The sequence below is a fragment of the Streptomyces puniciscabiei genome (assembly GCF_006715785.1).
Lineage (GTDB): Bacteria > Actinomycetota > Actinomycetes > Streptomycetales > Streptomycetaceae > Streptomyces > Streptomyces puniciscabiei.
The window spans coordinates 2615794-2672156 of the sequence record NZ_VFNX01000001.1; the positions used below are offsets into that span (position 1 = coordinate 2615794).

53 protein-coding genes and 1 pseudogene (1 of these 54 running past the window's edge) are annotated in these 56363 nt (G+C 72.1%); 22 read left to right on the top strand and 32 right to left on the bottom strand.

Going from position 1 to position 56363, the window contains the following annotated elements; genetic code table 11:
* Positions 1-13: 13 nt before the first annotated feature.
* The 9 genes from FB563_RS11905 to FB563_RS11945 form a co-directional block, all read right to left on the bottom strand.
* A complete protein-coding gene (locus FB563_RS11905; RefSeq protein ID WP_055703471.1) occupies positions 14-547 on the bottom strand; it encodes an amino-acid N-acetyltransferase in 534 nt (177 codons plus the stop codon).
* 9 nt (positions 548-556) lie between these two features.
* On the bottom strand, positions 557-1006 hold the full coding sequence (locus FB563_RS11910) for a BlaI/MecI/CopY family transcriptional regulator (RefSeq protein WP_055703470.1): 450 nt from the start codon (positions 1004-1006) through the stop codon (positions 557-559).
* A 156-nt stretch (positions 1007-1162) separates the two neighbouring features.
* A complete protein-coding gene (locus FB563_RS11915; RefSeq protein ID WP_023547678.1) occupies positions 1163-1342 on the bottom strand; it encodes a hypothetical protein in 180 nt (59 codons plus the stop codon).
* Between the two features lie 418 nt (positions 1343-1760).
* Entirely contained in the window at positions 1761-2432 is a 672-nt protein-coding gene (locus FB563_RS11920; RefSeq protein WP_055708031.1) for a hypothetical protein, read from the bottom strand.
* A gap of 231 nt (positions 2433-2663) precedes the next feature.
* Positions 2664-3461 (bottom strand): type III pantothenate kinase, encoded by a 798-nt coding sequence (locus tag FB563_RS11925; RefSeq protein WP_055708030.1) that lies wholly within the window; start codon positions 3459-3461, stop codon positions 2664-2666.
* Between the two features lie 5 nt (positions 3462-3466).
* Positions 3467-4444 carry a carboxylating nicotinate-nucleotide diphosphorylase gene (gene nadC / locus FB563_RS11930; protein ID WP_055708029.1) on the bottom strand — a complete coding sequence of 326 codons (978 nt, stop codon included), beginning with the start codon at positions 4442-4444 and terminating at the stop codon, positions 3467-3469.
* A gap of 29 nt (positions 4445-4473) precedes the next feature.
* Positions 4474-6183, bottom strand: a complete 1710-nt coding sequence (locus FB563_RS11935) for an L-aspartate oxidase (protein ID WP_055708028.1) — start codon at positions 6181-6183, stop codon at positions 4474-4476.
* Entirely contained in the window at positions 6180-7172 is a 993-nt protein-coding gene (panC, locus tag FB563_RS11940) for a pantoate--beta-alanine ligase (protein WP_055708027.1), read from the bottom strand. The genes FB563_RS11935 and panC overlap by 4 nt, the downstream gene beginning before the upstream one ends.
* Entirely contained in the window at positions 7169-8134 is a 966-nt protein-coding gene (locus FB563_RS11945; RefSeq protein ID WP_055708026.1) for a Rossmann-like and DUF2520 domain-containing protein, read from the bottom strand. Before FB563_RS11945 ends, panC begins: the two co-directional genes overlap by 4 nt.
* A 241-nt stretch (positions 8135-8375) precedes the next feature.
* On the opposite strand from FB563_RS11945, the gene FB563_RS11950 reads away from it, so the two are divergent.
* Complete coding sequence (locus FB563_RS11950) at positions 8376-9569, top strand: threonine aldolase family protein (protein WP_055708025.1); 1194 nt, start codon at positions 8376-8378, stop codon at positions 9567-9569.
* Here FB563_RS11950 and FB563_RS11955 read toward each other — a convergent pair whose 3' ends face one another.
* The gene (locus FB563_RS11955; RefSeq protein WP_055708024.1) at positions 9570-9776 is read right to left on the bottom strand and encodes a hypothetical protein; all 207 of its coding nucleotides are present in this window, start codon (positions 9774-9776) and stop codon (positions 9570-9572) included.
* A 174-nt stretch (positions 9777-9950) separates the two neighbouring features.
* Between FB563_RS11955 and FB563_RS11965 the strand changes: the two genes are divergently transcribed.
* Positions 9951-11054, top strand: a complete 1104-nt coding sequence (locus FB563_RS11965; RefSeq protein ID WP_055708023.1) for a DUF5937 family protein — start codon at positions 9951-9953, stop codon at positions 11052-11054.
* A gap of 781 nt (positions 11055-11835) precedes the next feature.
* On the opposite strand, the gene FB563_RS11970 is transcribed toward FB563_RS11965, so the two are convergent.
* Both FB563_RS11970 and FB563_RS11975 read right to left on the bottom strand, forming a co-directional pair.
* On the bottom strand, positions 11836-12507 hold the full coding sequence (locus tag FB563_RS11970; RefSeq protein WP_055708022.1) for a response regulator transcription factor: 672 nt from the start codon (positions 12505-12507) through the stop codon (positions 11836-11838).
* Positions 12508-12574: 67 nt separating this feature from the next.
* A complete protein-coding gene (locus FB563_RS11975; RefSeq protein WP_055708021.1) occupies positions 12575-13783 on the bottom strand; it encodes a sensor histidine kinase in 1209 nt (402 codons plus the stop codon).
* A gap of 118 nt (positions 13784-13901) precedes the next feature.
* Between FB563_RS11975 and FB563_RS11980 the strand changes: the two genes are divergently transcribed.
* Positions 13902-15167, top strand: coding sequence for an SAM-dependent methyltransferase (locus tag FB563_RS11980; protein WP_411573204.1), 1266 nt, complete (start codon positions 13902-13904; stop codon positions 15165-15167).
* A gap of 7 nt (positions 15168-15174) precedes the next feature.
* Here FB563_RS11980 and FB563_RS11985 read toward each other — a convergent pair whose 3' ends face one another.
* On the bottom strand, positions 15175-16326 hold the full coding sequence (locus tag FB563_RS11985) for an NADH-quinone oxidoreductase subunit D (protein WP_055708020.1): 1152 nt from the start codon (positions 16324-16326) through the stop codon (positions 15175-15177).
* Between the two features lie 31 nt (positions 16327-16357).
* Here FB563_RS11985 and FB563_RS11990 point away from each other — a divergent pair, with 31 nt between their 5' ends.
* Both FB563_RS11990 and FB563_RS11995 read left to right on the top strand, forming a co-directional pair.
* Positions 16358-16861, top strand: coding sequence for a PH domain-containing protein (locus FB563_RS11990; RefSeq protein WP_055708019.1), 504 nt, complete (start codon positions 16358-16360; stop codon positions 16859-16861).
* A complete protein-coding gene (locus FB563_RS11995; protein WP_055708018.1) occupies positions 16858-18189 on the top strand; it encodes a PH domain-containing protein in 1332 nt (443 codons plus the stop codon). The genes FB563_RS11990 and FB563_RS11995 overlap by 4 nt, the downstream gene beginning before the upstream one ends.
* A gap of 87 nt (positions 18190-18276) precedes the next feature.
* Here the strand turns inward: FB563_RS11995 and FB563_RS12000 are convergent, their stop codons facing one another.
* Positions 18277-19701: a hypothetical protein gene (locus tag FB563_RS12000; protein WP_199832911.1), complete on the bottom strand. Its 1425-nt coding sequence runs from the start codon at positions 19699-19701 to the stop codon at positions 18277-18279.
* Positions 19702-19797: 96 nt separating this feature from the next.
* Complete coding sequence (locus FB563_RS12005; RefSeq protein ID WP_055708017.1) at positions 19798-20922, bottom strand: alpha/beta hydrolase; 1125 nt, start codon at positions 20920-20922, stop codon at positions 19798-19800.
* Between the two features lie 227 nt (positions 20923-21149).
* Between FB563_RS12005 and FB563_RS12010 the strand changes: the two genes are divergently transcribed.
* The 6 genes and pseudogenes from FB563_RS12010 to FB563_RS12035 all read left to right on the top strand — a co-directional run bounded on the left by FB563_RS12010 (position 21150) and on the right by FB563_RS12035 (position 26487).
* Positions 21150-22964, top strand: coding sequence for a phosphatidylglycerol lysyltransferase domain-containing protein (locus FB563_RS12010; RefSeq protein ID WP_055708016.1), 1815 nt, complete (start codon positions 21150-21152; stop codon positions 22962-22964).
* Between the two features lie 107 nt (positions 22965-23071).
* Positions 23072-23968: pseudogene (gene folP / locus FB563_RS12015) on the top strand (dihydropteroate synthase); the annotation flags it as partial.
* A gap of 194 nt (positions 23969-24162) precedes the next feature.
* Positions 24163-24690: a nuclear transport factor 2 family protein gene (locus FB563_RS12020; protein ID WP_055708015.1), complete on the top strand. Its 528-nt coding sequence runs from the start codon at positions 24163-24165 to the stop codon at positions 24688-24690.
* A 261-nt stretch (positions 24691-24951) separates the two neighbouring features.
* Positions 24952-25311: a dihydroneopterin aldolase gene (gene folB / locus FB563_RS12025; RefSeq protein WP_055708014.1), complete on the top strand. Its 360-nt coding sequence runs from the start codon at positions 24952-24954 to the stop codon at positions 25309-25311.
* Complete coding sequence (gene folK / locus FB563_RS12030; protein ID WP_055708013.1) at positions 25308-25919, top strand: 2-amino-4-hydroxy-6-hydroxymethyldihydropteridine diphosphokinase; 612 nt, start codon at positions 25308-25310, stop codon at positions 25917-25919. The genes folB and folK overlap by 4 nt, the downstream gene beginning before the upstream one ends.
* A gap of 79 nt (positions 25920-25998) precedes the next feature.
* Positions 25999-26487 carry a DUF3180 domain-containing protein gene (locus FB563_RS12035; RefSeq protein ID WP_055708012.1) on the top strand — a complete coding sequence of 163 codons (489 nt, stop codon included), beginning with the start codon at positions 25999-26001 and terminating at the stop codon, positions 26485-26487.
* Between the two features lie 24 nt (positions 26488-26511).
* Here the strand turns inward: FB563_RS12035 and folE are convergent, their stop codons facing one another.
* The 6 genes from folE to dacB all read right to left on the bottom strand — a co-directional run bounded on the left by folE (position 26512) and on the right by dacB (position 34242).
* On the bottom strand, positions 26512-27117 hold the full coding sequence (folE, locus tag FB563_RS12040) for a GTP cyclohydrolase I FolE (protein WP_055708011.1): 606 nt from the start codon (positions 27115-27117) through the stop codon (positions 26512-26514).
* Between the two features lie 132 nt (positions 27118-27249).
* Entirely contained in the window at positions 27250-29289 is a 2040-nt protein-coding gene (gene ftsH / locus FB563_RS12045) for an ATP-dependent zinc metalloprotease FtsH (protein WP_055708010.1), read from the bottom strand.
* A 215-nt stretch (positions 29290-29504) separates the two neighbouring features.
* The gene (gene hpt, locus FB563_RS12050; RefSeq protein WP_031165039.1) at positions 29505-30065 is read right to left on the bottom strand and encodes a hypoxanthine phosphoribosyltransferase; all 561 of its coding nucleotides are present in this window, start codon (positions 30063-30065) and stop codon (positions 29505-29507) included.
* Between the two features lie 48 nt (positions 30066-30113).
* Complete coding sequence (tilS, locus tag FB563_RS12055) at positions 30114-31193, bottom strand: tRNA lysidine(34) synthetase TilS (protein WP_055708009.1); 1080 nt, start codon at positions 31191-31193, stop codon at positions 30114-30116.
* Between the two features lie 191 nt (positions 31194-31384).
* Positions 31385-32518: a zinc-dependent metalloprotease gene (locus FB563_RS12060; RefSeq protein WP_079048935.1), complete on the bottom strand. Its 1134-nt coding sequence runs from the start codon at positions 32516-32518 to the stop codon at positions 31385-31387.
* A gap of 98 nt (positions 32519-32616) precedes the next feature.
* On the bottom strand, positions 32617-34242 hold the full coding sequence (dacB, locus tag FB563_RS12065; protein WP_079048934.1) for a D-alanyl-D-alanine carboxypeptidase/D-alanyl-D-alanine endopeptidase: 1626 nt from the start codon (positions 34240-34242) through the stop codon (positions 32617-32619).
* A gap of 79 nt (positions 34243-34321) precedes the next feature.
* Between dacB and FB563_RS12070 the strand changes: the two genes are divergently transcribed.
* The gene (locus tag FB563_RS12070) at positions 34322-34813 is read left to right on the top strand and encodes an inorganic diphosphatase (protein ID WP_055708033.1); all 492 of its coding nucleotides are present in this window, start codon (positions 34322-34324) and stop codon (positions 34811-34813) included.
* Positions 34814-34932: 119 nt separating this feature from the next.
* On the top strand, positions 34933-36588 hold the full coding sequence (locus FB563_RS12075; protein WP_055708007.1) for a threonine/serine exporter family protein: 1656 nt from the start codon (positions 34933-34935) through the stop codon (positions 36586-36588).
* 15 nt (positions 36589-36603) lie between these two features.
* On the opposite strand, the gene FB563_RS12080 is transcribed toward FB563_RS12075, so the two are convergent.
* Positions 36604-37617, bottom strand: a complete 1014-nt coding sequence (locus FB563_RS12080) for a DedA family protein (RefSeq protein ID WP_055708006.1) — start codon at positions 37615-37617, stop codon at positions 36604-36606.
* A 150-nt stretch (positions 37618-37767) separates the two neighbouring features.
* Between FB563_RS12080 and FB563_RS12085 the strand changes: the two genes are divergently transcribed.
* The gene (locus FB563_RS12085) at positions 37768-38133 is read left to right on the top strand and encodes a YbjQ family protein (RefSeq protein WP_055708005.1); all 366 of its coding nucleotides are present in this window, start codon (positions 37768-37770) and stop codon (positions 38131-38133) included.
* Between the two features lie 28 nt (positions 38134-38161).
* Here FB563_RS12085 and FB563_RS12090 read toward each other — a convergent pair whose 3' ends face one another.
* Complete coding sequence (locus tag FB563_RS12090; RefSeq protein ID WP_199832910.1) at positions 38162-38941, bottom strand: MerR family transcriptional regulator; 780 nt, start codon at positions 38939-38941, stop codon at positions 38162-38164.
* Between the two features lie 122 nt (positions 38942-39063).
* Here FB563_RS12090 and FB563_RS12095 point away from each other — a divergent pair, with 122 nt between their 5' ends.
* Both FB563_RS12095 and gad read left to right on the top strand, forming a co-directional pair.
* A complete protein-coding gene (locus FB563_RS12095) occupies positions 39064-40353 on the top strand; it encodes an ion channel protein (protein WP_142218636.1) in 1290 nt (429 codons plus the stop codon).
* Positions 40354-40385: 32 nt separating this feature from the next.
* Positions 40386-41792 (top strand): glutamate decarboxylase, encoded by a 1407-nt coding sequence (gad, locus tag FB563_RS12100; protein ID WP_142218637.1) that lies wholly within the window; start codon positions 40386-40388, stop codon positions 41790-41792.
* 84 nt (positions 41793-41876) lie between these two features.
* Here the strand turns inward: gad and FB563_RS12105 are convergent, their stop codons facing one another.
* From FB563_RS12105 to FB563_RS12115, 3 genes are all read right to left on the bottom strand, one after another.
* Complete coding sequence (locus tag FB563_RS12105; protein WP_142218638.1) at positions 41877-42425, bottom strand: DinB family protein; 549 nt, start codon at positions 42423-42425, stop codon at positions 41877-41879.
* A gap of 139 nt (positions 42426-42564) precedes the next feature.
* Complete coding sequence (locus FB563_RS12110; protein ID WP_142218639.1) at positions 42565-44025, bottom strand: aldehyde dehydrogenase family protein; 1461 nt, start codon at positions 44023-44025, stop codon at positions 42565-42567.
* Positions 44026-44137: 112 nt separating this feature from the next.
* The gene (locus FB563_RS12115; RefSeq protein WP_142219055.1) at positions 44138-44962 is read right to left on the bottom strand and encodes a helix-turn-helix domain-containing protein; all 825 of its coding nucleotides are present in this window, start codon (positions 44960-44962) and stop codon (positions 44138-44140) included.
* 365 nt (positions 44963-45327) lie between these two features.
* Here FB563_RS12115 and FB563_RS12120 point away from each other — a divergent pair, with 365 nt between their 5' ends.
* On the top strand, positions 45328-45801 hold the full coding sequence (locus FB563_RS12120; RefSeq protein ID WP_142218640.1) for an ATP-binding protein: 474 nt from the start codon (positions 45328-45330) through the stop codon (positions 45799-45801).
* Positions 45802-45891: 90 nt separating this feature from the next.
* On the opposite strand, the gene FB563_RS12125 is transcribed toward FB563_RS12120, so the two are convergent.
* The 4 genes from FB563_RS12125 to FB563_RS12140 form a co-directional block, all read right to left on the bottom strand.
* On the bottom strand, positions 45892-46161 hold the full coding sequence (locus FB563_RS12125; protein WP_199833002.1) for a DUF397 domain-containing protein: 270 nt from the start codon (positions 46159-46161) through the stop codon (positions 45892-45894).
* A gap of 168 nt (positions 46162-46329) precedes the next feature.
* The gene (locus FB563_RS12130; RefSeq protein ID WP_055709750.1) at positions 46330-46794 is read right to left on the bottom strand and encodes an SRPBCC family protein; all 465 of its coding nucleotides are present in this window, start codon (positions 46792-46794) and stop codon (positions 46330-46332) included.
* On the bottom strand, positions 46791-47147 hold the full coding sequence (locus tag FB563_RS12135) for an ArsR/SmtB family transcription factor (RefSeq protein ID WP_142218641.1): 357 nt from the start codon (positions 47145-47147) through the stop codon (positions 46791-46793). The genes FB563_RS12130 and FB563_RS12135 overlap by 4 nt, the downstream gene beginning before the upstream one ends.
* A 7-nt stretch (positions 47148-47154) precedes the next feature.
* The gene (locus FB563_RS12140) at positions 47155-47529 is read right to left on the bottom strand and encodes a VOC family protein (RefSeq protein ID WP_142218642.1); all 375 of its coding nucleotides are present in this window, start codon (positions 47527-47529) and stop codon (positions 47155-47157) included.
* Positions 47530-47839: 310 nt separating this feature from the next.
* Between FB563_RS12140 and FB563_RS12145 the strand changes: the two genes are divergently transcribed.
* Positions 47840-48316 carry a hypothetical protein gene (locus FB563_RS12145; protein WP_208766290.1) on the top strand — a complete coding sequence of 159 codons (477 nt, stop codon included), beginning with the start codon at positions 47840-47842 and terminating at the stop codon, positions 48314-48316.
* Positions 48317-48454: 138 nt separating this feature from the next.
* Positions 48455-48970, top strand: a complete 516-nt coding sequence (locus tag FB563_RS12150) for a DUF4232 domain-containing protein (protein WP_142218643.1) — start codon at positions 48455-48457, stop codon at positions 48968-48970.
* Positions 48971-49619: 649 nt separating this feature from the next.
* Here FB563_RS12150 and FB563_RS12155 read toward each other — a convergent pair.
* Positions 49620-50771, bottom strand: coding sequence for a DUF2786 domain-containing protein (locus FB563_RS12155; RefSeq protein WP_208766291.1), 1152 nt, complete (start codon positions 50769-50771; stop codon positions 49620-49622).
* A 279-nt stretch (positions 50772-51050) separates the two neighbouring features.
* On the opposite strand from FB563_RS12155, the gene FB563_RS12160 reads away from it, so the two are divergent.
* The 3 genes from FB563_RS12160 to FB563_RS12170 all read left to right on the top strand — a co-directional run bounded on the left by FB563_RS12160 (position 51051) and on the right by FB563_RS12170 (position 54255).
* Positions 51051-51674 (top strand): LysE family translocator, encoded by a 624-nt coding sequence (locus FB563_RS12160; RefSeq protein WP_055709139.1) that lies wholly within the window; start codon positions 51051-51053, stop codon positions 51672-51674.
* 70 nt (positions 51675-51744) lie between these two features.
* Positions 51745-52506 carry a Clp protease N-terminal domain-containing protein gene (locus tag FB563_RS12165; protein ID WP_055709138.1) on the top strand — a complete coding sequence of 254 codons (762 nt, stop codon included), beginning with the start codon at positions 51745-51747 and terminating at the stop codon, positions 52504-52506.
* A 48-nt stretch (positions 52507-52554) separates the two neighbouring features.
* The gene (locus tag FB563_RS12170) at positions 52555-54255 is read left to right on the top strand and encodes a bifunctional 3'-5' exonuclease/DNA polymerase (protein WP_055709137.1); all 1701 of its coding nucleotides are present in this window, start codon (positions 52555-52557) and stop codon (positions 54253-54255) included.
* A gap of 82 nt (positions 54256-54337) precedes the next feature.
* Here the strand turns inward: FB563_RS12170 and FB563_RS12175 are convergent, their stop codons facing one another.
* Positions 54338-56363: the 3' portion of an AfsR/SARP family transcriptional regulator gene (locus tag FB563_RS12175; RefSeq protein WP_055709136.1), read on the bottom strand. Its footprint extends 1163 nt past the window's final position; the window shows 2026 of its 3189 coding nt (coding positions 1164-3189); the start codon falls outside the window, past its right edge — the gene reads right to left on this strand; its stop codon occupies positions 54338-54340.

Sequence of the window (56363 nt, forward strand, 5' to 3'; positions counted from 1 at the left end):
CGGGCAATGAGGATCACAGATGCAGAAGCATCCGGCTGTTGCCCAAGGTGTTCGGTTTCACTCGTTCGAGACCGAGGAACTCCGCGACGCCCTCGTCATAGGAACGCAACAGCTCCGCGTACACATCGGTGTCGACCGGCGTCTCCCCGATCTCCACGAAGCCGTGCTTCCCGAAGAAGTCCACTTCGAAGGTCAGGCAGAAAACCCGGCGAACGCCGAGCCAGCGGGCGGTCTGCAGCAACTTCTCCAGCAACTGATGGCCGACGCCGGCGCCCCTCAGGCCGGGCTTCACCGCGAGAGTGCGGACTTCCGCGAGGTCCTCCCACATGACATGCAGCGCGCCGCAGCCGACCACCTCGGCGTTGTCGTCGCGTTCGGCGACCCAGAACTCCTGGATGTCCTCGTAAAGCGTGACCGTGGCTTTGTCGAGCAGGATGCGGTCGCGGGCGTAGGCGTCGAGGAGGCGGCGTACGGCCGGGACGTCGCTGGTCCGGGCGCGGCGGACCGTGATGGCTTTTGCGGAGACTTCGGGGCGCTCTGCTGACATGAGCGGACGCTATCGCCCGTCCGCGTCAGGTGCCGAGCCGGGGTTCTCCTCTTCCCGGGCTTCGGGCGCTTCCTGTTCCGGGGCTCGCTGTTGTCCGGCTTCCCGTTGGCGCGCTTCCGGGGCTTGCGGGGTTTCCGGGCCCTGGACGATGCGTACCGCGTCCCGGAGGGCCTGGCGCTGTTCCTCGCTCATCATCCCGAAGAAGGCGACGAGAGCGGCGGCCGGGTTGTCGCTCTGCGACCAGGCGTCGTTCATGAGGGCGGCGGCGTAGGCGGCTCGCGTCGAGACGGCCTCATATCGATAGGCCCGCCCTTCCGCCTCGCGGCGCACCCAGCCCTTCTGATGGAGATTGTCCAAAACGGTCATCACGGTGGTGTACGCGATGGAGCGTTCCTGCTGGAGGTCTTCCAGGACTTCTCGAACGGTCACCGGGCGGTTCCACTTCCACACCCGCGTCATGACCGCGTCTTCGAGTTCTCCCAATGGGCGAGGCACAACTCAGAACAATAGTGGGAGATCCCGGCAATGGCGTGCCGGACGTGCACTAAGTCCGCGAACGCGAACAAAAGGGACGCAGAGCTCGCAGTTACGGAGAGCGGAGCTCGGCGGACTGTCTCAGGCGTCGCCGCCGGCGGAGGCCTGACGCGCGCTCTCCGCGCGCGCGAGGGCGGCGTCGACGGCCGCGTCCTCCTTGGCCTTGGCGGCCCCGCCCTGGGTCTTCACGATCACCCTGACCACACCGATGAAGAACACGGCCATCACGACCGGGGGCACGAGCGCGGAGACGTAGTCCATGCCCCCCAGAGTAGCCACGGGACCACACCCGAAAGGTGCGGGGGTACGCAAACCCCTCGGCCCCATCACCCCACCTGCGCCTCCGGCAACGCGCGAGCCGCCGACGGCGCGTCCGGCCCACCAGGGCCACCCGACCCGGCGACGGTGGCTGTACACGTGGCGCCGACGGCAGGACGGGGCCGGCCGGAGGGCGGGGGATGGCCGGAGGGCGGGGGATGGCCGCAGGGCACGGACGGCCGCAGGGCACGGACGGCCGGAGAGCACGGACGGCCGCAGGACGCGGACGGCCGCAGCACGGACGGCCGCAGGACGCGGACGGCCGCAGGACGGACGGCCGCAGGACGCGGACGGCCGGAGAGCACGGACGGCCGCAGGGCAGGGGTGGCCGCAGGGCGGGGGTGGCCGCAGGGCGGGGTGGTCAGCCGGCGGCCAGCTGGCGGGTTTCGGCCGGGTTCGACGGAGGCGCCGGCTTGCGGCGCGGGAAGACCTCCCCCGGCGTCGGGATGGGCCGCTTCGGCGCCCCCGGCTCCGTGCCGGGCCGCTCCCCGGGCGTCGGCGCAGGTTTGGGCGCGGGCTTCTGCGCGGGCTTCTGTGCGGGCTTCTGCGGCTCCCCGGCCCGCTCCTCGTCCTGTGCCACCCCGGACGCTCCCCCGCCGCCGGGAAGGGCCAGCAGGCGGGTGCGAGAGGGCGGTACGGCGGGCGCCGGCACCTTGCGCGCGCCCTGTGCGAACCGGGCCCGTACGTCCTGCTCGGCCAGCGCCTGGCAACGGTCCAGCAGAGCAGCCGCCGCCGGGTTCCCGCGCAGCGCCCGCAGCGCGGCGAGATCGTCCGGCGTCGGCCGGTGGCCGGCCCCCAGCGCCTCCTCCAGGAGGGTGAGGTAGCCGGCGGCGGTACCCGGCAGCGCCGCCCGGTACCGGCCGAGGTCGGCCACCAGGAAAGCGCGCAGTCTCGCCCCCTCGCGCATCGCCTCGTCGAGCGACTCGGCGAGCCGGAAGCAGTCCTGGACGTCCTCGGCGGACGCTTGGCCGGGGTGAAGGGCGAGGGCGAGGGCGCGGCGGAGCACACGCAGCTCCTCCACGCCGAACGCCATGCCGCCGCGGGATCCGTATGGCGTGGGCATGCGGCGACGCTACCGCTAATCGGACAAAAGTGACGAACAAGGATGATCTTCTCGTCGCGTGTCGCTCCCGGTTTCCCTCGACCGGGGCTACGGCAGGCACACGGCCGAGCCCGCGGCACGCACGCGTGGTGCGGGAAAACCGGCGCCCCTCCCAGGCGCCGGTCACCACACGGGCGCCGGTCACCTCACGCGCCGGTCACCTCACAGCCGCGACACGTTCCGCTCGTACACCAGCCGCAGCCCGATCAGCGTCAGCCACGGCTGGTGCTCGTCGATCACCGAGGACTCCCCCAGCACCATCGGCGCGAGCCCGCCCGTGGCGATCACCCGCACGTCGTCCGGGTCGTCGGCGAGCTCCCGTGCCATCCGGCTCACGACCCCGTCGACCTGCCCGGCGAAGCCGTACACGATGCCGGACTGCATAGCCTCGACCGTGTTCTTGCCGATCACGCTGCGCGGCCGGGCCACCTCGATCTTCCGCAGCTGCGCGCCCTTGACGCCGAGCGCCTCCACGGAGATCTCGATGCCCGGTGCGATGACACCGCCGACGTACTCCCCGCGCGCCGAGACCGCGTCGAACGTGGTCGCCGTACCGAAGTCGACGACGATCGCCGGGCCGCCGTACAGCTCGACGGCCGCGACCGCGTTGATGATCCGGTCCGCGCCGACCTCCTTGGGGTTGTCGGTGAGGATCGGCACGCCCGTCTTCACGCCCGGCTCGACCAGGACGGCGGGGACGTCGCCGTAGTAGCGCCGGGTGACCTCGCGCAGCTCGTGCAGCACCGACGGGACGGTCGCGCAGATCGCGATGCCGTCGATGCCGTCGCCCAGCTCCTCGCCCAGCAGCGGGTGCATGCCCATCAGGCCCTGGAGCAGCACCGCCAGCTCGTCCGCCGTGCGGCGCGCGTCCGTGGAGATGCGCCAGTGCTCGACGATGTCCTCGCCGTCGAACAGGCCGAGGACGGTGTGCGTGTTGCCGACGTCGATCGTGAGGAGCATCGCGGTTACTCCGCCTCGCGCAGGTCGAGGCCGATGTCCAGGATCGGCGCGGAGTGGGTGAGGGCACCGACGGCCAGGAAGTCCACACCGGTGTCGGCGTACATGCGCGCGGTGTCGAGCGTCAGCCGGCCGGACGCCTCCAGCAGGGCGCGGCCGTGGACGATGCCGACGGCCTCCGCGCACTCGTCGGGCGTGAAGTTGTCCAGCAGGATCAGGTCGGCGCCCGCCTCGACGACCTCGCGCAGCTGGTGCAGGGTGTCGACCTCGACCTCGATCGGCACCTCCGGGAAGGTCTCCCGTACGGCCTTGAAGGCCTGCGCGACGCCACCGGCGGCGACGACGTGGTTGTCCTTCACCAGGGCCGCGTCGGACAGCGACATGCGGTGGTTGACGCCGCCGCCGCAGCGGACGGCGAACTTCTCCAGCGAGCGCAGGCCCGGGGTCGTCTTGCGGGTGTCGCGGACCTTGGTCTTGGTGCCCTCCAGCGCGTCCGCCCACGCGCGCGTGGCGGTCGCGATGCCGGACAGGCGGCACAGGATGTTCAGCGCGCTGCGCTCGGCGGTCAGCAGGTCACGCGTGCGCGTGGTGACCGACAGCAGCTTCTGCCCGGCCTCCACACGGTCGCCGTCCTCGACGTGCCGCTCGACCTCGAACTCGTCCGTGCAGACCACGGAGAGCACGGCCTCCGCGACCCTCAGGCCCGCCACGACGCCCCCCTCGCGCGCGGTGAAGTCGCCGGTGGCGGTGGCGTCCTCGGGGATGGTCGAGACGGTCGTCACGTCCACCCCGCCGTCCAGGTCCTCCTGGATGGCCACGTTGGCGATGTCCTCGACCTCGATCGGATCGAGCCCGGCGGCGGCCAGCAGCTCGGCGAGCGCGGGGTCGAGCCCGCTCTTCAGGTACTCCTCGTCGCCGTCCGCGCCACAGGCACAGCCGTCGCCGCAGCCGCCGGTCGGGGCGAGGGGAAGGTCGTCGGTGCTCACGTCTGTCACTGCTCCTGAGGCGCTGGGTGTTACCGGGTAGGGGGGAAGTCTGCGGTGTTGGTGGTGTGCACGGCCAGCGACCGGTCCGGGTTCAGCCGTACGACGATGTGCCGCCGCCACTGGGTGTCGTCGCGCTCGGGGCTGTCCTCGCGCCAGTGGCAGCCCCGGGTCTCCTCGCGCATCCGCGCGGCGGCGACCAGGACGCGGGCGACACACAGGAGGTTGGTGGCCTCCCAGGTGTCGACGCCGGGCTCGGCGGTCTTGCCGTTCTCGTGGAGGGCGTCACGGGCCTCGCTGTGCAGTTGCTGGAGCTGCTCGGCGGCCTTCGCGAGGGAGTCCTCCGAGCGCAGCACGCCCGCGCCCTCGGTCATGATCCGCTGGATGGCGAACCGGGCCTCGGGGGCGAGCAGCGGGTGCTCCGGCTTCTCGGGGTCCGGGACGGGCTGGGGCACACGCGCGTGGAGGCCGTTCTCCGCCCGCGCGGCGACGATGTCGGCGGCGATCCGCTCGGCGTAGACCAAGCCTTCGAGGAGGGAGTTGGAGGCGAGCCGGTTCGCGCCGTGCACGCCGGTGCACGCGACCTCGCCGCACGCGTACAGGCCGGGCACGGTCGTACGCCCCTGCGCGTCGGTGCGAACGCCTCCGGAGGCGAAGTGGGCAGCCGGGGCGATCGGGATGGGCTCCGTGACCGGGTCGATGCCGTTGACGCGGCAGGCGGCCAGGATGGTCGGGAAGCGGCGTTCCCACATCTCGGCGCCGAAGTGCCGGGCGTCGAGGAACATGTGCTCGGCGTCCTGCTCCAGCATCCGCCGCAGGATGCCCTTGGCGACGATGTCCCGCGGCGCCAGCTCGGCCAGCTCGTGCTGCCCGACCATGAAGCGCACGCCGTCGGCGTCAACCAGGTGGGCGCCCTCGCCGCGCACCGCCTCGGACACCAGCGGCTGCTGGCCCTCGGCGTCCGGGCCGAGGAACAGGACGGTCGGGTGGAACTGGACGAACTCCAGGTCGCTGACCTCGGCGCCCGCGCGCAGCGCCAGCGCGACGCCGTCACCGGTCGACACCGACGGGTTGGTGGTCGCGGTGAACACCTGCCCCATGCCGCCGGTCGCGAGCACCACCGCGGGGGCGTGCACGGCGCCCACGCCGTCGTGCTGGCCCTCGCCCATCACGTGCAGCGTGACACCGGCCGTACGGCCCTCGGCGTCGGTGAGCAGGTCCAGCACGAGCGCGTTCTCGATGGTGCGCAGCCCGCGGGCGCGTACCGCCTCGACGAGCGCCCGGGAGACCTCCGCGCCGGTCGCGTCGCCACCCGCGTGCGCGATCCGGCGCCGGTGGTGGCCGCCCTCGCGGCCGAGGTGGATGTCGCCCTCGTCGTCGGTGTCGAAGTGGGCGCCGGTGGAGATCAGCCGCCGTACCGCGTCGGGGCCCTCGGTGACGAGGATCCGTACGGCCTCCTCGTCGCACAGGCCCGCGCCGGCCACCAGGGTGTCCCCGAGGTGCTGTTCGGGCGTGTCGCCCTCGCCGAGCGCCGCGGCGATACCGCCCTGCGCCCAGCGCGTGGAGCCGTCGTCCAGGCGGGCCTTGGTGACGACGACGGTCGTCAGGCCCGCGGCCTCGCAGCGCAGAGCGGCGGTCAGACCGGCCACTCCGGAGCCGACGACGACCACGTCCGCCGGGATGGACCACCCGGGGGCGGGCGCGTGCAGTCGTATGCCTGTGCTGGTGCCTGTGCTGCTCACGAGGCGGCTCCGAAGGTGAGAGGGAGGTTGTCGATCAGCCGGGTCGTGCCGACCCGGGCGGCGACGGCGAGGACGGCCTCACCGGTGAAGTCGTCGCCGATCTCCGTGAAGTCCGACGGGTCGACGAGCGCCAGGTAGTCCAGTTCGAGCGGCGGGACGAGCCTTGCGGCCTCGTCCAGCACCTGGCGGGCGGCCGCGCGGACGGCCGCCGGGCCGCCCGGGGACGCCGTGGCGACCGCGTGCGCGTCGGCGGCCGCGCGGGACTCCCCGAGGGCGCTCAGCGCCTCGGCACGCGCCTGCGTGGAGGGCACTTCGCGGGCACGCGCGCGCAGCGCCTCCTGCGCGGCGTGCCGGTCACGGCCCGCGAACAGCGCGCGGGACAGCGCGAGCGCGGTGCGGCGCTCGTCCGGGGAGAGGTAGCGGTTACGGCTGGACAGGGCGAGCCCGTCCTCCTCGCGCACGGTCGGTACGGCGACGATCTCGACGCCGAAGTTCAGGTCCCGCACCATGCGCCGGATCAGGGCCAGCTGCTGGGCGTCCTTCTGCCCGTAGAGGGCCACGTCGGGGCGCGTGAGGTGGAGCAGCTTGGCGACGACGGTCAGCATGCCGTCGAAGTGGCCGGGCCGCGAGGCGCCCTCCAGGCGTTCGCCCATGGGGCCGGCGGTGATCCGGACCTGTGGGTCGCCGCCGGGGTAGACCTCGCCCACGGAGGGCGCGAACACCGCGTCCGCACCGGCCCGTTCGGCGATCTTGAGGTCGGCGTCGAGGGTGCGCGGGTATCGGTCCAGGTCCTCGCCCGCGCCGAACTGCAGCGGATTGACGAAGACGGTGACGACGACCTCGCCGTCCGCTCCTGCGATCTCGCGCGCGGTGCGGATCAGGGTGGCGTGGCCGTCGTGCAGGGCGCCCATGGTCATCACGACGGCGCGGCGGCCGCGTCGCACGCGCGCGTGGAGCTCGTCGGCGGTGCTCAGCAGGGCGGTGGTCATCGGTCGTTCCCCTCGGTGCCGTGAGTGCCGTTCGTGCCGCCCGGGCCCTTCGTGCCGCCGGCGCCGTCGGCCAGCACGCCGAGCAGGTCCTCGGCGAGTTCGGGCTTGAGCAGGCCGTGCGCGAGCGCCCGGTCGGCGGTCGAGCGGGCCATGGCGACATAGCCCGCGACGGTCTGCGGGGCGTGTCTGCGCAGCTCCGTGATGTGCGCGGCGACCGTGCCGGCGTCGCCGCGCGCGACGGGCCCGGTGAGCGCCGCGTCGCCGGAGCGCAGCGCGTTGTCCAGGGCGGCGCCGAGCAGCGGGCCGAGCATCCGGTCGGGTGCCTCGACGCCCGCGGTGCGCAGCAGCTCCATGGACTGGGCGACGAGGGTGACCAGGTGGTTGGCGCCGAGCGCGAGGGCCGCGTGGTAGAGCGGGCGGTTCTGCTCGCTGATCCACTCGGGCTCGCCGCCCATCTCGATGACGAGGGCCTGGGCGGCCAGGCGCAGTTCCTCGGGCGCGGTGACGCCGAAGGAGCAGCCGGCAAGCCGCTGGACGTCCACGGGCGTGCCGGTGAAGGTCATCGCCGGATGCAGGGCCATCGGCAGCGCGCCCGCGCGCAGGGCGGGGTCGAGGACCCGTGCGCCGTACCGGCCGGAGGTGTGCACGAGCAGTTGGCCGGGCCGTACCGCACCGGTCTCGGCGAGACCGGAGACCAGGCCCGGCAGGACGTCGTCGGGGACGGTGAGCAGCACCAGGTCGGCGCGCTGCAGGACCTCGGCCGGCGGTACCAGCGGCACATCCGGGAGCATGGTCTCCGCGCGCCGCCGGGAGGCGTCGGAGACGCCGGAGACGGCCACCGGGCGGTGCCCGGCGAGCTGGAGGGACGCGGCGAGCGCCGGGCCCACGCGGCCGGCGCCGACGACGCCGACGGTGAGCCGCGCAGGGCGGTCCTTGAGGTCTTGCTGGTGGACTGTACTCACGCGACGGCGGCCTTCCCGTTCCAGTCCGCTCTGGGTACCGGACGATTTCTCGTCATGTTAACGCTATCTCGGTCCGGCGCCGATCGGTTGTCCACAGGCTGTGGGTTACGCCACGTGTACGGCCCGCAGCCGCATGTCCAACCGGTGCCCTGGCCGCGCCTCGGCCCGCGCGGCGTCGCCACGCGTGCGTGCGCCGAAATCCGGCTGCCCGAACGGGCCCCCCGCGCGGCATGATCCGCACATGACTGACACGGCGGAACCGAGCGACGAACAGCAGACGGCGCAGTCCGGACGGGAACGGATGCGGGAGCGGCGCCGGGCCGCCTTCGCGAAGGCGGAGCGCGTGCTGTCGCGCCCGGGTTTCCAGCGCACGATCCGGGAGCGGCTGGCAGCTCTCCAGGAAGCGGCACCCGAGGTGTACGACCTGGACCGGAATGCGGACATCTACGGCAACGGGATCGTGGCTGACCTGGAGGAACGGGTCGCAGCCCTGCTCGGCACGGAGGCCGCCGCGTTCTTCCCGACCGGCACGATGGCCCAGCAGGTGGCCCTGCGCTGCTGGGCGGGCCGCACCGGCAACCGCGCGGTCGCCCTGCACGCCCTGGCCCACCCGGAGGTGCACGAACGGCAGGCCTTCAGTGAGGTCAGCGGGTTGCGTCCGGTGCGTGTGACCAGTGAGCCCCGGCTGCCCACCGCCGCCGAGATACGCGACTTCGACGAGCCCTTCGGCGCGCTGATGCTGGAACTGCCGCTCCGGGACGCCGGTTTCGTGCTGCCCACCTGGGAGGAGCTGACCGAGGTCGTCGAGGCCGCGCGGGAGCGCGACGCGGTGGTGCACTTCGACGGTGCGCGCCTGTGGGAGTGCACCGTCCACTTCGGCCGGTTTCTGAAGGAGATCGCGGACCTGGCCGACAGCGTCTACGTGTCGTTCTACAAGTCCCTCGACGGCTTCGGCGGCGCCGCGCTGGCCGGCCCGAAGACGCTGGTGGACGAGGCGAAGACGTGGCGGCACCGCTACGGCGGCATGGTCTTCCAGCAGTTCCCCACCGCGCTGTCGGCGCTCGCCGGTCTGGAGCGTGAGCTGCCCCGGCTGCCGGACTACGTGCGGCACGCGCGCGTGGTCGCCGCCGCGTTGCGGGAGGGTTTCGCGGCGGCGGGGGTCCCGTGGGCGCGCGTGCACCCCGGCGAACCGCACACCCACGACTTCCAGGTGTGGCTGCCGTACGACCCGGACGTCCTGGCGGAGGCGGCGGTGCGCCAGGCCGAGGAGACGGGGACGTTCCTCTTCGCCGGTCCCTGGGACCGTGGCGGGCCGGGGGTGTCCTTCATCGAGGTCGCCGTACGCGCGCCGGGCCTGGAGTGGACGGCGGACGACGTACGGGCGGCCGTCGCCGACTTCGTGGAGCGCCTGCCTACGGGTGATCACGCGGGGTGATCACAAGGCGCGCGGGCGCAGCCACCGGCGCAGCGCGCACCGCACGCGCCCTCGCGCCGGACGCCCGGCGATGACCGCCTGGAAGCGCCGGTAGTCGCGCAGTTCGCGGACCAGGTCGGCGTCGTGCCGGCCGGGCACGGGCGGCTCCGGTTCGCCGAGCACGCGGGCACGGTAACTGTCCAGGAGGTACTGCTGGGTGATGCTCATGGCGGATCGCCTTCTCGGGACGTGGACTGATCGGTGACGGACGGGTGTCCGATCGGGCTCCGCGGCTGCCCCGGTGCCTCCAGCCTGCTCCCGGCCGGGGCGGCTGTCCCGTGGATTGACGCCTGCCGTCAATCCACGGCGGCACTGTCAGTGGCCGGGTGCACGATGGAGCACATGAGCGTGACCATCGACATCACCGGACTGCCGCTGGAGCGGGTTGTCGTCATGCCCTCTCCGCTGGCGGAGCTGGGGATGGCCCTGCACGCCCTCAGCGAGCCCGGCCACCACCCCGGCCTGCAGGGCTGGGCGACCGCCGTCTCCTCCGGGCTGGACCCCTGTCTGGCGGACCGGCTGTGCGAGGCCGACTTCCTGTGGCGTACGACGTTCTCCGACGTCTTCGCCCCGTTCGCGGGCATCCCCGGTGGCCGCGCGCTCCCCGGCGCCACCCTCGCCGAGGAACTGGAGCAGCTCGACAAACTGACGGACGACCAGTTCGTCACGTCGGCCCTGGAGTTCACCTGCCAGTTGCGCTACGACGTCCAGGAACCCGGCCCGCTCCAGGACCCGGAGCTGCGCCGCCGCTCCCTGGAACTGGCCGCCGCGCGCGGTGCTGTACAGGAGCGGTTCACGCGGCGGCTGCTGGAAGATCCTCCGGCCGTCCGTGCCTGGTTCCGGGAGCTGATGCTCGACTGCGACGAGGCGTTCTTCGCCGACACCTGGGCCCGTCTCCAGCCGCAGCTCGCTGCCGACGCCCGGCACAAAACCGAGCTGCTGCGCCGCAAGGGCCTCGGGGAGGCGCTCGCGGCCCTGTCCGGAGCCATCTCCCTGGACGAGGAGTCCGCGCTCATCACGGTCGACAAACTCCTGGTGGGTCGCACCGCGACCGGCGACGGCGGGCTGGTCCTCGTCCCGACCAGCCTCGGCTGGCCGCACGTGATGGTCCTGCACCGGTACGGCTGGCAGCCCTCGATCACCTACCCGGCCAGCGGCTCCCGTCCGCAGGCCCCCTCCGTCGAGCAGCTCACCCGCCGCATGGAGGCACTGGCCCACCCGGTGCGGATGCGGCTGTGCCGGCATCTGGCGCGGGCCCCGCACACCACGAGCGAACTGGCCGACGCGCACGGCATGTCGGCGCCCGAGATATCCCGGCACCTGGCGGTGCTGAAGAAGGCGGGCCTGATCACCGACTGCCGCCGGGGCCGGTACGTACAGCACCAGCTGGACCTGGCGGCGGTGGCCCGGCTGGGCAGCGACTTCATCGAGGGCGTCCTGCGCTGAGGCACCTCCCCGAGGCGAACGCCACCCGTGAACGCCGGGGGCCGGCGGCAGTGCCACTCGGCCGTGACCGTGGGCAGGCGGGCGTGCGCGTGCCAGGGTGCCCGAGGGGCCGGCGGGACCGCGCGTGCTCAGGCTGTCCGCAGGCAGGTGTGAGGGCCCCGTGCCCAGGCTGTCCGGGGGCAGGCGCGAGGGCTCATGCCCAAGCTGTCCGCGGGCAGGTGTGAGGGCCCGTCTCCAGGCTGTCCGGGGGCAGCGCGAGGGCCCGTACCCAGACTGTCCGAGGGGCAGGCGCGAGGGCCCGTACCCAGACTGTCCGAGCGGCAGGCGCGACGGCCCTTGTCGGCCCTGTCCGCGGCCGGCAGCCGACAGCGTCGGTCGCAGCCACGTCCGCGGGGCAGCCGACGCAACCGGCCCCGGACCGCCCTGGACGCGCCGACACCCGCCACCGCAGCCGGTCCCAGCCGGGGCGTCAGGGGCAGCCGGCCGAGGCCGGTCCCCGTCATGGCGCGGGACAGCCGACCAAGGCCAGTCCCAGCCAAGGCGCCGCAGGGCAACCAGTCCCGGTCCCAGCCACCGGCAGCATCCGACAAGGCCGATCCGAGCCATGGCCCGCGAGCAGGCAACCAAGGCCAATCCCAGCCACGGCGCCAGCGGGCAGCCGACCAATCCCGGCCCCAGCCATCCCCCCCGGCAGCAACCGACAAGGCCGGTCCGAGTCATGGCAGCAGGCGGCAGAGCCGGCCCCAGGCTTGGCCCCGGGAGGCAAGCGGCAGCGCCTGTCTCAGCCGTGGCCGCCCGCGCGGACCAGTCCCGTCTCGTAGGCGAGCACCACGACCTGCACCCGGTCGCGCAGGGAGAGCTTGGTCAGGATGCGGCCCACATGGGTCTTCACCGTCGCCTCGCTCAGCACCAGGCGGGCCGCGATCTCACCGTTGGACAGGCCCTGCGCGACCAGCACCATCACCTCGCGCTCCCGGTCGGTGAGCCGCTCCAGCTCCTTGTGCTGCGGCTCCTTGCCGGTGGACGGCAGCATCGGCGCGAAGCGGTCCAGCAGGCGCCGGGTGGTGGAGGGCGCCACGACCGCGTCACCGCTGTGCACGGCCCTGATCGCGCCGAGCAGGTCACCGGGCGGTACGTCCTTGAGCATGAAGCCGGAGGCGCCCGCCTTCAGCCCGGAGAAGGCGTACTCGTCCAGGTCGAAGGTGGTCAGGATCAGCACCTTGGGCGGATCGGGCTCGGCGCAGATCCGCCGGGTGGCCTCGACGCCGTCCAGTTTGGGCATGCGGACGTCCATCAGGACGACGTCGACGGGCGTGGACCGCACCACCTGCAGGGCCTCGACGCCGTCACCCGCCTCCGCCACGACCTCCATGTCCGGCTGGGCGGCGAGCACCATCCGGAACCCGGTGCGCAGCAGCACCTGGTCGTCGACGAGCATCACGCGGATCGTCATCGGGCCTCTTTCGGTCGGATTTCGTTGGTACCGGTGTTTCAGGTGTGTCAACCAGACGCGTGCCGCGTCAGTGCGCCGGTTTGAGCGGGAGAAGGGCACTGATGCGGAATCCTCCGCCCGGGCGCGGCCCCGCGTCCAGGGTGCCGCCGACCATGCCGACTCGTTCGCGCATACCGATCAGACCGTGCCCCTGGCCGTCGGCGCCACCCTCCTCGTACAGCTCGTGCGGCGCGCCCTTGCCGTCGTCCTCGACGAGCAGCCCGAGCCCGTCGTCGAAGTAGACCAGCCGGACGCTCGCGCCCGCGTTGGGACCGCCGTGCTTGCGGGTGTTGGTGAGTGCCTCCTGCACGATCCGGTACGCCGTCAGCTCCACGCCGCTCGGGAGCGGGCGCGGGGTGCCCTCGACCTTGAAGTCGACCGGGAGTCCGGAGCTGCGGCACTGCTCGATCAGCTCGTCGATCTGGTCGACGTCGGGCTGCGGGACGTACTCCCCGCTCTCCTGGTGCTCGCCGGTGCGCAGCACGCCCAGCAGGCGGCGCATCTCGGCGAGGGCCTGACGGCCGGTGGAGGAGATCGTCTCCAGGGCCTTCTTGGCCTGGTCGGGGGCGGCGTCGAGGACATAGGCGGCGCCGTCGGCCTGCACCACCATCACCGACACGTTGTGCGCCACCACGTCGTGCAGCTCGCGCGCGATGCGGGCGCGCTCGGCGGCCACCGCGACCTTGGACTGCGCCTCGCGCTCCTTCTCCAGGCGGGCCGCGCGCTCCTCCAGCTGGGCGAAGTAGGCGCGCCGGGTGCGCATGGAGTCACCGAGCACCCAGGCCAGCGCGAAGGGGACCGTCTGGAAGACGACTATGGCGGTCTGCCCGAGGAGGCTGCTGTGCCCGGCGGGCCAGCGGAGCTGCGCGAGGGTCGCCGCGACGAGGCTGGCGGCGAGCGCGAGCCTGGAGGCCCAGCGTGCGCCGATCGCCGCCACCGTGTAGGTGATCACCAGCAGCGCGAAGTCGGCGGCGGTCGTCTCGACGTCCAGCACCAGCTGGGCCAGGCCGGCCGCGAGGGCGACCAGCAGCATCGGCTCCGGGAAGCGGCGGCGCAGCGCGACGACGGCGCACAGGACGGCGGACACGGCCATCCCCGCGGCAAGCGACATGTGGTGCGGGCCGGGCCGCAGGCTCATGCTCACCACGACCGTTCCGGACAGCCCGAACAGGACGACGGCCCAGAAGGCGTCGACCCCGGTCGGGTGGCGGCGGAGGAAGTCGTAGAGGCGCTGCACGTAACCCAGAGTAGGGAAACGGGATGCGTGCAGGGGTCAACCGGAGGGCCGATCCGCGCCCGGGGCACGTACTCCGCAAGGTGGAGGAAGTGATCATCTGTGTGCCTAGTCTGGTCCGGTGACGGATGAGACGGCACGGCAAGCGGGACGCGCCCCCGGCGACGGACACGGCCGGCGCGGCGGGCGCGGCGGGCGCGGCGGGCGCGGCTGGCGTGGCGGGCGTGGCTGGCGTGCGGCGACCGAGGCTGCGCTGTACGGTCCCGGCGGCTTCTACCGCCGCCCGGAGGGCCCGGCCGGGCACTTCCGTACGTCCGTGCACGCCTCCCCGCTGTTCGCGCAGGCCGTGGCCCGGCTGCTGTGCCGGGTCGACGAGGTGCTGGGGCGGCCGCCGGCGCTGGACTTCGTCGACATGGGCGCGGGGCGGGGCGAACTGGTCACCGGGGTGCTGGCCGCCCTGCCGGCCGACGTGGCGGCACGCGCGCGTGGGTACGCCGTGGAGCTCGCCGACCGCCCGGCCGGACTGGACGCACGCATCACCTGGCTGGACACGGCCCCGGCTGCCGTCACGGGGCTGCTGTTCGCCAACGAGTGGCTGGACAACGTGCCCGTGGACGTGGCCGAGGTCGACCCGCAGGGCGTGCCCCGGCTGGTGCTCGTCGCCGACGACGGCACCGAACGGCTCGGGGAACCGGTGACGGGCGCGGAGGCGGACTGGCTGGCTCGGTGGTGGCCGCTGCCGGCCGAGGAAGGGCTGCGTGCGGAGATCGGGCTGCCCCGGGACCTGGCGTGGGCGGGGGCGGTGGAGCGGGTGGTGCGCGGGCTCGCGGTGGCCGTGGACTACGCGCACACCGTGGACACGCGCCCCCCGTTCGGGACGCTCACCGGCTTCCGGGAAGGGCGCGAGACGGCGCCCGTGCCGGACGGGTCGTGCGACATCACGGCGCACGTCGCACTGGACGCGTGCGCGGCGGCCGCCACGGCGCACCCGCCCTCGCCTTCGCCCTGCGACACGGCGCACGCCCCGCACACGCCCCTTGGCACGACACGCGCGCTCGGGGAGGCGTCGGTGCCCTCCGGCACAGCGCATGAGTCCACTCGCCCAGCGCAGGAACTTTCCCGCCCAGCGCGCAGACTGCCCCCCGCGCGCCTCCTCACGCAGCGCGCCGCCCTGCGCGCCCTCGACATCACCGGCGCACGCCCCCCGCTCACCCTTGCCTCCGCGGACCCCGCGGCCTACGTGCGCGCCCTCGCGAGCGCCGGGGAGGCCGCCGAACTCACCGCCCCCGGCGGTCTCGGCGACTTCGGCTGGCTGGTCCAGCCGGTTGGAATTCCGGACCCGCTCGTTGGTTTTCCGGACCCTCGCCTGAGCCGGCCCGGTCCCTGAGGCCGGCCTACTTGTCGATGTCGCCGACCACGAAGAACATCGAGCCCAGAATGGCCACCATGTCCGCCACCAGGGTCCCCGGCAGCAGCTCGGTCAGCGCCTGGATGTTGTTGTACGAGGCAGAGCGCAGCTTCAGCCGGTACGGCGTCTTCTCGCCCTTGCTGACCAGGTAGTAGCCGTTGATCCCGAGGGGGTTCTCGGTCCACGCGTACGTGTGCCCCTCGGGCGCCTTCAGCACCTTCGGCAGCCGCTGGTTGATCGGCCCGGGCGGCAGCTCGGCGAGCCGGTCCAGGCAGGCGTCGGCGAGATCGAGCGCGTTGTGGGTCTGCTCCAGCAGAACCTCGAAGCGGGCGAGGCAGTCGCCCTCGCTCCGGGTGACGACCTTCAGGGTGTCCTGGAGGTCGCCGTACGCCAGGTACGGCTCGTCGCGACGCAGGTCGAAGTCGACGCCCGAGGCGCGCGCGATGGGGCCGCTCACGCCGTAGGCGTGCACGGTCTGCGGTGTCATCGCGCCCACGCCGCGCGTGCGCCCCCGGAAGATCTCGTTGCCGAGCACCAGGTCGTCGAAGACGTCCATGCGCGAGCGCACGTCGGCGACGGCGGCACGCGCGCGTGCGGTCCATCCGGCCGGCAGGTCCTCCTTGAGGCCGCCGACCCGGTTGAACATGTAGTGCATGCGGCCGCCGGAGATCTCCTCCATGACGTTCTGGAGCACCTCGCGCTCCCGGAACGCGTAGAACACCGGAGTGATGCCGCCCAGCTCCAGTGGGTAGGAGCCGAGGAACATCAGGTGGTTCAGCACCCGGTTCAGCTCGGCGAGCAGCGTGCGCATCCACACCGCCCGCTCGGGCACCTCCATGCCGAGCATCCGCTCCACGGCGAGGACCACGCCCAGCTCGTTCGAGAACGCCGACAGCCAGTCGTGGCGGTTGGCGAGCACGATGATCTGGCGGTAGTCACGCGCCTCGAAGAGCTTCTCGGCGCCGCGGTGCATATAGCCGATCACCGGCTCCGCGCGCACGATGCGCTCCCCGTCCAGCACGAGCCTGAGCCGCAGCACGCCGTGCGTGGACGGGTGCTGGGGCCCGATGTTGAGCACCATGTCGGTGCTTTCCGCGGCGCCGCCGATCCCGACCGTGGTCTCCGTCGTAGGAGTCATGGCCCCAGTTTCCCCTACGTACGCTGGCCCCATGGAAACGGGGAGCCCGGATGAGACCGGGATACCGGGGGCCGAGCTGGAGTGGCGGGGGCTGCGGCCCGCTCTGATGCGGTTGCGCAGGCTGCTCGTGGTGGGGTGGACGGCGGCTCTCGCGATCGTCACCGGGCTGCTCCTGGGCCTGCTGGTGGGGCCCGCGTGGGCCGCCTTCGCCCTGGTGCCCGTCGTCGGCGCCGCGTGGTGCTGGCGGCTGGTGGGCCGTAACTGGCGCTCATGGCGGTACGCCGAGCGGGCGGACGACCTGCTGATCAGCCGCGGTGTCCTCTGGCGTGAGGAGACGGTGGTGCCGTACGGGCGGATGCAGCTGGTGGAGGTCACCTCCGGGCCCCTGGAGCGGCGCTTCGGGCTGGCCACCGTGCAGCTGCACACGGCGGCCGCCGCGACCGACGCCACCATCCCCGGCCTGGACCCGGCCGAGGCCGAACGGCTGCGCGACCGGCTCACCGAGCTGGGCGAGGCACGATCGGCGGGCCTGTGACGGGCCCGGACCACGGCGAGGAGATACCGGCGCCCGCGCCGGTGACCGAGCGCCGGCTGCACCCCGTCACGCCGCTGCGCCGGGCGTGGGCGCCGGTCGCCGTACTCGCGGGATGGGCGGTGCACGACCCGAACGCGACGCAGGCGCAGCTGGCGCGGCTGACCACCACCGCGCTGCTGCTGGGGCTCGCGGTGCTGGTGCCGGTGGCCGGTCTCTACGGCTTCCTGTCCTGGTGGTTCACCCACTTCGCCGTCACCGACACCGAACTGCGCATCCGTACCGGCCTGTTGTTCCGGCGCACCGCGCACATCCGGCTGGAGCGCATCCAGGCCGTGGACGTCTCCCGGCCCCTCCTCGCGCGCGTGGCGGGCGTCGCCAAGCTGCGGATCGACGTCGTCGGTGCCGACGACAAGGACGAGCTGGCCTTCCTCGGCGAGCAGGAGGCGCGCGCCCTGCGCGCGGAGCTGCTGGCGCGCGCGGCGGGTTTCGCTCCCGAGACGGCGCGCGAAGTCGGCGAGGCGCCGGCGCACGAGCTGCTGCGCGTGCCGCCACGCGCGCTGGCGCTCTCCCTGGCGCTGACGGGCGCCACCTGGGGCTCCCTGTGCGCCGCGCTCGTCGTGCCGACCGTGCTGTGGCTCACCACCCACAACCTGTGGACGGTCCTCGCGACCGCCCTGCCGCTGTTCGGCGCGGCCGGCGCGAGCAGCGCGGGACGGTTCGCCGGCGAGTTCGACTGGAAGGTGGGCGAGTCGCCGGACGGCCTGCGCATCGACCACGGGCTGCTGGACCGTACGCACGAGACGGTCCCGCCCGGCCGGGTGCAGACCGTGCGGATCGTGCAGCCGCTGCTGTGGCGGGCGCTCGGCTGGGTGCGGGTGGAACTCGACGTGGCCGGGTCCGCCAACTCGGTGCTGGTACCGGTCGCTCCGCTCCCCATCGCCGAGTCGGTCGTCACGCGCGTGCTGCCCGGTGTGACGGTGCCTCAGCAGCTGTCACGTCCGCCGGGACGGGCCCGCTGGTGCGTGCCGGTGTGGTGGCGCGGGCACCGCCTCGCGGTCACCGGCGCGGTGTTCGCCGCCCGGCACGGTCTGCTGCGCCGCCGGCTCTCGCTGGTGCCGCACGCCAAGGTGCAGAGCGTGCGGCTGAGCCAGGGGCCCTGGCAGCGTCTCTGGCGGCTCGCCGACGTCCACGTGGACACTGGGGCCGACAAGACCGTGACGGCCGGTCTGCGGGACGCACGGGAGGCCGCGCGGCTCCTGCACGCCCAGGCTGAGCGGTCCCGTACGGGCCGCCGGGACGCACGCCCCGACCGCTGGATGACCGGATGACACGAGGCCCGGCTCCCCTGTTGCGGGAAGCCGGGCCTGGTGCCTGGTCCTGGTGCGTGGTCCGTGGTCCTGTTGTCCGGTGCGGTCTCAGGAAGCCGCGGTGCGCAGCCCCTGGACGTCGATCTGCTCGGTCTCGTCGTGCGCGGTCAGGTCGATGACCTGGCCGACACCCGCCGACCGCGCGTCGGCGTCCTTGAACGCGGCCTCGGTCTCCGCCTTGTGCACCGCGAGGGCCTCCGGGCCGACGACGTCGGCGAGATCCTCGTTCTGCACGGAGTCCAGCGCGGCCTTCGGGGCGCCCTTCTGGGTGCCGAAGAAGTCGAAACCGCCCTCGACCGCCGGGCGCCGGGCGGGCGCGGCCGGTACGACGGCCACCGCGGTCGGCACCGTGAAGTGCCCGGCGGGCGGCGGCCCCACGGGCTGGGCGGGCTCGGCCGGTGCCATGGGGTCGGCGGCCGCGCGCGCGTGCCCGCCGACCGCCACGGGCTGCCCCTGTGCCTCGTCCTCCTGGCCGGCCGGCGCACCGGCCTCGCTCACGGAAACACCGGCGGTGTCCGTGACACCGTCCGCCGCGCCTTCGCCGGCGTCCTTCCCGTCGCCTGCCGGCTGCGCGGCGGACCCGGCACCGCCCGCGTCTGCCTTGCGGACAGCGGCCTTGGGCACATCGGCCTTGCCGAGCACGGCGGCGCCCGCGTCGGGCCCGGTCCCACCGGCGTCGGACTCACCGGTCTCGGAAGCCGCCGCCTCCGGGGCCGTGTCCACGCAAGCCGCATCGGAAGCCGCGGGCGTGGCCGTGTCCACGGAAGCCTCGGCGTCCGTCTCGGCGGCCTCGGAGTCGCCCGAGGCCTCGCCGTCGAACCGGGCCAGGGCCATGAGGGCCTGCCGGTACAGCCGTGCGCCCTCGGGCGAGAACACCGCGTACGCCGTCGGCTCGTCCCCACGGTCCGCCCCGGGCCCAGCGGCCTCGGCGGGCTTCTCGGACGCCGTCACCTCGGCCGGCTCCAGGTCCGGCTCGGCGCGGCGCGCGGGCGGCAGCGCGGGCGAGGACGAGGGCACGGCCGCCTCGAGCTCCAGCAGCCGACGCCCCTCCAGGGCGCTCGCGCGCTCGGTCTCCGCCGTGGCGTACCGGCGCAGCAGGGCCGCGTGCTCGTTGCGCAGGCCGGCCAGCTCCGCGCGCTTGGCGCGCAGCCGCTGCTCCAGCTTCGTGCGCAGCTCGCGCGACTCCTCCAGGTCGGTCTCCAGTTCGGCGACCCGCTCCTCGTACCGCCACTCGTCGCTGGCACGCGCGCGTGTGAGGTCGGCGACCTGCTTGCCCGCATGGATGTCCCAGCGACGCATCACGAACGCGCCCACCACGGCCGTGGCCGCAGCGGCCCCGGCGAGCGCGCGCAACACCGTGGCCTCGGAGAACACCCAGGGACCCAGCGCGCAGACGAGGGAGACGCCGGCGATCGCCGACGGGGGCAACAGCCGGTGCAGAGGTGGTGAATGGCGGTGGCGTCCACGTGGCATGGCCAGAAACTTACCGCGCGTAGGCGAATCGTGGACCCCCGCCCCGTAAAAACACGGCCACATCCCCGGCCTCACGCGGCGTCAGGCGCAGGAGGCTCAGTGGGCGACCAGTCGCGAGCTGAGCCACTGGAGCGTGGCGGGGATCTCCCGCCGCCAGGTGTTGAAGTTGTGCCCGCCGCTCGGAAGGATGATCGAGGAAATCCTGGTCACGTTCGTGTCCTGCACACTCTTGATGAACTTGAGCGTGTCCTTGTAGTTGTGCTCGCCGACCCTGCTGCTGGTGACGAGCAGCGACGTCTCGGGCGCGGTCAGGTGCTTGAGCGTCCAGAACAGGTCGGATCGATTCTGCAGGTTCTTGTCGCCGTGGAAGAGGTCCCCGGTCGTGGGGTCGATCGGCGCCTTGTAGTACGGCGACAGGCCGGCGGCGGCCGCGTAGGAACCCGGGTGGTGCATGGCGATCTTCAGCGCGCAGTAACCGCCGGTCGAGTCGCCGACGATGCCCCAGCTGGCGGGCGTCTTGTCGACCCGGTAGTGGGCCATCACCGACTCGCGCAGGTCCTTCGCGAAGAATGTCTCGCTCTGCGGGCCACCGGGAACGTCGACGCACTCGGTGTCGCGCGGCGGCGCCACGGTCGGCCGCAGCATCACCAGGATCATCGGCTGCATCTTCCCCTGCCTGGCCAGCTGTCCCGCCGTGCTGGGGTAGTTCAGCTTGTTCACCAGCGCCTCGGCCGTGCCGGGGTAACCCGTGAGGACCACGGACACCGGGAACTTGCGCGCGCTGTTGTTCGGCTGGAAGTACTCCGGGGGCAGATACACGAACGCAGGCGTGGAGAGATGTGTGGTACGGCCGATGATGTCGACCTTCTGCACCTGCCCGGCCACCTGCGGCAGCGTGCTGCTCGCACCGATGACCTTGGACGTGGCGACCACCTGGATGGGGCTGTTGGCGCCGCCCGCTATGTGGTCGACGACCACTCCCGGGGCGTTCTCCTGGCCGAACAGGTCCGCCCAGCTGGCGTAGAAACCGAAGGCCTGGTTGGCGGCGAGGCCCACCGAGGCGAAGAGTGCCAGCTGGGTGGTGAGCAGCAGACCGACCCGCCCGCTGACGGCCCGCCAGCTCTGCCTGGCCAGCCGCGGCCACAACCACACCGTGCAGACGAACAGCAGCACGGCGAGGACGATCGCCAGCATCAGCACTTTGTTGCTCGTGAGTCCCATGGGCTGTTTCCTGCCTGCGCTTTCCGCCCGGCGCCGCCCACGCTTCCTTGCGAAGGCTTGCCCGGGGCTTTCCTCGGCCTTTGACCCGACTTTCCGGTGGGGAGTGAACCTCTCTCCCCAAGACACCGTCCTAGAGGGCGCAATGTCGCCGGATGCCCGATAGGGGCCCGGGTCCAAGGTCTCTCGCAGAACTACGGGATGCGATGTCTGTCAGGATAGATGGGGAAATGTCGGGCGGGGTTCCGAGCCGATCCAGCCGGGCGCGGCGCATACTGCGCGGCCCGCGCCCCGAGGCCGTTCCCGTCCTTGTCGGCAGGGCGGCCGCTCTCGTGGGCGTCCTGGACATTGCCGCGGGCGTGTTCCCGCGCTTCCGTCACAGCCGTATGCACGCTATCGCCGAGGTGCTGCCGGGCTCGTTCGGCCCCTTCGCGGCCGCGCTCTCGCTGAGCTCCGGCGTGCTGTTGCTGCTGCTCGCGCACGGGCTCAAACGGTGCAAGCGCCGGGCGTGGCGGGCCGCGGTCGCGCTGCTGCCGGCGGGCGCGGCGGCACAGTTCGCGTACCGGCACTCGGTCGTCGGCGTGCTCATCGCGGTGGCGCTGCTCGTGCCGCTGCTGCTCCATCGTGACCAGTTCGCGGCCCTGCCGGACCCGCGCAGCAGGTGGCGCGCTCTTACCAACTTCGTACTCATGAGCGCCGGTTCCCTCGTCCTCGGACTCATCATCGTCAGCGTCCACCCGCACCGGACGATCGGCGATCCGAGCCTGGCCGATCGGCTGACGCACGTCGTCTACGGCCTGTTCGGCTTCGAGGGCCCGGTCGACTACCAGGGCAACACCTCCTGGACCGTCGCCTTCTCCCTCGGTGCCCTCGGCTGGATCACCGCCGCCACCACCATCTACCTGGCCTTCCGTCCCGAGCACCCGGCCGCCCGCCTCACCGAGGAGGACGAGTCCCGGCTGCGGGCCCTGCTGGACAAGCACGGCCGTCGCGACTCCCTCGGCCACTTCGCGCTGCGCCGCGACAAGGCGGTCGTCTTCTCCCCCAGCGGCAAGGCCGCGGTCACCTACCGCGTCGTCTCCGGTGTGATGCTCGCCAGCGGCGACCCCATCGGCGACGTCGAGGCCTGGCCGGGCGCCATCGAGCGCTTCATGGACGAGGCCAAGGCCCACTCCTGGACGCCCGCCGTCATGGGCTGCTCGGAGACGGGCGGCGAGGTGTGGACCCGTGAGACCGGCCTGGACGCCCTGGAACTGGGCGACGAGGCGGTGGTGGACGTCGCGGATTTCTCGCTCGCCGGACGCGCGATGCGCAACGTACGGCAAATGGTCAAGCGCATCGAGCGAGCCGGCTACGAAACCCGGGTACGGCGCATCCGTGACCTCGGCGAGGCCGAACTGGAGCGCATCCGCCGGGCGGCGGAGGACTGGCGCGGCACCGACACCGAACGCGGCTTCTCCATGGCGCTCGGCCGCGTCGGCGACCCCGCGGACGGCGACTGCCTGATCGCCACCGCCCACAAGCAGGACGACGAACCCGGCGAGTACGGCGACCTGAAGGCCGTCCTGCACTTCGTGCCCTGGGGCAAGGACGGCGCCTCGCTGGACCTGATGCGCCGCGACCGCGGCGCCGACCCCGGCATGAACGAGCTGCTGATCGTCGCCGCCCTCCAGGCCGCCCCCAAGTTCGGCATCACCCGGGTCTCGCTGAACTTCGCGATGTTCCGCTCCGCCCTCGCGCGCGGCGAGAAGATCGGCGCGGGGCCGGTGCTGCGCGCCTGGCGCGGGCTGCTGGTGTTCCTCTCGCGCTGGTTCCAGATCGAGTCGCTGTACAAGTTCAACGCGAAGTTCCAGCCGCGCTGGGAACCCCGCTTCGTGGTCTACCGCAACAGCGCCGACCTGCCCCGCATCGGCTTCGCCGCCATGCAGGCGGAGGGCTTCGTCAACCTCGCCCTGCCGCTCCCGCGCTTCCTGCGCCGGCGCAGGGCGGCCGCCGAGCGCCCCTGCGCGCACTCGGTAGCGGAACGGGACGTCCGCGCGGCCTGAGCCCGGTCCCAGGACGGGCCCGGGCGGGTGCCCCACCCCCTCCAGCACGGGGCTTCCGCCCGGGCCGCCGCGCGTTCCCGGCCTCCTCCTGGGCCTACGCTGAACGTATGAACAACCTCAGCGGGCGCGGCCGGGTCGCCGGCCTTCCGGCATGGGACCGGTGCGCGGTCATGGGTGTCGTCAACGTGACCCCCGACTCCTTCTCCGACGGCGGCCGCTGGTTCGACACCACCGGCGCCGTCAAGCACGGCCTGGACCTCGTCGCCGAGGGCGCCGACCTGGTCGACGTCGGCGGGGAGTCCACCCGCCCCGGCGCCACCCGGGTGGACGAGGACGAGGAACTCAGGCGCGTCATCCCGGTCGTCCGCGGCCTCGCCTCCGAAGGCGTCGTCGTCTCCGTCGACACCATGCGCGCCTCCGTCGCCGCACAGTCCCTCGCGGCCGGCGCCGCCCTCGTCAACGACGTCAGCGGCGGCCTCGCCGACCCCGGGATGATCCCGGTGGTCGCCGACGCGGGCGCCCCCTTCGTCGTCATGCACTGGCGCGGCTTCCTCCAGGGCGGCAACGTCAGGGGCACCTACGACGACGTCGTCACCGAAGTCGTGGACGAACTGCACGCACGCGTGGAGGCCGTGCTGGCCGGCGGCATCGCCCCCGACCGGATCGTCGTCGACCCCGGCCTCGGCTTCTCCAAGGATGCCGAGCACGACCTGACCCTCCTCGCCCACCTCGACCGCCTGCGCGCCCTCGGCCACCCCCTGCTCGTGGCCGCATCCCGCAAGCGGTTCCTCGGCCGCGTCCTCGCCGGCCCCGAGGGCGCACCCCCGCCGGCCCGGGAACGCGACGCCGCCACGGCCGCCGTCTCGGCGCTCGCCGCGCACAACGGCGCGTGGGCAGTGCGCGTCCACGAGGTACGCGCCACCGCGGACGCGGTACGGGTCGCACGCGCCGTGGAAGGGGCGCGTACGGCAGGCTCCGCGCCGGACACGCGAAGTGAACACGCGGCGCGTGAGCCAGGGAACACGCCCGGCACTGAGGGCGAACCCCTGGTGCATCCCGCGACGGTCGCGCCCCGCGCGGAGGGCGGGCACCCGGCGCGCCCCACGGACAACACGCCGAGCGCCGTGCGCGAGCCCGGGGCGTGCGGCAGTGGGCGCGCGCCCAGTGCCCCGGGTGAGCGCGGGGCGGAAGGACCCCGGTGAGCGCCCCTCATACCGACGTCGAGCAGGTGGAGGCCGCCAACACCGCCTTCTACGAGGCGATGGAAGGCGGCGACTTCGAGGAACTGTCCTCCCTCTGGCTCACCCCCGCCGACCTGGGCGTCGACGAGGAGTACCACGACCCGGCGGACACCGGCGTGATCTCCTGCGTACACCCCGGCTGGCCGGTACTCACCGGCCGCGGCGAGGTCCTCAGGTCATACGCCCTGATCATGGCCAACACCGACTACATCCAGTTCTTCCTCACCGACGTGCACGTGTCCGTCACCGGCGACACCGCCCTCGTCACCTGCACCGAGAACATCCTCAGCGGCGGCCCCGCCCCCGAGGACGGCGCGGAACTCGGACCGCTGGTCGGCCAGCTCGTCGTCGCCACGAACGTGTTCCGGCGCACACCCGCGGGCTGGAAACTCTGGTCACACCACGCCTCCCCGGTGCTGGCCGAGAGCGCCGACGACGAACCCGGCGCCGACGGCGCGAATCCGGACGACGGCCCCCTCGCCTGACCGGGTAGACGCTCCACAGGAAGGAGCAGGTGGAACCAAGAAGTGGTTGGAATCACCTACCCCGGGGTAAAAGCCGCTACCAGCCCATGACACCGCCGGGTTTCCCCGGGGAAACACGGGGTGAACCCTCGTGATCCCGGCCCGGGCCCGCACCAGGCGGCCCGGTTTTGTCAGTGCCCGCAGGTAGATTCGTCTGAGGCCGGTGTGCCGCCCGCACGTGGTACGGACCGGTCCTTCCCGACGATTGCAGGAGTGATTCGCGTGGATCGTGTCGCGCTGCGCGGCCTCAAGGCCCGCGGGCACCACGGTGTGTTCCCCAAGGAACGCGAGGAGGGCCAGACCTTCATCGTGGACCTCGTCCTTGGGCTGGACACCCGGCCGGCGGCTGCCGACGACGACCTGGCGAAGACCGTCCACTACGGCATCGTGGCCGAGGAGGTCGTGGCCGTGGTCGAGGGCGAGCCGGTGGACCTCATCGAGACGCTCGCCGAGCGGATCGCCCAGTCCTGCCTGAAGCACGAAGGGGTGCAGGAGGTCGAGGTCTGCGTCCACAAGCCCGACGCACCGATCACCGTCCCCTTCGACGACGTGACCGTCACCATCACCCGGAGCCGAGTATGACCCGACCTTTCCTCCAGGGTCACAGCGACCCGACCGTCCAGCCGGTGCCCGCCTCGGTCGTCGAGAAGGTCGACGCCGCCGACACGACCCTGCAGAACCCCAAATGGGCCGTCATCTCCATCGGCTCCAACCTCGGCAACCGCCTGGAGACCCTCCAGGGCGCCGTCGACGCGCTCGAGGACACCCCCGGCGTCCGCGTGAAGGCCGTCTCGCCGGTGTACGAGACCGAGCCCTGGGGCGTCGAGCCCGGCAGCCAGCCGTCGTACTTCAACGCGGTCGTGGCCCTCAAGACCACCCTGCCCCCGGCCTCCCTCCTGGAGCGGGCCCACGCCATCGAGGAGGCGTACAAACGCGTCCGCGACGAGCACTGGGGCCCGCGCACCCTGGACGTCGACATCGTCGCCTACGCCGACGTCACCTCCGACGACCCCCAGCTCACCCTCCCCCACCCGCGCGCCCACGAGCGCGCCTTCGTGCTCGCGCCCTGGCACGACGTGGACCCGCAGGCCCAGCTTCCCGGCCGCGGGGCGGTGGCCGAACTCCTGTCGGCCGTCACCCGTGCGGGCGTCCAGCCCCGCGAGGACCTGGAACTCCGACTGCCCGAGTAGTCGTTAAGGTCAAGACGACTCGACGACAAGGCCGAGACGACCGCCGTCCGGACCGGTCCGGGGGAGCTGAAGGGACACCGTGAGAGAGCTGCGCATCAGGGTGCTGGCGGGCGTGTTTTTCGTGGCCGGGCTCCTGTCCTGGGCGGGCGCCCGCCTCTGGAACTCGATCGGGACCCTTCCCAGCGTCCCCCTGGCCGCCCCCATCGTGCTGGCCCTGATCGCGGTGGTCCTGCTCGCGACGGCACTCTCGCTGCGCGCCCGCTTCAGGGCCCAGCGCGAGCGCCGCCCCGGCGCTAAGGGCGTCGACCCCCTGATGGCCGCCCGCGCGGTCGTCTTCGGCCAGGCCAGCGCCCTGGTCGCCGCGCTCGTCGCCGGCATGTACGGCGGCACGGGTGTCTTCCTGCTGGAACTGCTGGACATCCCCGCCCGCCGCGACCAGGCCTTCTACGCCGGCTTCTCGGTCCTGGCCGGCATCGGCGTCATAGCGGCGGCCCTGTTCCTGGAGCGGGTGTGCAAACTCCCGGAGGACGAGGACCAGAACCCCCCGGGAGCGGAACCGGCGGCATGACCGCCGGTTTCCCCAGGCACCGGTTCAGCGCGCCATGATCAGGCTCATGGCCTCGTTCCGCGTCGCCGCGTCCCGCAGCTGACCGCGCACGGCGGACGTTATGGTCTTCGCGCCCGGCTTACGGATACCGCGCATGGACATGCACATGTGCTCACACTCGACGACCACGATGACGCCCCGAGGCTCGAGGATCTCCATCAGGGAGTCCGCGATCTGCGTGGTGAGTCGTTCCTGCACCTGCGGCCGGCGGGCGTAGACGTCGACCAGGCGGGCCAGCTTGGAAAGACCGGTGATCTTTCCCGTGACGGACGGGATGTATCCGACGTGGGCGACACCACGGAACGGGACCAGATGATGCTCACAGGTGCTGTACACCTCGATGTCCTTCACGAGCACCATCTCGTCGTGCCCCAGGTCGAACGTCGTCGTGAGCACGTCCTCGGGCTGCTGCCACAGACCCGCGAAGATCTCCTTGTAGGCCCGCGCCACCCGCGCGGGCGTCTCCCTGAGGCCCTCCCGGTCCGGGTCCTCGCCGACCGCGATCAGCAGTTCCCGTACGGCATTCTCGGCGCGCTTCTCGTCGAACTCGCCGATGGGGCCCTCGCCGTCCAGCGTCACCGGGTCGGTCATGTGCTTCCTCGTTCCTGAACTTCTGCCGCGTGACGGCGGCCACGCGTCTGCTGCGGACATACGAACGCCGCGCCCCCAGGCTAGAACCTGGTGGGCGCGGCGTTCATTCCAGGCCGTTTGGCCGAAACGCGGTCAGTTCTCCGGGCGGTCCTCCGGGGTCTGGTCCGTGACCGGGGCGGATTCCGCGGCGGTGGACTTGGCCGTGCTGATGGCCGCCGTCGCGCCGTTCGCGCCGTTGGTCAGGGCCAACTCCTTAGGGGAGAGCACCGGCGGGCGGGTGGACGGGGTGCGGCGCGAAGAGCCGGTCCACGCGGGCCGCGGCGGGCGCTTGACGATCGGGGCGAAGATCTCGGCGATCTCCTCCTTGCCCAGGGTCTCCTTCTCCAGCAGGTGGAGAACGAGCTGGTCGAGCACGTCGCGGTTCTCGACCAGGATCTCCCAGGCCTCGTTGTGCGCGGTCTCGATGAGCTTCTTGACCTCTTCGTCGACCAGCGCGGCGACCTCTTCGGAGTAGTCGCGCTGGTGAGCCATCTCACGGCCGAGGAAGGGCTCGCTGTTGTCGCCGCCGAACTTGATGGCGCCGAGCCGCTCGGTCATGCCGTACTGGGTGACCATCGCGCGGGCCAGGTTGGTGGCCTTCTCGATGTCGTTCGCGGCGCCGGTGGTCGGGTCGTGGAAGACCAGTTCCTCGGCGGCGCGACCGCCCAGCATGTAGGCGAGCTGGTCGAGCATCTCGTTGCGTGTGGTCGAGTACTTGTCCTCGTCGGGCAGCACCATCGTGTAACCGAGGGCACGGCCGCGGGACAGGATCGTGATCTTGTGGACCGGGTCGGAGTTCGGGGAGGCCGCCGCGACCAGGGCGTGGCCGCCCTCGTGGTACGCGGTGATCTTCTTCTCCTTGTCCGACATGATCCGGGTCCGCTTCTGCGGGCCCGCGACCACACGGTCGATCGCCTCGTCCAGCGCACGGTTGTCGATCAGCTTCTGGTCGCCCCGGGCCGTCAGCAGCGCGGCCTCGTTGAGGACGTTCGCCAGGTCGGCGCCGGTCATGCCGGGCGTGCGACGGGCGACGGCGGCCAGGTCGACGTCGGGCGCGACCGGCTTGCCCTTCTGGTGGACCTTGAGGATCTCCAGGCGGCCCTGCAGGTCCGGCGGGTCGACCGCGATCTGGCGGTCGAAGCGGCCGGGGCGCAGCAGCGCGGGGTCGAGGATGTCGGGGCGGTTGGTGGCGGCGATGAGGATCACGCCGCCCTTGACGTCGAAGCCGTCCATCTCGACGAGCAGCTGGTTCAGGGTCTGCTCGCGCTCGTCGTGGCCACCGCCGAGGCCGGCGCCGCGGTGGCGGCCGACCGCGTCGATCTCGTCGACGAAGACGATCGCCGGGGCGTTCGCCTTGGCCTGCTCGAAGAGGTCACGGACTCGGGAGGCGCCGACACCGACGAACATCTCGACGAAGTCGGAGCCGGAGATCGAGTAGAAGGGGACGCCCGCCTCGCCGGCCACGGCACGGGCGAGCAGGGTCTTGCCGGTACCCGGGCGGCCGTAGAGCAGCACGCCCTTGGGGATCTTGGCGCCGACGGCCTGGAACTTGGCCGGCTCCTGCAGGAACTCCTTGATCTCGTGGAGTTCCTCGACGGCCTCGTCGCAGCCGGCGACGTCGGCGAAGGTCGTCTTCGGGGTGTCCTTGGTGATCAGCTTGGCCTTGGACTTCCCGAAGTTCATCACCCGGGAGCCGCCGCCCTGCATCTGGTTCATCAGGAACAGGAAGACGACCACGATCAGGACGAACGGCAGCAGCGAGAGCAGGACGCCGACGAACGGGTTCTGCTTGGACGGCGAGACCGTGTAGCCGTCCGGGATCTGCTTGTCCTGGTACTTGGTCTGCAGCTGACCGGCGATGGTCACGCCCTGGTCGCCGATGTAGCTCGCCTGGATCTTGGAGCTGCCGTCGACCTTCTGGCCGTCCTTGAGGGTGACCTTGATGGTCTGCTCGTCGCCGGTGGTGAGCTTGGCCGACTGGACCCTGTTGTCATTGATCGCCGCGACGACCTGGCCGGTGTCCACCGTCTTGTAGCCGCCGGACGAGCCGACGACCTGCATCAACACGACCACGGCAAGGACGGCCAGCACGATCCACATGACCGGCCCACGGAAGTATCGCTTCACGTCCATCCATACGGAGCGGTGCCGCCCCGTCCCTCCTGCCATAGTGAGTTTGATAAGACAGTTCTTCTGACGGTACCCCAGCGTGGTGGTCCGAAGCCGCACGAAGTCGCTTCGAGGGGCTGGGAAACCCGTCTCTGCATGCTTCAACGGCCCGGAACCCGCCGGGGTTCCCGATCGTCCTACAAGGCTTGAGCCGAGTGGCTCACACCGTCCCGGCCGGCTCAGCCGCCGTAGACGTGGGGCGCGAGCGTACCGACGAACGGCAGGTTGCGGTACTTCTCGGCGTAGTCGAGGCCGTAGCCGACGACGAACTCGTTCGGGATGTCGAAGCCGACCCACTCGACGTCGATGGCGACCTTGGCGGCGTCCGGCTTGCGCAGCAGGGTGCACACCTTGAGGGAGGCGGGCTCGCGGGAGCCGAGGTTGTTGATCAGCCAGGACAGCGTCAGGCCGGAGTCGATGATGTCCTCGACGATCAGGACGTGCTTGCCCTTGATGTCGGTGTCGAGGTCCTTGAGGATCCGCACGACACCGGAGGACTGGGTGCCCGCGCCGTAGGAGGACACGGCCATCCAGTCCATGGTGACGGGGGTGGACAGCGCCCGGGCGAGGTCCGCCATGACCATCACCGCGCCCTTGAGGACGCCGACGATGAGCAGGTCCTTGCCCGCGTACTCCGCGTCGATCTTCGCGGCCAGCTCGGCCAGCTTCGCGTCGATCTCTTCCTTGGTGATGAGCACCTGCTGGAGGTCGGCACCCATGTCTTTCGCGTCCACCCGCATCACTTTCGGTCGTCCCACCGGCCGCTCACCCCTCGTGGGGGTAAGGATTCAGCCTTGCCGAATCACCAGTCTGCCACCCTGCCGCTGGGCGACGACCTTGCCGGGGAGATTGATGGCTCCCTGGCCGCGCCAGCCGGTGATCAGGCGGTCGACTTCCTCGATGTGGCGTGCGAAGAGGGAACCGGCCGGGGCACCGGCCTCGATGGCGGCGCGGCGCAGGATGCGGCGGCGCACGGCCGGCGGGAGGGCGTAGAGCTTGGTGCACTCCAGCTGACCTGCGGCGTCGCGTACGGAGGCCTCGGCCTGGCTGGCCCAGATGTCGAGGGCGTCGGCGTCGTCGCGGGAGAGCTGGGCGGTGCGGGCGAGCGCCTCCACGACGCCTTTGCCGAGAGCCTTCTCCAGGGCGGGCAGGCCTTCGTGGCGGAGCCGGGAGCGGGTGTAGGCGGGGTCCGCGTTGTGAGGATCGTCCCAGACCGGGAGGGACTGGACCATGCAGGCCTTGCGCGCGGTCTGCCGGTCGAGCTGCAGGAAGGGGCGCCGGTAACGGCCGCCGGCCCCCGAGACCGCGGCCATGCCGGACAGGGAGCGGATACCGGAGCCGCGGGCAAGGCCGAGCAGGACGGTTTCGGCCTGGTCGTCGCGGGTGTGGCCGAGCAGGACGGCGGTGGCGCCGTGGCGTTCGGCGGCGGTGTCGAGGGCGGCGTAGCGGGCGTCGCGGGCGGCGGCCTCGGGTCCGCCGTCGCGGCCGACGGTCACGGCGACGGACTCGACGGGGTCGAGGCCGAGTTCGCGCAGGCGCTGGACGACCTCGTCGGCGCGGAGGTCGGAGCCGGGCTGGAGGCCGTGGTCGATGGTGACGCCGCCGGCGCGGATGCCGAGCTTGGGCGCTTCGAAGGCGAGGGCGGAGGCGAGGGCCATGGAGTCGGCGCCGCCGGAGCATGCGACGAGCACGAGCGGGGAGGGGGGCCGCTCGGCCGTCGGGTCCGGGTGCGTGCCGAAGGCCTGCCGGCCTGGTGCACCGGGAGCGTGCAGGCCCGGGCCGCCGGGGGTCTGGTGGTCGTTGAGGATGTCGTGGAGGACGCGGCGGACCGCCAGGCGTATCGCCGCGACCGCAGGATGGGGACCCATGTCCGGTTCCCTTCATGAAGTTTTCGGGGGGTGAGCCCGAGACGGTCACTCAGAGTGTGTAGATGGTGACAGAAGCGGGCGGTTCCCCGAGCATTGCACGCCTACGCATGGCTCACGGTCCCTCGGACGGGTGATTGAGAGGGCGTTCGCCTGCCGTCGGCCGGATTCGGTTCACGACGTGTCCATGCCGTTCACGACTCGGCCTTGCGGTGCACCCGCGCGACCCAGTCCGCCGGTTTGGCGATCTCCGCCTTGGTGGGCAGGGTGTTGGGCGAGGTCCACACCCGGTTGAAGCCGTCGGTGCCGACCTGCTCGACGACGGCCCGGACGAACCGTTCGCCGTCCCGGTACTGCCTCAGTTTGGCATCCAGACCCAGCAGCTTGCGCAGGGCGATGTCGAGGCGGGAGGCGCCCTTGGCGCGGCGCTGCTGGAACTTCTCCCGGATCTCCGCCACGGTGGGTACGACGCTGGGGCCGACGCCGTCCATGACGTAGTCGGCGTGGCCCTCCAGCAGGGACATCACGGCGGTGAGGCGGGCGAGGATCTCGCGTTGGGCGGGGGTCTGCACCAGCTCCACGAAGGAGCGGCCGCCGTCCTCCTCCTCGCCCTCGGGGCGGCCTCCGGCGAGGGACTGGGCGGCTTCCCTGATGCGCTCCAGGAAGGTCATCGGGTCGACGTCGGTCTCGGCCAAGAACGACTGGATTTCGCCCTCCAGGTGGTCGCGCAGCCAGGGCACGGCCGTGAACTGGGTGCGGTGGGTCTCCTCGTGCAGGCACACCCACAGGCGGAAGTCGTGCGGGTCGACGTCGAGTTCGCGTTCGACGTGGACGATGTTCGGTGCGACGAGGAGGAGCCGGCCGCCGCCGTTCTCGCCGGCCGGGAGGTCGCGGGTGGCGGGGGCGAAGGTCTCGTACTGGCCGAGGACGCGGGAGGACAGGAACGACAGCAGCATGCCGAGCTCGACGCCGGTGACCTTGCCGCCGACGGTGCCGAGGACCGCGCTGGTGGGGCTGCCGGCGCGCCGTTCCTGCATCTTCTCCAGCAGGGGCCGGAGGATCTCGCGGAAGCCGGCGACGTTGGCGCGGACCCAGCCGGGGCGGTCGACCACCAGGACGGGGGTGTCATGGATCTCGTCGGTGCCCATACGAGTGAAGCCCCGGACGTGTTCCTCCGAGGCCTTGGCGTGCCGGCGCAGCTCCGCGACGACGGCGCGGGCCTCGTCGCGGCTGACGTCGGGGCCCGGTCGTACGAGCCGCGTCGCGGTCGCCACCGCGAGGTTCCAGTCGACCATCCCGGGAGATGCGGTGCCACCGAAGCCAGTCATGTCGTCAACCGTACGGGAACGTTCCCACTGGGGGCAGGCCGTGTGGGGCGGGCAGGGCCGGGGTGTTGCCGGGCCGGCTCGCGAGCGGCCGGCGGGTGTCACCTGCAGCCGCACCCCGCCAGTGCCGTGGCCGTCCGGTCCAGGGCCGACTCGGCCGCCTGGGGGTCCGTCGTGCCGGAGGCCATGAAGGCGAAGGCCAGGAGGCGGCCGTCGGCGTCGACGACCGTGCCGGCGAGGGTGTTCACGCCGGTCAGGGTGCCGGTCTTGGCGCGTACGACGCCGGCCGCGCTGTCGGTGTAGCGGTCGGCCAGGGTGCCGGTGAAGCCGGCCACGGGCAGGCCGGTGAGGACGGGGCGCAGCCCGGGGCGGCCGGGGTCGCCGGCGGTGACCAGGAGGGCGGTGAGGAGGTCGGCGGTGAGCCGGTCGTCGCGGTCGAGGCCACTGCCGTCGTGGAAGGAGGCGCCCGACATCGGCAGGCCGAGCTTGGTCAGCCGGGCGGAGATGGCCCTGGCGCCGCCGTCGAAGCTGCCGGGCTGGCCGCTGGTGAGGGCCGTCTGGCGGGCCAGGGCCTCGGCGATGTCGTTGTCGCTGTTGGTCAGCATGCGCTCGACCACGTCGGACAGCGGGGGCGAGGAGACCGTGGCGAGGGTCTGCGCGCGCGTGCTGGCCTTGGAGGGGCCGGGGGGTGTGGTGGTGATGCCGGCGTCCTTCAGGAAGCCCGCGAACCTGGTCGCCGCGTCCTTCGCGGGGTCGCTCACGCGGGGCGCCGGGCCGCTGCTGGAGCCGTCGGTGCGGCCCTCGTCGGCGATCAGGGCGCTGACCGGGGCGAGGTTGTCGTTGACGCCGATGGGGTGCAGGGCGGGGCCGGAGTACAGGGTCGTGTCGTAGGAGAGCGTGACCTTGTGGATGCCGCGCCCGGCCAGGGCCTTCGCGGTGTCCGCCGCCAGGGTGCGCAGGCTGGCCCAGCTTCCCCCGCTCCCGGCTGCGCTCGAGCGGGAGGTGCCCCCGGCCTTCGGTCGGGCGGTGAGCGTGGGGTCGCCGCCGCCGACCAGGACGAGTTCGCCGGTGTCGGGTTCGAGGGCGGCGCGGGTGGTGAAGCGGTGGTCGGGGCCCAGGGCGGACAGGGCGGCGACGGCAGTGGCGATCTTGGTGGTGGAGGCGGGTGTGAGGGCCTCGTCGGCGTCGGTGCCGTACAGCCGCTTGCCGGTGGCCACGTCGACGACTGCGGCCGCGTGGGTGCCGCCGAGCGCGGAGGCGCCCAGGAGGGGCTTCAGGACGTCGGAGAGGGCTTTTCCGTCCCGTGGGGCCTCCTTGGTGCCGACGGCGCTCGTCGCGCCGTCCAGGCCCACCAGGACGGGTGCGGCACTCGGCGCGGGCCGGGGTGTGGCCGTGGTCCCGGACCGGCCGTGATCTGTGCCACCTGTCCGCTCCAGGGCGGCGGCCCGGTCCCGCTCGGCCGTACGCTGACCGTTGGCGTCCCAGGGGCCGGCCGCGGTCACCACACCGGCGGCCAGTGCCAGGCCGGCGGTGGCGGCGCCCGCGGTGTACTGCCAGGTCCTGAGGGCCGGTGACCGCGGCAGGCGCGGCGCCACGGCCCGCGTCAACCGCGCGATCCGCGGCCTCGCGGCCGCCCCGGCCCGCGCCAGACGCGGTCGTACGGCGTTCGCGATCCGCTGAACCCGCGGTCTCGCGGCCCGCCACGGCCCCAGCTCCGGCACGACCACCAGCCCCTTTCGCGATCACACACCTGCGTGAGGGACACTTAATCACCAGAACTATGTGCTGATCATGGAGGAGCCACCGGTGGAGTTCGACGTCACGATCGAGATCCCGAAGGGTTCGCGCAACAAGTACGAGGTGGACCACGAGACCGGTCGGATCCGCCTGGACCGTCGTCTCTTCACCTCGACCGCCTACCCGACCGACTACGGCTTCGTCGAGAACACCCTCGGCGAGGACGGCGACCCGCTGGACGCGCTGGTCATCCTGGACGAGCCGACCTTCCCGGGCTGCCTGATCAAGTGCCGCGCGATCGGCATGTTCCGCATGACGGACGAGGCGGGCGGCGACGACAAGCTGCTGTGCGTTCCGGCCACCGACCCGCGGGTGGAGCACCTGCGCGACATCCACCACGTGTCGGAGTTCGACCGCCTGGAGATCCAGCACTTCTTCGAGGTGTACAAGGACCTGGAGCCCGGCAAGTCGGTCGAGGGCGCCAACTGGGTGGGCCGCACCGACGCCGAGGCGGAGATCGAGCGGTCGTACAAGCGCTTCGAGGAGCAGGGCGGCCACTGAGCAGTCCTGTCCCGTTGAAACGGGCCGCACGCGTGCGTGTGCGGCCCGTTTGTATGTCCACTGCCTGTCCATGCGCATACTGAGCCGTACGGAAGGTGTCGTTCAGGGAGCGGTGCGAGGTGACGGAGGCGGAGGACCGCAAGCCCCGGTCGGACGAGGCGCGGTACGACCCGGAGATCACGTCCGAGTTCGCCATTCCGGAGGGCATCGAGGTCCCCGAGGGCGGCGGTGAGCCGGAGACCACCTCGGAGTTCGCCCTGCCGGAGGGCCTTCAGACGCCGCAGCCGCCCGGTGCCGAGCCGGAGGGGTCGGCGTTCAGCCCGCCGAAGACCTACAGCGCCCAGGACGCCCCCACGGCGTTCACCCCGGCCGCCGGGGTTCCGCTGGTCAGTCTGGTCAAGGACGCGCCCTGGCAGGACCGGATGCGCACGATGCTGCGCATGCCGGTGGCCGAGCGGCCCGCGCCCGAGCCGGTGCAGCGGGTCGAGGAGGAGGGCCCGGCCGTCCCGCGCGTGCTCGACCTGACCCTGCGTATCGGCGAGCTGCTGCTGGCCGGCGGCGAGGGCGCGGAGGACGTGGAGACCGCGATGTTCGCGGTGTGCCGCTCCTACGGCCTGGACCGCTGCGAGCCGAACGTCACCTTCACCCTGCTGTCGATCTCGCACCAGCCGTCGCTCGTGGACGACCCGGTGACGGCCTCACGGACGGTACGGCGGCGGGGCACCGACTACACCCGGCTCGCGGCCGTGTTCCGGCTGGTGGACGACCTGACCGACCCGGAGACCCATGTCTCCCTGGAGGAGGCCTACCGGCGGCTGGCGGAGATCCGCCGCAACCGGCACCCCTACCCCGGCTGGGCGCTGACCCTGGCCAGCGGGCTGCTGGCGGGTGCGGCCTCGATGCTGGTCGGCGGTGATCTGATCGTGTTCGTCGCGGCGGCCCTCGGCGCGATGCTCGGCGACCGGCTGGCCTGGCTGTGCGCCGGGCGCGGGCTGCCGGAGTTCTACCAGTTCACCGTCGCCGCGATGCCGCCCGCGGCGATCGGCGTGGCGTTCGCGCTGGCGCACGTCGACGTGAAGGCGTCCGCCGTCGTCACCGGTGGACTGTTCGCACTGCTGCCCGGGCGGGCGCTGGTGGCGGGCGTGCAGGACGGTCTGACCGGCTTCTACATCACCGCGTCGGCCCGCCTGCTGGAGGTCCTGTACTTCTTCGTGGGCATCGTCGCGGGCGTGCTGGTCGTCCTGTACTTCGGGGTGAAGGTCGGCGGCAAGCTCAACCCGGACGCGGCGCTCGTCATCAACGAACGGCCGCTGATCCAGATCGCGGCCTCCATGCTGCTGTCGCTGACCTTCGCCGTGCTGCTCCAGCAGGAGCGGTCGACCGTGCTGTGGGTGACCCTCAACGGTGGCGTGGCGTGGACGGTGTACGGCGCGATGCACTACGTCGCCGACATCTCGCCGGTGGCGTCGACCGCTGTGGCGGCGGGGCTGGTCGGTCTGTTCGGGCAGCTGCTGTCGCGGTACCGGTTCGCGTCGGCGCTGCCCTATACGACGGCGGCGATCGGGCCGCTGCTGCCCGGCTCCGCCACGTATTTCGGGTTGCTGAACATGGCCCAGAACGAGGTGAACAAGGGGCTGGTGTCGCTGGCCAACGCGGCGTCGCTGGCGATGGCCATCGCCATCGGGGTCAATCTCGGGTCGGAGGTCTTCCGGTTGTTCCTGAGGGTCGGGTCCGCCGGGAAGCGGCGGGCCGCCAAGCGGACCAGGGGGTTCTAGACGCGCCCGGGCCGGCTACTGCTGACGGTAGTCGTAGGGGTGCTGGTCCTGCCCCTCGTAGGGGTGCTGGTCCTGCCCGTACTGGTTCTGGCTGTACTGCTGCTGCGGGTACTGCTGCTGGTACTGCTGGTGGTCGTAGTACTGGTCGTTGCCGTACTCCTGGTGGGCGTAGCCCTGGTTGCCATAGCCCTGGTTGCCATGGCCCTGGTTGCCATAGCCCTGGTTGCCATGGCCCTGGTTGCCATGGCCCTGGTTGTCGTGCCCCTGGTTCCAGTACTGCTGCTCCTGCTGCCCCTGCTGCTCGTACGGCTGGTCCGGCTCTATGCGGCGCAGCTGGGTCGTGGCGGTGTCCATGGCCGGGGCCTGCTGGTACTGGGGCCGGGGTGCCGGTGCGGGCTGCGGAGCCTTCTTCTGCTTGCCGCGGGCCCGGAGGAACTCGATCGCGATCGGGACCACGGAGACGAGGACGATCAGGATGAGGATCGCCTCGATGTTGTTCTTGACGAAGCCGATGTTGCCGAGCCAGGAGCCGAGCAGGGTGACGCCCGCGCCCCACAGGCAGCCGCCGATGACGTTGAAGATCAGGAACGAGCGGTACTTCATGCCGCTGACGCCGGCGATGATCGGCGTGAACGTGCGCACGATCGGCACGAAGCGGGCCAGGACCAGGGACTTCGGGCCGTACTTCTCGAAGAACTCGTGGGCCTTGGTGACGTTCTCCTGCTTGAACAGGCGGGAATCCGGGCGGTTGAACAGGGACGGGCCGACCTTCTTGCCGAACATGTAGCCCGCCTGGTCGCCGAGGATCGCGGCGAGGCAGATCAGGCCGATCGCACCCCACAGCGGGAAGTGCATCTGGTGCGAGGTGATCAGCAGGCCGCAGGTGAACAGCAGGGAGTCGCCCGGCAGGAAGAAGCCGATGAGCAGGCCGGACTCGGCGAAGACGATGAACAGCAGACCCCAGATGCTGTACGTGTCGAGCAGATAGTTGGGGTCGAGCCAGCTCGGGCCGAGGGCGAGTGTCATCACGGGTCCGGGCTCCTGAGGGGGTGAAGGCGGCTACGGCGGCCGCCTCTTCGAGGGAGGGCCGCACAAAGCTATCAACGTGATGTGACCGCCCCAGGTTCCACGGGTGACTCCAGGATGCACTGTGGGATGACTGGGAGAAAGCTGTGCCTCATGGGACTCGATGACTACGGCGGCGGCCAGGGGCCCCAGCCGGATGTGCTGGTTGTCACGGCGAACGACGTGCCCGGTTACCGGGTGCAGCAGGTGATCGGTGAGGTCTTCGGGCTCACCGTGCGCTCGCGGCACCTCGGCAGCCAGATCGGCGCCGGGCTGAAGTCGATGATCGGCGGCGAGCTGAAGGGGCTCACCAAGACGCTGGTGCAGACCCGCAACCAGGCCATGGAGCGGCTCGTGGAGCAGGCACGCGCGCGTGGCGCGAACGGGGTGCTGGCGTTCCGGTTCGATGTGACGGAGGCCGCCGACGTGGGCACCGAGGTGTGCGCCTACGGCACGGCGGTGGTCCTGACCCGGGAGTGAACCCCGCGCACTCCCGGGCCGGGACCGGTCAGGAGGTGTGGCGGTCGGCGTTGGCGAGGATCGCGTCGCGCAGGTGTTCCGCGAGCCCGGGGCGCATGGAGTCGTAGAACGCCTTGAAGCGTTCGTCGGAGACGTACATCTCCCCGAAGCACCGGTGCATCTCGTACGGGACGTCGAAGTAGTACCTGCTGATGTGCTGCCGGTGTTCCTCGGCCAGGTCCATGGCCGCCTCGCCGGCCGGCTGCTCACCGGCGGCGACCAGGGCGGCGTACCGCTCGCCCCAGTCGTCGACCTCGGCCTGGATGCGCTTCCAGTCCTCCTTGGTGTAGGTGGCGGCGCGGCGCTGCGACTCGGCGTACGCCTCCGTGTCGCCCCAGCGCTGCTCCACCTCCTCGGCGTACTGCTCGGGGTCCTTGTCCCCGAACACCTCGAACCGCTCCTGAGGGCTGAGGTTGATGCCCATCTTGCGTGCCTCCATGGCGTGCTCCACGGCCGCGGCCATCTTCTGGAGCTTCTCGATCCGGGCGGTCAGCAGTTCGTGCTGGCGGCGCAGGTGCGCGCGCGGGTCCGCGTCCGGGTCGTCGAGCAGGACCGCGACCTCCTCGAGCGGGAAGCCGAGCTCCCGGTAGAACAGGATCTGCTGGAGCCGGTCGAGGTCGGCCTCGGTGTAGCGCCGGTGGCCGGCGTGCGTGCGCTCGCCGGGCACGAGCAGGCCGATCTCGTCGTAGTGGTGCAGGGTGCGCACCGTGACCCCGGCGAACCCGGCGACCTCTCCCACCGAGTAGCCCTGTCCCAGGGAGTAGCTCACTTCTCCGCTCCTTCGGTCGGTACGCCCTCCACGTTGAGGCCTCACGTCACGTGAGGTGCAAGCCGGTTGCCGTTCGGAACGTTCAGGATGTTAGGCGGATTTTGTCCGCTTATGGTGAGCCCGTGGCCCAGGAAACCGACGCGCCGCAGGCGCCCCCGACCGTTCCCACGGCTCCGGCGCGGGCCCTGCTGCCGTTCATCCTGCCCGGCGTGGCCGTCGGCGTGGTCTCGAGCCTGGTCTACGTCGGGGTGAGCGCGGCGGCGGAGCAGCTCCTGCACGTGCTGTGGGGGCCGCTGCCGGACGCGCTCGGGGTGGGCCGCTACTCGGTGCTGTGGATGTTCGTGATGCTGACCGCCACGGGGCTCGCGGTCGGGCTCGTGGTGTGGAAGGTGCCCGGACACGCCGGTCCCGATCCGGCCACGGTCGGCCTGAACGCGCCGGTGCTGCCGCCGCTCGTGCTGCCGGGGCTGGTGCTGGCGACCGGGCTGATGCTGGCCGGCGGCCCGAGCCTCGGCCCGGAGAACCCGATCATCGCCGTGAACGTGGGCCTCGCGGCCTGGCTCGGCACCCGCCTGATGCCCCGGGCACCCGGCAGCCTGTGGCCGGTGCTGGCGGAGGCGGCGACGATCGGTGCGCTGTTCGGCACGCCGGTGGCGGCGGCGCTGGTGATCTCCGAGGCGCTGGCCGGGCGCCCGATGCACGGCCGGCTGTGGGACAACCTGTTCGCACCGCTGACCGCCGGCGCGTGCGGGGCCGTGACGACCACCCTGCTGTTCCATCCGACCTTCGACCTGGGGCTGCCGCCTCTCGGCCACCCGGACGCGGAGGACGTGCTGGCGGCGCTCGTGATCGCCTCGGCGGCCGCGCTGCTCGGCATGTGCGCCGTGTACGCCTTCCCGTACGTCCACGAGGCCTTCCGGCGGCTGCGGCACCCGATGCTGATGCTTCCGGCCGGCGGGGTCGTACTGGGCGCCCTGGGAGCCCTGGGCGGCCATCTGACGCTCTTCAAGGGGCTGTCGGAGGTCGGCGAGCTGGCCCGGCACCCGGACGGCTGGTCGGCGGGGCAGTTCGCCGGGATGGCGGTGGTGAAGCTGGCCGCGCTGCTCGTCGCCGCGTCCTGCGGTTTCCGCGGCGGCCGTATCTTCCCGGCGGTCTTCATCGGCAGCGCCCTGGGCCTGTGCGCCCATGCGCTCGTTCCGGCCGTGGATCCGGCGCTGGGCGTGGCGACGGGTGTCCTGGGCATGCTCCTGGCGATCACCCGGCAGGGCTGGGTGAGCCTGTTCACCGCCGCCGTCCTGGTGGCCTCGCCCGCCATCATCGCCGTGCTGTGCATCGCGTCGCTGCCGGCCTGGCTGCTGGTCACCGGGCGACCACAGATGCAACTCCGGGGCGACGGCACCCCGATCCGCTGACCCCCTTCCCCGGACTCCCTGGAGGCACGTTCATGGCCCTGCACAAAGGTCCCGAAAAACACGAACAGCGGACGGTTTCCGTCAACCCGTTCTACGGGGAGGCCAATCCGGTCGGCGGCATGACGGAGGCCCCGCCCACGCACCGGCTCCCGGACGCGCCGCTCGCCCCGGCCACGGCGTACCAGCTCGTGCACGACGAGCTGATGCTGGACGGCAACTCCCGGCTGAACCTGGCCACGTTCGTCACCACCTGGATGGAGCCGCAGGCCGGGGTGCTGATGGCGGAGTGCCGGGACAAGAACATGATCGACAAGGACGAGTACCCGCGCACGGCCGAACTGGAGCGGCGCTGCGTGGCGATGCTCGCCGACCTGTGGAACGCGCCGGACCCCGCGGCCGCCGTGGGCTGTTCGACGACCGGGTCGAGCGAGGCGTGCATGCTCGCCGGGATGGCGCTCAAGCGACGCTGGGCCCAGCGCAACGCCGACCGCTACCCGGGCGCCCGCCCCAACCTGGTCATGGGCGTCAACGTCCAGGTGTGCTGGGAGAAGTTCTGCAACTTCTGGGAGGTGGAGGCCCGGCTCGTGCCCATGGAGGGCGACCGCTTCCACCTGGACCCGCGGGCGGCGGCCGAGCTGTGCGACGAGAACACCATCGGGGTCGTCGGCATCCTCGGCTCGACCTTCGACGGTTCCTACGAGCCGATCGCCGACCTGTGCGCCGCCCTGGACGCCCTGCAGGAGCGCACCGGGCTGGACGTCCCGGTGCACGTGGACGGCGCGTCCGGCGGCATGGTGGCGCCCTTCCTGGACCCGGACCTCGTGTGGGACTTCCGGCTGCCGCGCGTGGCCTCGATCAACACCTCGGGGCACAAGTACGGGCTGGTGTACCCTGGCGTCGGCTGGGCGCTGTGGCGGGACAAGGAGGCACTGCCCGAGGAGCTGGTCTTCCGGGTCAACTACCTGGGCGGCGACATGCCGACCTTCGCCCTCAACTTCTCCCGGCCCGGTGCCCAGGTGGTCGCGCAGTACTACACGTTCCTGCGGCTCGGCCGCGAGGGGTACCGCGCGGTGCAGCAGTCGACGCGGGACGTGGCGACCTCGCTCGCCGGGCGGATCGCGGAGCTGGGCGACTTCCGGCTGCTGACCCGGGGCGACCAGCTGCCGGTCTTCGCCTTCACCACCGCCCCGGAGGTGACGTCGTACGACGTCTTCGACGTCTCCCGGCGGCTGCGCGAGAGCGGCTGGCTGGTGCCCGCGTACACGTTCCCGGCGAACCGGGAGGACCTCTCCGTGCTGCGGGTCGTGTGCCGCAACGGCTTCTCCCACGACCTGGCCGACCTGTTCCTCGCCGACCTGACCCGGCTGCTGCCCGAACTGCGCCGGCAGCCGCATCCGCTGACCCGGGACAAGGAGGCGGCGACCGGGTTCCACCACTGACCGGGGGCAGCCGATCCGCGGTCGCCCTCCGTGCTCGACCCGCGGGCGGTCCGGGTCACCGCCGTACGACCGCCCGCCCCGCGGTCACCCCCAGGAGTCGCCCTGTTCCTGGGCCACCAGCTCGAAGGCCGTCCTGCCGTCCAGGGACTCGCGGATGATGTCGGCGTGGCCCGCGTGCCGGGCCGTCTCGCGGATCAGGTGCAGGCACAGCCAGCGCAGGCTGACCCGGGCCTCCGGCGGGAACCAGGGGTCCGGCGGCAGCGGGAAGGTGTCGTCCAGGCTCGGCGCCGAGCGGATGAACTTCTCCGTCTCGGCGGCGACCTGCTCCCAGTACGCCAGCTGGGAGGCGACCGTCTCCTCGCCGACCAGCTGGAAGGTCTCGTGCCAGTTCGACTCGTCGCGCTTGATCGCCGGCGGTTCCTGGCGGGCGCGGGCGATCCAGCTCTGTTCGACCTCCGCGACATGCTTGAGCAGGCCGCCGAGCGACAGCTCGCTGGCACTGGGGCGGGAGCGGGCCTGCTCCTCCGTCAGGCCGAGCAGGGCCCGGCGGATCCCGCCGCGCTGCTCCTCGATGAAGGCGAGCAGCGCCCCGCGCTCGTCGCCCTGTGCCTCCGCCGGTACGTGCGTGACCATGGTCTACCGCCCTTCGTCCACCTTGCCGGGGCCTGTGCCCCCCTGACACCGACGACGCTACGGGCCATCGCGGTCAGCTTCTGTCCGCAATGGCCCGCGACTTTCCAGGACAGTGCGAGAGACACCGGTCAGACAGCGGTCAGAACGGGAACCCGCTGCGGCCGTGCTGGACCGAGATCCACTTGACGGTGGTGAAGGCCTCCAGCGTCGTCTCGCCGTTCAGTCGGCCGATGCCGGAGTGCTTCTCGCCGCCGAACGGCACGATCGGCTCGTCGTGGACGGTGCCGTCGTTCACGTGGAACATGCCGGTGTCGATCTGCTTGGCGAAGGCGACACCCCGCTCGATGTCGCCCGTGTGGACGGCCCCGCTGAGGCCGTACGGCGTGTCGTTGACGATGCGCAGCGCCTCCTCCTCGCCGTCGAACGGGACGAGGAAGACGACCGGCCCGAACACCTCCTGCTGGAGCAGCGCGGAGTCGGCGGGGATGTCGGTGAGCACGCTGGGCGCCACCAGGTTGCCCTCCGTGCTGCCCCGCACCAGGGCCGTGGCGCCCTCCGCGATCGCCTGCTCGACGACGCCGGAAACGGCGTTCGCCTGCTGGGAGTTGATCACCGGGCCGATGACGGTCTGCGGGTCGCGCGGGTCGCCGACCTTCAGCGACTTCACCTTGGCGACGAACTTGTCGGTGAACTCCTCGGCGACGGACGCGTCCACGAGGACCCGGTTGGCCGCCATGCAGACCTGGCCCTGGTGGACGAACCGGCTGAAGACCGCGGCGTCCACCGCGTAGTCGATGTCGGCGTCGTCCAGGACCACCAGCGCGCTGTTGCCGCCCAGTTCGAGCACCGAGCGCTTGAAGTTCGCGGCGCAGACGGTGGCCACGTGCCGGCCGACCTTGTCCGAACCGGTGAAGGAGATGACCTTCGGGACCGGGTGCTCGATGAACGCGTCACCGATCTCGGCGATGTCGGTGACGACGACGTTGAGCAGACCGCCGGGCAGCCCGGCCTCCTCGAAGATCTTCGCGATCAGCGTGCCGCCGGCGATCGGGGTGTTCTGGTGCGGCTTGAGGACGACGGCGTTGCCGAGCGCGAGCGCCGGGGCGACCGACTTGATCGACAGCAGGAAGGGGAAGTTGAACGGGCTGATCACGCCGACGACGCCGACCGGCACCCGGTAGACGCGGTTCTCCTTGCCGTCGACCGGGGAGGGCAGGATCCGGCCCTCGGGGCGCAGCGCCAGGTTGATCGACTCGCGCAGGAACTCCTTGGCGAGGTGCAGCTCGAAACCGGCCTTCACGCGCGTGCCGCCCAGTTCCGCGATGATCAGGTCGGCTATCTCCTGCTCACGGTCCTCTATGAGCCGAAGGGCCCGCTCGAAGACCGCGCGGCGGGCGTAGGGGTTGGTCCCGGCCCACTTCTTCTGGGCCCGGGCGGCGGCCCGGTAGGCCTGGTCCACCTCGTCCACCGTGGCCACCGTGATCGAGGCCAGCTTCTCGTCGTCGTACGGGTTGAAGTCGATGACGTCCCAGGAGCCGGTGCCCGGTCGCCACTCTCCGTCGATGTACTGCTGGGCCAGGTCGCTGAAGTAGGACGACATGTGATCCCTCAATCACTAGCGAAGACAGATCCCGGTCACGGTCTGATCGCACGTCATCGTACTTGTGTTTAAAGCGAGTTGAAGGCGCAGTCAGGACACTCGGAGAAAGTGCTCAGGACAGCTGGAGCAGTCCCCGGAGGAGATCCCGGCTCTCGTCGGGGCCCGGGCTGTCCTGCTGGAGTTCCTTCAGGGCCTGCTCGTACTGGGCGACGTCCTCGCGCTTGTCCAGGTAGAGGGCGCTGGTCAGCTGCTCCATGTAGACGACGTCGGACAGGTCGGCGTCGGGGAAGCTGAGGATGGTGAAGGCGCCGCTCTCGCCGGAGTGCCCGCCGAAGCTGAACGGCATGATCTGCAGCCGCACGTTGGGCCGCTCGGAGAGCTCGATGAGGTGCTGGAGCTGGCCGCGCATCACCTCGCGGTCGCCGTAGGGACGGCGCAGGGCGGCCTCGTCGAGGACGAAGTGGAACTCCGGGGCGCCGGACGCGAACAGGTGCTTCTGCCGCTCCAGGCGCAGTGCGACCCGCCGTTCGACGTCGGCCGGGCTCGCGCCCTTCATGCCGCGCCGGACCACCGCGCGGGCGTAGTCCGCCGTCTGCAGCAGGCCGTGCACGAACTGCACCTCGTAGACGCGGATCAGGGAGGCGGCGCCCTCCAGGCCCACATAGGTGGGGAACCAGCTGGGCAGGACGTCGGTGTAACTGTGCCACCAGCCCGCCACGTTGGCCTCGCGGGCGAGGGAGAGCAGCGACTCGCGCTGTGTCTCGTCCGTGATGCCGTACAGCGTCAGCAGGTCCTCCACGTCCCTGGTCTTGAAGCTCACCCGGCCCAGCTCCATCCGGCTGATCTTCGACTCGGAGGCGCGGATGGAGTACCCCGCCGCCTCGCGCGTGATGCCCCGTGCCTCACGCAGTCGCCTGAGTTGCGAGCCGAGCAGCATCCGCCGCACCACCGATCCGGGCTCTCCCGCGCTCACGTTCGCCGCCTCCCCAACCGTCTTCAGGGCCCGCAGTCTGCCACTAAAACACTCCGAGCAGTACTCGTCCGGTTACGGAAACGGAAAGAGGCGGGCCGTTTCCGCCTGGGTGTGGTCGGGAAGAGGTCAGGACCTGTGGCGGTGACCGCCGACAAGATGGCGGAAAAAATGGCCAAGAAGTGGTACGGGCAGGGCTATTTCGGTCGCGTGCACGTGCATCTGCCCTTGCATCTGCTCTGCGCATCCGAAACCATGGTGCCGCACCACCGCTGCATCGCAACGACCGCGAATTCCCGGGAGTGCCTCGCATGGGGACGAATGGATCGACCATGCTCAAGCCGTTACGGCAGGGCCTTCCGCCGCTGGATCCCGCGGCCGTGTCCGATGCCGCCTCCTGCGCCCTGCCCGCCCGCTACGAAGCGGTGCGCGAGGCCCGGCGCTTCACCCGCGGCACCCTCGACCAGTGGGACATCGGCGACCGTTTCGACGACATATGCCTCGTCGTCTCCGAACTCGTCACCAACGCCCTGCGCCACGGACTGCCGACCGACACCGGATGCGCCGAGCACCAGTCCTCGGTGCGGCTGCACCTGATGCGCTGGACCGAGCGGCTGGTGTGCGCGGTGCGCGACCCGAGCCACGAGACGCCGGCGCCGCGCGACTCGGACGACTTCTCCGCCGAGTCCGGGCGCGGGCTGTTCCTGGTCGACTCCTTCGCCGACAGCTGGGGCTGGCACCCGCTCGCGGGCACGCTCCACGGCAAGGTGGTCTGGGCTCTGTTCCGGCTGCAGTCGGCCGGCTGACGCCGTACGGCACCCATCGACGCCGAGTTTCTACGCGCGTACACCCCGACATCGTTGCCAAGAACACGCGCGGGGGCGCACTGCGAGGCCTCAGCTCACTATCAGGTGATCGAACTCGCCGTCCTTGACGCCGAGGAGCATGGCCTCGATCTCCGCGCGCGTGTAGACGAGCGCGGGGCCGTCCGGGAAACGCGAGTTGCGCACGGCGACGTCGCCGCCGGGCAGCCGCGCGAACTCCACGCAGGAACCCTGCGAATTGCTGTGCCTGCTCTTCTGCCAGGCCACTCCGACCAGCTGCTCGGCAGCCATGCCGTTGTACACGTCGTACCCCCCGTACACGCCGTCAACGTCGCGGTCCACAGGTCGCTCCCCGGTGGTGCACTGGCTGGTGTGGCCATAGATGCTGTGGTCAACTGACCCGGATCATAACCTTGTTCATGTGCAGATGCATGAGCAAATGCACGTGCACGCGCGGTGGCTCCACGGTTACAGCTTTGACGTTCGCTTTACCGTCCGGAAGACGCGGCCTCAGGCAAGCTGCTCCAGCGTCTGCCCCAGAGCAGGCAGGACATGCCCCCGCCACCCCCCGTCCATGATCCTCCGTGCCATCAGCTGAGCCGGGTCGTCCGGATCGAAGCCTTCGTGCACCAGAAAGAGACGCGTACCGCGCCCTTCCTGTTCCAGGGTCCAGGTGATGGTCCAGTCCGCGGGGTTGGCCGGATCGGCGTCGGCCCAGCGGACGGACAGCATCCGCTCGATGTCGTAGGCCAGCACCCGCACCTCCACGACCCCGGAGAAGCGGGCGTTCGGACGCGGGACGGAGGTCATCCGGTACCGCTGGCCGACCTCCAGCCGGAAGCCCTCGGCGCCGGGCATCTGCCACTGCGCGAGCAGTGCGGGGTCGGTCAGGGCGCGCCAGACCTTGGCGGGCGGGTGCGGGAAGAACTGGTCGACACGGATGGTGGTCAGGTCGTCAGCGGGTTGGGCGTTCATGGCTGGTCATCGTCGGGCAGACGGTCGAGCAGGTCGCCGAGGCCCTTCAGCCGGTCGCGCCAGAACCGCTCGTACGGGTGGAGCCAGTCCTGCACCTCGGCGAGGGGGGCGGCCTCCAGGCGGTAGATGCGCTGCCGCCCGGAGCGCTGTTCGGAGACGAGGCCGGCCTCCCGGAGCACCTTGAGGTGTTCCGAGAGGCTCGGGCGGCGCATGTCGAAGTGGTCGGCCAGGGCCTGGACGGGCTGCGGTCCGCGCTCGCGCAGCAGGCGCAGCACCTCCCGGCGGGTGGCGTTGGCGAGCGCGGCGAAGACACGGTCCTCGGCGGCGGTACCCGTCCCGGTCCCGGTGCTCATGGTGCGGTCAGAAGCCTTCCTTCTCCGTCAGCAGCATCAGACCGTTGCCGTCGGGGTCCGTGAAGGAGGCCATGCGCCCCCACGGGTACTCCTCCGGGCCCTGCACCTCGGTGCCCGCCTCGGCGAGCCGTGCGCAGTCGGCGTCGACATCGGTCGTCACCAACATGATCCCCCGTGCCGAACCGGGCTCGAAACCGCCCATCCCCGGACCGGAGAGCGTGAAGACGGTCTGCGCGCCCTTCGGAGCGACCTGGAGCCAGCGCCCGGGCGGCATCTGCAGATCGGCGGTGACGTCGAAGCCGAGGACGTCCCGGTAGAAGCGCAGGGCACGGTCCTGGTCGGTGACGGGGAGGGTGACGAAGGAGGCGTGGGTGATGTTCATGGGTACGACAATAGGTAGGCCTTTCCCTACCAGTCAAGCGTAGGGAATCGCCTACCTGTAGGCCATGAGCAGGTATTCATGAGGCATGGCAGGCTTCACAACGGATTCCTGCCCGGCGTCGGAGGGTCCTCGCGGTCACTGCTGGTAGCTTGCTGCGGGCCGTCCGGCCGAGGACGGCCGGCCGCTACAGCTTGGGGGCTTTCCGGTGACGTCTGCGACGGGTGCGACTTCTGCGACTGCGACTGCTGCTGCTGCGAGTGCTGCGTCCGCTACGGGCGCAGTGAGTGCTGCGAGTACTGGGAGTGCGAGAGTGCGGACCGCGATCGTGGCCGTCGGCCTGGTGGGCGCGCTCTCCGCGTTGACCGCGTGCAGCGGCGGCGGGGGCGGGGGCGACAAGACCGCTGCCACCACGACGCCGAGCGCGACCGCGTCCGCCTCCTCCTCCGGCGCCTCGGCGGTGGCCGGGGCCTCCGGCAAGCTCCAGGGCAGCTGGATCACCACGAGCGGCGGCAAGATCGTGGCCCTGGTGATCACCGGCAAGAAGGCCGGGCTCTTCGTGACCGGCCGCAAGACCTGGTGCCAGGGCGCCGCCGGCGAGGAGTCCGGGATGCAGATGATCCATCTGACCTGCCCCGACGGCAACAAGGACCGGGTCACCGGCATGGTCGACTCGGTCAACGCCAAGGACATGACGGTCACCTGGTCGGGCGGGACCGGCAAGGAGACGTACACCAAGGCGGAGGGCGGCAAGCTTCCTTCGGCGCTGCCGACCAAGGCGAAGCGGTGAGTTGAGGCGGTGACAGGTGTGCGTCCAGCGGTGAGCGGGTGCCACCTGAAGCGGTGATTCCACCGGGGTGGGGGAACCGGGCCGGTGCGCAGGCGCCATGATGCTGGTGCACCGTCACGACCTCGATGGGACCTGCTCATGCGCGCCATTCCGCTCACCGTCACGGCCCTCGCCGCCGCCCTGCTGCTCACCGCCTGCGACGGCGGTGGGGGCAAGAGCGGCAGCCAGAACGGCTCGGCCTGCGAGATCGGCGGGGTCTCCGTGCAGATCGGGTCCGCGAGCGTGGCGCCGCAGGCCGGTGACACGGGTGAGATTCCGGTCAGCATCACCAACCAGAGCAGGCCCTGCACCCTGGACCAGTTCGCGGGCGTCGTCCTGAGCGCCGGCGGCACCGAGGCCAAGGTGCCGGCTCTCAAGGGAGCCAAGGCCCAGAAGCTGAAGCTCGCCAAGGGCGACTCCGCGTCGTTCACCATCTCGTACGTGCGCGGCAAGGCGGGTGACAAGGCGGTCCTGGACGCCAAGAGCGTGAAGATCACCCTGCCCGGCACCACCGCCTCCCGAAGCTTCCCCTGGTCGTACGGCCCCGTCGCCACCCAGACCGCCGGCACCGGCCCGAACGCCTCCGTGACCGCCTTCCAGCAGGCCGGCGACTGACACCGCGGCACGCCGGCCACCTCGACACCGACTCCGGACGCATCGGGCGGGCCGAGTGCGGCCTGGCGGGGGGGCATCGGCCGTGGGAGGGGCCGGGTGCCGCCTGGCGGGGTCACTTCACCCTCGGCCGGGGGACGCGGGATTCGTGCGGGGCACTCGGGCCGGGGGGCGATCCCGGGGGGACTCCGGCTAGGAGTCCATCCCAGGGGGCACTCCGGCCAGGAGTCCATCCCAGGGGGCACCACGGCCTGGGGCCGGCTGAGTCCAGGCTGGGGGGGGCGACTCCAGGCCCGGGTCGGCTGGCCCAAGGGCGGGGTGTGATTAGGTCCGCTTCGGGCGGCACGGCACCGGCTTAGGGCGGGCTCACGCCAACATGGGTGGGCCGACGCCGGGTCCGGGGGTCGGCCACAGACCAGGGCGCGCCGACGACCGCTCCGGGCGCACTGACACCGGCCTACGGCGGACCGGCACCAGCCCTCGGTGCGCCGACGCCCACTCCAGGGACCGGCCACAGACCAGGGCGCGCCGACGACCGCTCCGGGCGCACTGACACCGGCCTTCAGTGGGCCGGCGGCCGATCCAGGGACCGGCTTCAGGCCAAGGCGCGTGGACGTCGGCGTCAGGGAGGGCTCGCCCCGGGCTGGGCGGGTCAGTCCGGGCCTGGGGTGGACCGGGTGTCGTCTGGGCGGGGGCGCTCCAGGCCGGGGTGGGAGCTGACCCGGGCCCGGTCCGCCGCGCGGGCGCCCTCTGTCCAGCCGGCCGCGTCGGTCACCCCGCGCAGGCGGGTGGTGGTGGTTTCGGGGAACATGCGCTCCAGCCGGTCGGTGACGGCCAGCTCCCTGGTGGCGAGGACCGGCAGCAGGTCCTGGCTGACCTGGGTCTCGGCGGCGGTCGCGAGCCGGTCGCCGACCCGGTGCGCGTAGGCGGCCAGGAACGACTGCCGGAAGGTCTTGGTGCGCTTCCGCCCGCCGGCTCTCTGGGCGGCCTCCGCCTTGGTCATCGCGTGCGTGGCCTGCACCAGCAGCGAGGTGTAGAGCAGCTCGACCGCCTCCAGGTCCGCCTCGAAGCCGACGACCGTGGAGAAGCCGAACGGTTCGTTCCACACCGCGCGGCAGTTGTTCGCGCCGGCCACCGCGTCGAGCAGGACCGCCTTGGCCTGTTCGTACGGCGGCTCGACCCCGATCCGGCAGGCGCCGGGCGTGTCCGGCGCGGGCGTCTCGGCGGCGAGCAGCGCCTCGTCGACGCTGTGCCGTGCCATCAGCTCCTGCGCCTTGGCGCTGAGCGCCTCCGCCTCCTCGGGATACCCGGTCGCCTCGGCCTTGGCGAGCAGCGCGCGGATCCGGGCCGGTATACGGGAGGCGGCCGGGCCGGGGGTGCGCCGGGGCTCCTCCTCCAGGACCTCCAGGGCGGGCAGGCGCAGCAGCAGGCGGTACAGCTCCAGCGCGGTCGTGGCCTGCGAGAAGCGGTCGGCCTCGCGGGCGGCGCCCTCAGGCAGCTCCGCCAGCTGGGCGGTCCAGCGGCGCCCCCGCGGGCGGTCCCGCCCGGCCTGCGCGCGGATCAGCGCGGCGGCCAGGCGCACATGCCCGTCCTCCAACTCGCGCCGCACCAGCCGTACGACATCGGCGGGCTGCCAGCCGCGCCGCCAGGCCGTCGCCACGAACTCCTCGCCGCGCCGGGCGAGTTCGGCATCCGCGGCGGGGTCTGCGGCGAGCAGGGAGGCACCGGTGTCGAGGCCGGTGTCGGTGTCGTCGTAGAGGGCGGCCCCGAAGGCTCTCTCGACCGTGCTGGCAGTGCTGGTCACACCGTCGATCGTGCCATGCCCCGCCGACAGCGGACCGAGCTCTGTCCACAGGCTGTGGACGAAGGGGCGCGGGCAGGCTCCGGGGCAGGGTTGCGAGTGCGGGTTCAGGGCCGGTCGAGGGCGCCGGATGTGCCGGGGATGTGCGGGATGCGGCGGTCGAGACCAAGGTAGTCGCCACCGGCCCCCAACATCGCGACCGCGTGGGTCATTTGACCGGCGGATCGTCTCAGTCCCTGGAATTCCCCCACGCGCGCGTGGGGGCGCGCGAAACATGGCGGCATGGTGGACGCGTCTCTCTACGCGGCGTTCCTGATCGCCGCTCTCGCCCTCTGTGTCACTCCCGGACCCGACATGATGTTCATCGTGGCGGTGGGCGGCCGGGGCGGCCCCCTGACGGGGATGGCGGCCGCCGTCGGGGTCGCCTGCGCCATGCTCGTGCACACGGTCGCCGCGGCGCTCGGTCTGTCGGCGCTGTTCCTGACCCTGCCGACGCTCTACGAGGCGCTGCACTGGGCGGGCGCGGCCTACCTGCTGTTCCTCGCGGTCAAGGCGTTCCGGGGCGCCGGCGGCCCGGTCGGGGCCGAGGCCGCGCCGAACGGGCGCCGACGGGCGTTCTGGCGGGGTGCCGTCACCAACCTCCTCAACCCGAAGGTGATCCTCTTCAACGTCTCCTTCCTGCCGCAGTTCGTGGACCCCGCCCTGGGGCACGTGCGCGAGCAGTTCCTCGTCCTGGGCTTCACGATCACGGCGATGGGTGTGGTGGTGGACGGCTCGGTCGGGCTGCTGTCCGGGAAGCTCGCCTCGCTGCTGCGGCGCAGCCGGCGGATCGCCCGGGGCCTGGACTACTTCAGCGGGACGGTCTTCACCGGTCTCGCGGTCCGTCTCGCGGTCGCGCCGAAATGACGGCGGCCGCACAGCGAAACGCTGTCAACCATCGGTTGACACCCCTCAGGGTGCAACCTACGGTTGACACATGGCGACCAACCCGAACATCACGGCATCCGTACGCCTCGACGACCTCATCGAGGCCATCAAGAAGGCCCACCACGAGCCCCTCGAACAGCTCCAGGACGCGGTGATCGCCGCCGATCACCTCGGTGACGTGGCCGACCATCTGATCGGTCACTTCGTCGACCAGGCCCGGCGCTCGGGCGCGTCCTGGACCGAGATCGGCCGGAGCATGGGCGTGACCCGGCAGGCGGCGCAGAAGCGGTTCGTGCCGAAGGAGTCCACCGACCTCGACCCCGGTGACTTCAGCCGCTACACACCGCGCGCGCGGAACGTGGTCATGGCGGCGCACAACGAGGCGGTGGCCGCCCGCAACCCGGAGGGCCGACCCGAGCACCTGGTCCTCGGGCTGCTGGCCGAACCCGAGGGCATCGCGGCGAAGGCGATCACCGAGCAGGGCGTCCTGCTGGACGCCGTACGGCAGGCCGCGACCGCCGCGCTCCCGCCCGCCGCCGAGAACGTCCCGGACCTCGTCCCCTACGGCCCCGACGCCAAGAAGGCGCTGGAACTCACCTTCCGCGAGGCCCTGAGGCTCGGCCACAACTACATCGGCACCGAGCACATCCTGCTCGCGCTCCTGGAGCAGGAGAACGGTCAGGGCGTGCTCAGCGGACTCGGCGTCACCAAGGCCGCGACCGAGGCGTATCTCGCCAAGGTGCTGTCGCTGATGGCGGAGCAGAAGAACCCGTTCGCCACCGGTGACGGCGGGGAGGCATCGGAGGGCTGAAACCGCAGGTCGGAGCGATTGTCAGACCCGGCTGCCACACTCGCAGTCATGACCGACCGGTGGGCTCTCGCACCGGCCGAGGACTCGGGCGTGGACGTCGCCCCCCTCGGCCCGGACGGGCTGCCCGCCGGGCCGGTGCGGCGGGAGAGCGATCTCGCCCAGGCGGTGCGGAGCCGCCCGGAGGTGACGCGCTGGGTGTGGCGGTCCACCCCCGAGGTCTACCCGCGTCTGCTCGCCACGGGGGTGCGAGTGGAGCGGTGCTACGACATCGAGGACGCCGAGACCCTCCTGCTGGGCCACGAGGGCAGGTACGGCGAACCGCGCTCGGCCGCCGCCGCCCTGGCCCGCCTCCGGGGCGGCCCCGTACCGCCCGACCCGCCCCAGCGCCCGGCCGAACCGGGCGCCCAGTCCCCCCTGTTCGAGCCCACCGGCACCCGCCTGCCCCTGACCGACCTCCTCGCGGTCTACGCCGAGCAGCTGCGGCGGCACGAGCGAACCGCCCACCCCGACCGGATGCGGCTGCTGACGGCCGCCGAATCGGCCGGCATGCTGGTGGCCGCCGAGATGAACCACGCGGGCCTGCCGTGGAGCGCCGAGGTCCACCGCCGCCTGCTGCACGACCTGCTGGGCGAGCGGTACGCGGGCGGCGGCGAGCCACGCCGCCTCGCCGAGCTGGCCGACGAGGTCTCCGCCGCCTTCGGCCGCCGCGTCCGCCCCGATCTGCCCGCCGACGTCGTCAAGGCCTTCGCCCAGGCCGGGATCAAGGTGAGGTCCACCCGCCGCTGGGAGATCCGGTCCGTCGACCACCCGGCCGTCGCACCCCTGCTGGAGTACAAGAAGCTGTACCGCATCTGGGTGGCGCACGGCTGGTCCTGGCTGCAGGACTGGGTGCGCGACGGCCGCTTCCGCCCCGAGTTCCTCGCCGGCGGCACGGTGACCGGACGCTGGGTGACCAACGGCGGGGGCGCGCTGCAGATCCCCAAGGTGATCCGCCGGGCCGTGGTCGCCGACCCCGGCTGGCGGCTGGTGGTGGCCGACGCCGACCAGATGGAGCCGCGCGTGCTCGCCGCCATCTCCCGCGACCCCGGCCTGATGGAGGTCGCCGGCCGCGAGAGCGACCTCTACCAGTCCGTCTCCGACCGCGCCTTCTCCGGCGACCGCGACCAGGCCAAGATCGCCGTGCTCGGCGCGGTCTACGGCCAGACCTCGGGCGACGGCCTGAAGAACCTGGCCGCGCTGCGCCGCCGCTTCCCGAAGGCCGTCGCCTACGTCGACGAGGCGGCCCGCGCGGGAGAGGAGGGCCGGCTGGTGCGCACCTGGCTGGGCCGGACCTGTCCGCCGGCCGCGGGTGCCGGCGAGGACACCGCGGAGGAGGCGGGCATCCCCGTCGGCGACGACGACACCGAGACGCAGGCCGACGGCCAGACCGCCTGGGTTCCCGGCTACGCCTCCACCAACTCCCGGGCGCGGGGCCGCTTCGCGCGGAACTTCGTCGTCCAGGGCAGCGCCGCCGACTGGGCCCTGCTGATGCTCGCCGGGCTCCGCCGGGCCTGCGCGGACCTCAAGGCGGAGCTGGTCTTCTTCCAGCACGACGAGGTGATCGTGCACTGCCCCGCCGAGGAGGCCGCCACGGTCGTCCAGGCCATCCGCGCCTGTGCCGACCTCGCCGGCCGGCTGACCTTCGGCGAGACACCGGTGCGGTTCCCGTTCACGACATCGGTGGTGGAATGCTATGCCGACGCCAAGTGAGCGCTGCCGGAGTGCACTTCGGTCCCTCGTCGGGGGCCTTTCAAGGAGCCTACGGTCACTCCGCCCACTCCGCCCCCTCGGTTCACTCCCCGAGAAGCTCCCGCAGCTCCGCCACGACCGCCTGCTCGTCGGTGCCGTCCAGCGCCGCGAGCGCCGCGCGCCAGGCGTCGTGCGCCTGCGCCCGCCGCCCCCGCGCGCTCAGCAGCAGCCCGTACTGGTGCCGGGCCAGGCCGCCCGTGTAGCGGTCGGCGCGGGCGTCTGCCCGGCGCAGCAGTTCGGCGCACTCGCGGCCCGCCCGTTCGGCCTCCCCCAGCTGACGCAGCGCGCGGACCAGCCCGAGCCGGGTCTGCGACTCGCCGTGCCAGTCGCCGTGGCCGCCGAGGATGCGCAGGCTCTCCTCGAAGTGCTCCGCCGCGGCCGCCGGTTCGCCGAGGGTGAGATGGGCGTAACCGATGTTGCAGTGCGCCGAGTGCTGCACGATGACCGCGCCGATCGCGTCCCCGATCGCCAGCGAGCGCCGGTGCTGCTCGATCGCGGCGCGCGGGTCGGTGTGCTCGTAGAGGTTGCCGAGGTGGCTGTGGGTGACGGCCTCTCCGAAGGGGTCGTTCAGCCGGCGCGAGTACGCGAGGCTCTGCCGCAGCGCCTCCCCGGATTCCGCGAACCGCCCGAGCCCCTCCAGCAGCAGGCCCCGGTTGTTCAGGCAGCGCCGGATCCGGGAGACGAAACCGAGCCGCCGCCAGATCTCCAGGGACCGGTCGGTGAGGGCGAGGGCGTCCTTCTGGCGGCCGGTCAGGAAGTGCAGTCCCGCCAGGTCACCGAGGGCGTACGCCTCGGCCGCCGCGTCCCCGAGCCGCCGCGCCGCCCCGAGCGCGGCCCGCCCCAGCACCTCCATCTCGGCGACCCGGCCACCGCGCTGGACGTAGGGGAAGAGCAGCCGCGCAAGCGTGGAGAGGTGCGCGGCCCGGCGCGGGTCGGAGGTGTCCGCGTTGCGTGACACCAGGGCGACGACGTTCTCCAGCTCCACCTCGCCCCAGCCGAAGGCCTGCTCGGCGGAGTCGAAGGACGCCAGCGCGGCCACGTCGGCCGCGTGCTCCGGCGGCTGCGCTGAGGTGGGCCGGCGCCGGTCCTCCAGGTCGATCCCGTGCTCCACGACCGCCTCCAGCAGCCGTTCGGCCACGGCGGCGTACCAGCGCAGGGCGATCAGATCGGGGGCGGGCGCGGCGGCGGAGCCGGTCCTGGGGCCGGCCTCCCCCTGAGTGTCCGGACTCCGCTCGGTATGCGCGAGGGCGTTCGGCACGTCCGTGCCGGTGCCCGCCCCCGTGTCCGCCAGTTCGCGGGCGAAGTCGCGGACCAGGTCGTGGGGGGCGTAGCGGCCGTAGGTGGTCTCCTCCAGCAGCGCGACGTCCACCAGGCGGTCCAGGGCCGCCTCGGCGCGTCGCGCGTCGGTGCCGGTCAGGCGGGCGATCAGCGGGGCGCCGTAGGTCGGCAGGTCCAGCGCGCCGATGCGGCGCAGTGCCAGTGCCGCGTCCCGGTCCGCCTCGCGCTCGGCGGCGGCGAGCGCGTCGTGGGCGACGGCCAGGGAACGCCGGACGCTCAGGTCGTCGTACTCGAGATGGCGCAAGCGGCCGCCGGTCTGCGCGAGTTGGCCCGCCAGCACATCGGCGGTGAGGGCGCGGCGGGCGGCGAGCCGGGCGGCCACGACACGCAGCGCCAGCGGAAGCCGGCCGGTCAGCTCGACCAGCGGGTGACCGGCGTCCAGTCCCTCGCGTCCGCTCACCGCGCGCAGCAGTGCCGCGCTGTCCTCGCCGGTCAGCGGGGCGAGCGGGAAGCGCCGGGCGCCGTCGAGGGCGGTCAGCGGCGAGCGGCTGGTGACGATCACCGCGCAGCCGGGCCCGGCCGGCAGCAGGGGCCGTACCTGGGCCGCGTTCGCCGCGTCGTCCAGCACCAGCAGGATGCGGGCCGGGGCGAGCAGGGAGCGGAGCAACGCGGCTGCGGCATCGGGGTGTTCGGGGATGCTGCGCGGCTCGGCGCCCAGGTCCCGGAGCAGTGCGGCAAGCGCCTGGCCGGAGCTGAGCGGCGTCATGCCGGGCGTGGCGCCGTGCAGGTGG

Coding starts and splice junctions, on each gene's coding strand:
- FB563_RS11905 (WP_055703471.1), bottom strand. CDS start 547: ATGTCAGCAGAGCGCCCCGAAGTCTCCGCAAAAGCCATCACGGTCCGC.
- FB563_RS11910 (WP_055703470.1), bottom strand. CDS start 1,006: ATGACGCGGGTGTGGAAGTGGAACCGCCCGGTGACCGTTCGAGAAGTC.
- FB563_RS11915 (WP_023547678.1), bottom strand. CDS start 1,342: ATGGACTACGTCTCCGCGCTCGTGCCCCCGGTCGTGATGGCCGTGTTC.
- FB563_RS11920 (WP_055708031.1), bottom strand. CDS start 2,432: ATGGCGTTCGGCGTGGAGGAGCTGCGTGTGCTCCGCCGCGCCCTCGCC.
- FB563_RS11925 (WP_055708030.1), bottom strand. CDS start 3,461: ATGCTCCTCACGATCGACGTCGGCAACACGCACACCGTCCTCGGCCTG.
- panC (WP_055708027.1), bottom strand. CDS start 7,172: ATGACCACCGCCCTGCTGAGCACCGCCGACGAGCTCCACGCGCGCGTG.
- FB563_RS11950 (WP_055708025.1), top strand. CDS start 8,376: ATGACTGACACGGCGGAACCGAGCGACGAACAGCAGACGGCGCAGTCC.
- FB563_RS11955 (WP_055708024.1), bottom strand. CDS start 9,776: ATGAGCATCACCCAGCAGTACCTCCTGGACAGTTACCGTGCCCGCGTG.
- FB563_RS11965 (WP_055708023.1), top strand. CDS start 9,951: ATGAGCGTGACCATCGACATCACCGGACTGCCGCTGGAGCGGGTTGTC.
- FB563_RS11970 (WP_055708022.1), bottom strand. CDS start 12,507: ATGACGATCCGCGTGATGCTCGTCGACGACCAGGTGCTGCTGCGCACC.
- FB563_RS11985 (WP_055708020.1), bottom strand. CDS start 16,326: ATGACTCCTACGACGGAGACCACGGTCGGGATCGGCGGCGCCGCGGAA.
- FB563_RS11990 (WP_055708019.1), top strand. CDS start 16,358: ATGGAAACGGGGAGCCCGGATGAGACCGGGATACCGGGGGCCGAGCTG.
- FB563_RS12000 (WP_199832911.1), bottom strand. CDS start 19,701: ATGCCACGTGGACGCCACCGCCATTCACCACCTCTGCACCGGCTGTTG.
- FB563_RS12005 (WP_055708017.1), bottom strand. CDS start 20,922: ATGGGACTCACGAGCAACAAAGTGCTGATGCTGGCGATCGTCCTCGCC.
- FB563_RS12010 (WP_055708016.1), top strand. CDS start 21,150: ATGTCGGGCGGGGTTCCGAGCCGATCCAGCCGGGCGCGGCGCATACTG.
- folK (WP_055708013.1), top strand. CDS start 25,308: ATGACCCGACCTTTCCTCCAGGGTCACAGCGACCCGACCGTCCAGCCG.
- folE (WP_055708011.1), bottom strand. CDS start 27,117: ATGACCGACCCGGTGACGCTGGACGGCGAGGGCCCCATCGGCGAGTTC.
- ftsH (WP_055708010.1), bottom strand. CDS start 29,289: ATGGACGTGAAGCGATACTTCCGTGGGCCGGTCATGTGGATCGTGCTG.
- hpt (WP_031165039.1), bottom strand. CDS start 30,065: ATGCGGGTGGACGCGAAAGACATGGGTGCCGACCTCCAGCAGGTGCTC.
- tilS (WP_055708009.1), bottom strand. CDS start 31,193: ATGGGTCCCCATCCTGCGGTCGCGGCGATACGCCTGGCGGTCCGCCGC.
- FB563_RS12060 (WP_079048935.1), bottom strand. CDS start 32,518: ATGACTGGCTTCGGTGGCACCGCATCTCCCGGGATGGTCGACTGGAAC.
- FB563_RS12085 (WP_055708005.1), top strand. CDS start 37,768: ATGGGACTCGATGACTACGGCGGCGGCCAGGGGCCCCAGCCGGATGTG.
- gad (WP_142218637.1), top strand. CDS start 40,386: ATGGCCCTGCACAAAGGTCCCGAAAAACACGAACAGCGGACGGTTTCC.
- FB563_RS12105 (WP_142218638.1), bottom strand. CDS start 42,425: ATGGTCACGCACGTACCGGCGGAGGCACAGGGCGACGAGCGCGGGGCG.
- FB563_RS12110 (WP_142218639.1), bottom strand. CDS start 44,025: ATGTCGTCCTACTTCAGCGACCTGGCCCAGCAGTACATCGACGGAGAG.
- FB563_RS12115 (WP_142219055.1), bottom strand. CDS start 44,962: ATGCTGCTCGGCTCGCAACTCAGGCGACTGCGTGAGGCACGGGGCATC.
- FB563_RS12120 (WP_142218640.1), top strand. CDS start 45,328: ATGCTCAAGCCGTTACGGCAGGGCCTTCCGCCGCTGGATCCCGCGGCC.
- FB563_RS12130 (WP_055709750.1), bottom strand. CDS start 46,794: ATGAACGCCCAACCCGCTGACGACCTGACCACCATCCGTGTCGACCAG.
- FB563_RS12135 (WP_142218641.1), bottom strand. CDS start 47,147: ATGAGCACCGGGACCGGGACGGGTACCGCCGCCGAGGACCGTGTCTTC.
- FB563_RS12140 (WP_142218642.1), bottom strand. CDS start 47,529: ATGAACATCACCCACGCCTCCTTCGTCACCCTCCCCGTCACCGACCAG.
- FB563_RS12150 (WP_142218643.1), top strand. CDS start 48,455: ATGCGCGCCATTCCGCTCACCGTCACGGCCCTCGCCGCCGCCCTGCTG.
- FB563_RS12160 (WP_055709139.1), top strand. CDS start 51,051: ATGGTGGACGCGTCTCTCTACGCGGCGTTCCTGATCGCCGCTCTCGCC.
- FB563_RS12165 (WP_055709138.1), top strand. CDS start 51,745: ATGGCGACCAACCCGAACATCACGGCATCCGTACGCCTCGACGACCTC.
- FB563_RS12170 (WP_055709137.1), top strand. CDS start 52,555: ATGACCGACCGGTGGGCTCTCGCACCGGCCGAGGACTCGGGCGTGGAC.